The sequence below is a fragment of the Streptomyces sp. NPDC001507 genome (genome assembly GCF_042894765.1).
In the GTDB taxonomy this organism is placed as follows: domain Bacteria; phylum Actinomycetota; class Actinomycetes; order Streptomycetales; family Streptomycetaceae; genus Streptomyces.
In genome coordinates this window covers 1-57,004 of record NZ_JBIAVV010000017.1, presented here as the reverse complement: position 1 = coordinate 57,004, position 57,004 = coordinate 1, and the positions used below count along the sequence as shown (strand labels likewise).

General features: G+C 71.1%; 48 protein-coding genes, 1 rRNA gene, 2 pseudogenes and 1 riboswitch (1 of these 52 cut by a window edge). Of the genes and pseudogenes, 17 read left to right on the top strand and 34 right to left on the bottom strand.

The annotated features are described in order from the left end of the window. On the bottom strand, positions 1-213 hold the beginning of the coding sequence (locus tag ACFY0K_RS42200; RefSeq protein WP_390644361.1) for a Clp protease N-terminal domain-containing protein. 393 nt of this gene lie to the left of the window's left edge; 213 of the gene's 606 nt are visible here — the first part of the coding sequence; the start codon lies at positions 211-213; its stop codon lies beyond the left edge, outside the window. Between the two features lie 199 nt (positions 214-412). On the opposite strand from ACFY0K_RS42200, the gene ACFY0K_RS42195 reads away from it, so the two are divergent. Both ACFY0K_RS42195 and ACFY0K_RS42190 read left to right on the top strand, forming a co-directional pair. After that, positions 413-607 carry a hypothetical protein gene (locus ACFY0K_RS42195; protein WP_177233345.1) on the top strand — a complete coding sequence of 65 codons (195 nt, stop codon included), beginning with the start codon at positions 413-415 and terminating at the stop codon, positions 605-607. A gap of 113 nt (positions 608-720) precedes the next feature. Then, complete coding sequence (locus ACFY0K_RS42190) at positions 721-1,149, top strand: SRPBCC family protein (RefSeq protein ID WP_390644360.1); 429 nt, start codon at positions 721-723, stop codon at positions 1,147-1,149. Positions 1,150-1,227: 78 nt separating this feature from the next. Here the strand turns inward: ACFY0K_RS42190 and ACFY0K_RS42185 are convergent, their stop codons facing one another. Beyond that, positions 1,228-1,863 (bottom strand): PadR family transcriptional regulator, encoded by a 636-nt coding sequence (locus ACFY0K_RS42185; RefSeq protein WP_351961222.1) that lies wholly within the window; start codon positions 1,861-1,863, stop codon positions 1,228-1,230. 144 nt (positions 1,864-2,007) lie between these two features. On the opposite strand from ACFY0K_RS42185, the gene argG reads away from it, so the two are divergent. Both argG and ACFY0K_RS42175 read left to right on the top strand, forming a co-directional pair. Next, the gene (gene argG, locus ACFY0K_RS42180) at positions 2,008-3,456 is read left to right on the top strand and encodes an argininosuccinate synthase (RefSeq protein ID WP_390644359.1); all 1,449 of its coding nucleotides are present in this window, start codon (positions 2,008-2,010) and stop codon (positions 3,454-3,456) included. 656 nt (positions 3,457-4,112) lie between these two features. Continuing rightward, positions 4,113-4,925, top strand: a complete 813-nt coding sequence (locus ACFY0K_RS42175; protein WP_390644358.1) for a PhzF family phenazine biosynthesis protein — start codon at positions 4,113-4,115, stop codon at positions 4,923-4,925. Here ACFY0K_RS42175 and ACFY0K_RS42170 read toward each other — a convergent pair. After that, positions 4,915-5,715 carry a CPBP family intramembrane glutamic endopeptidase gene (locus tag ACFY0K_RS42170; RefSeq protein ID WP_390644357.1) on the bottom strand — a complete coding sequence of 267 codons (801 nt, stop codon included), beginning with the start codon at positions 5,713-5,715 and terminating at the stop codon, positions 4,915-4,917. The two genes, ACFY0K_RS42175 and ACFY0K_RS42170, sit on opposite strands and share 11 nt — an antisense overlap. A gap of 199 nt (positions 5,716-5,914) precedes the next feature. Beyond that, entirely contained in the window at positions 5,915-7,435 is a 1,521-nt protein-coding gene (locus tag ACFY0K_RS42165) for a glutamate--cysteine ligase (protein ID WP_390644356.1), read from the bottom strand. Between the two features lie 557 nt (positions 7,436-7,992). On the opposite strand from ACFY0K_RS42165, the gene ACFY0K_RS42160 reads away from it, so the two are divergent. Continuing rightward, positions 7,993-8,577, top strand: a complete 585-nt coding sequence (locus ACFY0K_RS42160) for a hypothetical protein (RefSeq protein WP_351961217.1) — start codon at positions 7,993-7,995, stop codon at positions 8,575-8,577. Between the two features lie 277 nt (positions 8,578-8,854). Further along, positions 8,855-9,061, top strand: a complete 207-nt coding sequence (locus tag ACFY0K_RS42155; protein ID WP_093505643.1) for a DUF5999 family protein — start codon at positions 8,855-8,857, stop codon at positions 9,059-9,061. Positions 9,062-9,169: 108 nt separating this feature from the next. Here the strand turns inward: ACFY0K_RS42155 and ACFY0K_RS42150 are convergent, their stop codons facing one another. The 8 genes and pseudogenes from ACFY0K_RS42150 to ACFY0K_RS42115 form a co-directional block, all read right to left on the bottom strand. Continuing rightward, on the bottom strand, positions 9,170-10,222 hold the full coding sequence (locus tag ACFY0K_RS42150; protein ID WP_390644355.1) for an endo-1,4-beta-xylanase: 1,053 nt from the start codon (positions 10,220-10,222) through the stop codon (positions 9,170-9,172). 29 nt (positions 10,223-10,251) lie between these two features. Next, complete coding sequence (locus tag ACFY0K_RS42145) at positions 10,252-11,085, bottom strand: carbohydrate ABC transporter permease (protein ID WP_351961215.1); 834 nt, start codon at positions 11,083-11,085, stop codon at positions 10,252-10,254. After that, a complete protein-coding gene (locus ACFY0K_RS42140) occupies positions 11,082-12,077 on the bottom strand; it encodes a carbohydrate ABC transporter permease (RefSeq protein WP_390644354.1) in 996 nt (331 codons plus the stop codon). Before ACFY0K_RS42140 ends, ACFY0K_RS42145 begins: the two co-directional genes overlap by 4 nt. Before the next feature lie 8 nt (positions 12,078-12,085). Then, a complete protein-coding gene (locus tag ACFY0K_RS42135; protein ID WP_390644353.1) occupies positions 12,086-13,381 on the bottom strand; it encodes an extracellular solute-binding protein in 1,296 nt (431 codons plus the stop codon). Positions 13,382-13,529: 148 nt separating this feature from the next. Continuing rightward, positions 13,530-15,061, bottom strand: a pseudogene (locus ACFY0K_RS42130) (glycoside hydrolase family 43 protein). A gap of 100 nt (positions 15,062-15,161) precedes the next feature. Continuing rightward, positions 15,162-16,979 (bottom strand): APC family permease, encoded by a 1,818-nt coding sequence (locus tag ACFY0K_RS42125; RefSeq protein WP_390644352.1) that lies wholly within the window; start codon positions 16,977-16,979, stop codon positions 15,162-15,164. A 152-nt stretch (positions 16,980-17,131) separates the two neighbouring features. Beyond that, positions 17,132-18,466, bottom strand: coding sequence for a diaminopimelate decarboxylase (gene lysA, locus ACFY0K_RS42120; RefSeq protein ID WP_390644351.1), 1,335 nt, complete (start codon positions 18,464-18,466; stop codon positions 17,132-17,134). A gap of 65 nt (positions 18,467-18,531) precedes the next feature. Continuing rightward, a complete protein-coding gene (locus ACFY0K_RS42115; RefSeq protein WP_390644350.1) occupies positions 18,532-18,879 on the bottom strand; it encodes an SAV_915 family protein in 348 nt (115 codons plus the stop codon). Positions 18,880-19,200: 321 nt separating this feature from the next. Between ACFY0K_RS42115 and ACFY0K_RS42110 the strand changes: the two genes are divergently transcribed. Continuing rightward, the gene (locus ACFY0K_RS42110) at positions 19,201-19,734 is read left to right on the top strand and encodes a universal stress protein (protein WP_390644349.1); all 534 of its coding nucleotides are present in this window, start codon (positions 19,201-19,203) and stop codon (positions 19,732-19,734) included. Between the two features lie 26 nt (positions 19,735-19,760). Here ACFY0K_RS42110 and ACFY0K_RS42105 read toward each other — a convergent pair whose 3' ends face one another. The 7 genes from ACFY0K_RS42105 to ACFY0K_RS42075 all read right to left on the bottom strand — a co-directional run bounded on the left by ACFY0K_RS42105 (position 19,761) and on the right by ACFY0K_RS42075 (position 29,699). Further along, positions 19,761-22,301 carry an ATP-binding protein gene (locus tag ACFY0K_RS42105; RefSeq protein WP_390644348.1) on the bottom strand — a complete coding sequence of 847 codons (2,541 nt, stop codon included), beginning with the start codon at positions 22,299-22,301 and terminating at the stop codon, positions 19,761-19,763. 1 nt (position 22,302) lies between these two features. Then, positions 22,303-22,986, bottom strand: a complete 684-nt coding sequence (locus tag ACFY0K_RS42100; RefSeq protein WP_390644347.1) for a response regulator — start codon at positions 22,984-22,986, stop codon at positions 22,303-22,305. A gap of 8 nt (positions 22,987-22,994) precedes the next feature. Further along, entirely contained in the window at positions 22,995-23,663 is a 669-nt protein-coding gene (locus ACFY0K_RS42095) for a potassium-transporting ATPase subunit C (protein WP_390644346.1), read from the bottom strand. Positions 23,664-23,668: 5 nt separating this feature from the next. Further along, the gene (gene kdpB / locus ACFY0K_RS42090) at positions 23,669-25,801 is read right to left on the bottom strand and encodes a potassium-transporting ATPase subunit KdpB (RefSeq protein WP_390644345.1); all 2,133 of its coding nucleotides are present in this window, start codon (positions 25,799-25,801) and stop codon (positions 23,669-23,671) included. After that, positions 25,798-27,462: a potassium-transporting ATPase subunit KdpA gene (gene kdpA, locus ACFY0K_RS42085; protein WP_390644344.1), complete on the bottom strand. Its 1,665-nt coding sequence runs from the start codon at positions 27,460-27,462 to the stop codon at positions 25,798-25,800. Before kdpA ends, kdpB begins: the two co-directional genes overlap by 4 nt. A 7-nt stretch (positions 27,463-27,469) precedes the next feature. After that, entirely contained in the window at positions 27,470-27,559 is a 90-nt protein-coding gene (gene kdpF, locus ACFY0K_RS42080) for a K(+)-transporting ATPase subunit F (protein WP_016434100.1), read from the bottom strand. Between the two features lie 298 nt (positions 27,560-27,857). Then, the gene (locus ACFY0K_RS42075) at positions 27,858-29,699 is read right to left on the bottom strand and encodes an APC family permease (protein ID WP_390644343.1); all 1,842 of its coding nucleotides are present in this window, start codon (positions 29,697-29,699) and stop codon (positions 27,858-27,860) included. Between the two features lie 307 nt (positions 29,700-30,006). Here ACFY0K_RS42075 and ACFY0K_RS42070 point away from each other — a divergent pair, with 307 nt between their 5' ends. Next, a complete protein-coding gene (locus ACFY0K_RS42070) occupies positions 30,007-30,507 on the top strand; it encodes a hypothetical protein (RefSeq protein WP_390644342.1) in 501 nt (166 codons plus the stop codon). Between the two features lie 34 nt (positions 30,508-30,541). Here the strand turns inward: ACFY0K_RS42070 and ACFY0K_RS42065 are convergent, their stop codons facing one another. Further along, positions 30,542-30,895 carry a hypothetical protein gene (locus tag ACFY0K_RS42065; protein ID WP_390644341.1) on the bottom strand — a complete coding sequence of 118 codons (354 nt, stop codon included), beginning with the start codon at positions 30,893-30,895 and terminating at the stop codon, positions 30,542-30,544. After that, complete coding sequence (locus ACFY0K_RS42060) at positions 30,892-33,390, bottom strand: ATP-binding protein (RefSeq protein WP_390644340.1); 2,499 nt, start codon at positions 33,388-33,390, stop codon at positions 30,892-30,894. Before ACFY0K_RS42060 ends, ACFY0K_RS42065 begins: the two co-directional genes overlap by 4 nt. Before the next feature lie 182 nt (positions 33,391-33,572). On the opposite strand from ACFY0K_RS42060, the gene ACFY0K_RS42055 reads away from it, so the two are divergent. From ACFY0K_RS42055 to ACFY0K_RS42035, 5 genes and pseudogenes are all read left to right on the top strand, one after another. Next, positions 33,573-35,132: a Na+/H+ antiporter gene (locus ACFY0K_RS42055; protein WP_390644442.1), complete on the top strand. Its 1,560-nt coding sequence runs from the start codon at positions 33,573-33,575 to the stop codon at positions 35,130-35,132. A gap of 190 nt (positions 35,133-35,322) precedes the next feature. Continuing rightward, positions 35,323-35,588 (top strand): annotated as a pseudogene (locus ACFY0K_RS42050) (short-chain dehydrogenase); the annotation flags it as partial. Between the two features lie 304 nt (positions 35,589-35,892). After that, positions 35,893-37,848: an APC family permease gene (locus ACFY0K_RS42045; RefSeq protein ID WP_390644339.1), complete on the top strand. Its 1,956-nt coding sequence runs from the start codon at positions 35,893-35,895 to the stop codon at positions 37,846-37,848. A gap of 141 nt (positions 37,849-37,989) precedes the next feature. Beyond that, positions 37,990-38,511, top strand: coding sequence for a hypothetical protein (locus ACFY0K_RS42040; RefSeq protein ID WP_382733899.1), 522 nt, complete (start codon positions 37,990-37,992; stop codon positions 38,509-38,511). Positions 38,512-38,561: 50 nt separating this feature from the next. Continuing rightward, positions 38,562-38,957: a molybdopterin-binding protein gene (locus ACFY0K_RS42035; protein ID WP_390644338.1), complete on the top strand. Its 396-nt coding sequence runs from the start codon at positions 38,562-38,564 to the stop codon at positions 38,955-38,957. Between the two features lie 44 nt (positions 38,958-39,001). On the opposite strand, the gene ACFY0K_RS42030 is transcribed toward ACFY0K_RS42035, so the two are convergent. Continuing rightward, the gene (locus ACFY0K_RS42030; protein ID WP_390644337.1) at positions 39,002-39,490 is read right to left on the bottom strand and encodes a molybdopterin-dependent oxidoreductase; all 489 of its coding nucleotides are present in this window, start codon (positions 39,488-39,490) and stop codon (positions 39,002-39,004) included. Positions 39,491-39,697: 207 nt separating this feature from the next. Here ACFY0K_RS42030 and modA point away from each other — a divergent pair, with 207 nt between their 5' ends. Genes modA through ACFY0K_RS42015 form a run of 3 tightly spaced genes read left to right on the top strand, consistent with a single transcriptional unit; the run spans position 39,698 to position 42,715 of the window. Next, complete coding sequence (modA, locus tag ACFY0K_RS42025; RefSeq protein ID WP_390644336.1) at positions 39,698-40,525, top strand: molybdate ABC transporter substrate-binding protein; 828 nt, start codon at positions 39,698-39,700, stop codon at positions 40,523-40,525. Next, a complete protein-coding gene (gene modB / locus ACFY0K_RS42020; protein WP_390644335.1) occupies positions 40,522-41,370 on the top strand; it encodes a molybdate ABC transporter permease subunit in 849 nt (282 codons plus the stop codon). The genes modA and modB overlap by 4 nt, the downstream gene beginning before the upstream one ends. 10 nt (positions 41,371-41,380) lie before the next feature. Further along, positions 41,381-42,715, top strand: a complete 1,335-nt coding sequence (locus ACFY0K_RS42015) for an ABC transporter ATP-binding protein (RefSeq protein WP_390644334.1) — start codon at positions 41,381-41,383, stop codon at positions 42,713-42,715. A 48-nt stretch (positions 42,716-42,763) separates the two neighbouring features. Here ACFY0K_RS42015 and gcvP read toward each other — a convergent pair whose 3' ends face one another. Beyond that, positions 42,764-45,649, bottom strand: a complete 2,886-nt coding sequence (gcvP, locus tag ACFY0K_RS42010) for an aminomethyl-transferring glycine dehydrogenase (RefSeq protein WP_390644333.1) — start codon at positions 45,647-45,649, stop codon at positions 42,764-42,766. A gap of 177 nt (positions 45,650-45,826) precedes the next feature. Next, a riboswitch (glycine riboswitch) is annotated at positions 45,827-45,920 on the bottom strand. A 113-nt stretch (positions 45,921-46,033) separates the two neighbouring features. Between gcvP and ACFY0K_RS42005 the strand changes: the two genes are divergently transcribed. After that, positions 46,034-46,414 (top strand): PRC-barrel domain-containing protein, encoded by a 381-nt coding sequence (locus ACFY0K_RS42005; protein WP_390644332.1) that lies wholly within the window; start codon positions 46,034-46,036, stop codon positions 46,412-46,414. A 219-nt stretch (positions 46,415-46,633) separates the two neighbouring features. Here the strand turns inward: ACFY0K_RS42005 and ACFY0K_RS42000 are convergent, their stop codons facing one another. The 11 genes from ACFY0K_RS42000 to rrf all read right to left on the bottom strand — a co-directional run. Further along, a complete protein-coding gene (locus ACFY0K_RS42000; protein WP_390644331.1) occupies positions 46,634-48,001 on the bottom strand; it encodes a DNA polymerase IV in 1,368 nt (455 codons plus the stop codon). A gap of 74 nt (positions 48,002-48,075) precedes the next feature. Further along, entirely contained in the window at positions 48,076-48,720 is a 645-nt protein-coding gene (locus tag ACFY0K_RS41995; protein WP_351961192.1) for a MerR family transcriptional regulator, read from the bottom strand. A gap of 296 nt (positions 48,721-49,016) precedes the next feature. Then, positions 49,017-49,490 (bottom strand): bifunctional nuclease family protein, encoded by a 474-nt coding sequence (locus ACFY0K_RS41990; RefSeq protein WP_189316188.1) that lies wholly within the window; start codon positions 49,488-49,490, stop codon positions 49,017-49,019. Between the two features lie 91 nt (positions 49,491-49,581). Then, a complete protein-coding gene (locus ACFY0K_RS41985) occupies positions 49,582-50,319 on the bottom strand; it encodes a MerR family transcriptional regulator (RefSeq protein WP_390644330.1) in 738 nt (245 codons plus the stop codon). 41 nt (positions 50,320-50,360) lie between these two features. Next, positions 50,361-51,191, bottom strand: coding sequence for an FHA domain-containing protein (locus tag ACFY0K_RS41980; RefSeq protein ID WP_382734859.1), 831 nt, complete (start codon positions 51,189-51,191; stop codon positions 50,361-50,363). A 190-nt stretch (positions 51,192-51,381) separates the two neighbouring features. Beyond that, entirely contained in the window at positions 51,382-52,215 is an 834-nt protein-coding gene (locus tag ACFY0K_RS41975) for a DUF881 domain-containing protein (RefSeq protein ID WP_390644329.1), read from the bottom strand. A 5-nt stretch (positions 52,216-52,220) separates the two neighbouring features. Continuing rightward, positions 52,221-52,553, bottom strand: coding sequence for a small basic family protein (locus tag ACFY0K_RS41970; RefSeq protein WP_046727248.1), 333 nt, complete (start codon positions 52,551-52,553; stop codon positions 52,221-52,223). Further along, entirely contained in the window at positions 52,550-53,461 is a 912-nt protein-coding gene (locus tag ACFY0K_RS41965; protein WP_390644328.1) for a DUF881 domain-containing protein, read from the bottom strand. The genes ACFY0K_RS41970 and ACFY0K_RS41965 overlap by 4 nt, the downstream gene beginning before the upstream one ends. 106 nt (positions 53,462-53,567) lie before the next feature. After that, complete coding sequence (locus ACFY0K_RS41960; RefSeq protein ID WP_390644327.1) at positions 53,568-56,063, bottom strand: sugar phosphate nucleotidyltransferase; 2,496 nt, start codon at positions 56,061-56,063, stop codon at positions 53,568-53,570. A 125-nt stretch (positions 56,064-56,188) separates the two neighbouring features. Then, on the bottom strand, positions 56,189-56,797 hold the full coding sequence (locus tag ACFY0K_RS41955; protein ID WP_390644326.1) for a CDP-alcohol phosphatidyltransferase family protein: 609 nt from the start codon (positions 56,795-56,797) through the stop codon (positions 56,189-56,191). 112 nt (positions 56,798-56,909) lie between these two features. Next, positions 56,910-57,004: ribosomal RNA gene (rrf, locus tag ACFY0K_RS41950) — 5S ribosomal RNA — on the bottom strand; the annotation flags it as partial.

Here is a 57,004-nt window from a genome sequence, read left to right as displayed (position 1 = left end):
CGGAGCGTCGCCGATGACGGCGCGCACGTCGGGGTCGTACTCGATCAGCGAGTGCAGCAGATGAGCGGTGTCGACCTGACGGTCCCCGTCCCGCACGGCCCGGCGGCGGGCACCGGCGACCACCGCTGCCGCCTCGGCACCGAGCCCGGCATCGTCGTCCGCGTGGATACCGCCCTGGTCCTGGGCGGGCTGGCGGGGAATACGGGGTTGCACACCCTTACCTCATCAATCCCAGGGGCCCGAGTCATCGGCGGGGGGAAGCATCTTCGCGTCCCACGCAGAGTGGACGCGGATGGCCGGAATCTCCTCCTTGCGGATGAGATCAGGCCGATTCCGGCCACCGGGGCGCGCGCCGCCTTGCCACGCGCCCCGTACGCAACCGTCGCGCATCCGCCGGACGTCTCCCACTGACGTGGAGAGCGGGTGCTGTTGCTGGCTGGTCGCCCTGCCGGCGGTCGACGGCAGGCAGTACGTGTACCGGGTCTACGCCCCGGCGGACGCGCTGCTCGCGGACCTGTTCTGGGACGCCTGGCACTGCCACGACGAGAGCGCGTTGCCGCGCGCGTGGGACCTGTTCGACGCGGCGCTGATACGCCGGGTCGGCTGACCGGCCCGGGAGGCGCCGATCGGCACGTTCCCTGACGGTTCATCAGTATTGAATGTTCGAGGCCCTGCGGCTACGTTCCGCGACACCGTAGCCCGACACGAAGGGGTGGCCCGATGGCCGAAGTCAGCGCGGAGGCACGCATCCAGGCACCGGCCGAGAAGGTGTGGGCACAGCTCACCGACTGGCCGGCGTACGGCGAGTGGAACGCGACCCACACCAACTTTCCCAAGGGCGGCCCCGAGACCCTGGCGGTGGGCGGCACCTTCCAGGAGAACATGAAGCTGATGGGCTTCCCGGCGGAGGTCGAGTGGACCGTCGAGGAACTGGAGCCGGCGCGAGTGCTGGCGATCCGCGGCAAGGGCCCGATGGCGGTGACCGTCGCCACGCGCTACACGCTCACCCCGGACGGGGACGCGACGGTGGTGCGGATCGACGGCGAGTTCACCGGCGCCGCCGTGTCGCTGATGGCCGGCAAGCTCAAGGACTCGGCGACGGCGGCCCTCAACGAGTCGCTGCGCAAGCTGGGCGGCCTGCTGGCCTAGGGACTGTCCGGCAGAGACGGAGGCGCGCCCCACGGATCACTCCGCGGGGCGCGCCCGGTCCCCTCTCCCACCCGAGGGTCAGTCCTCGTCGGCCAGGATGAGGTACAGCTTCTTGCGGGTCTCGTTGATGACGGCCAGCGCCTTCTCGCGCTGTTCCTTGCTGCCGGTCTTCCAGACCTGCCCGAAGGCCTCCATCAGACCGAAGCCCGCCTGCCGGATCTCGTTCAGGGCCTCGAAGTCCACCCCGCGGGAAGCCTCTTCCCAGGGGGCGTCGGGGCCCTCGTCGGCGGCGGTCCGGCCGCTGTCGGTGAGGGAGAACAGCTTCTTGCCGCCCTCGCTCTCGCTGGCGATCAGGCCCTCGTCCTCCAGCAGCTGAAGGGTGGGGTACACCGAGCCGGGGCTGGGCTTCCACGCGCCGCCGCTGCGCTCGGCGATCTCCTGGATCATCTCGTAACCGTGCATCGGGCGGTCCTTCAGCAGGGCCAGGATCGAGGCCCGCACGTCACCGCGCCGCGCCCTTCCCCTGGGACCACCTCGTCCGCGCGGCCCCCAGTGGCCCGGTCCGAAACCGGGGCCGCCGGGACCGAAGCCGGGGCCCCCCGGGCCGAAGGGCCCGAACGCCGCACGCCGACCGTCACGTCCACCGAAGCCGCCCCGCCCGTGCGGGTGCGGGCCGGCCTCACCATGTCCACGCTCGAATCCGTGGGAACGCATCGCAATCACTCCATCCATCGTTGATCTGTCGCGTATCTTTCGCGATGCCTCGACGATATATCGGAAGCGTTCGAATGACAAGGCCCTTGGCGAGTCTCCAGCAGGGGCGTTGCATGACCATGCGTTCTCATGCATAATCTTCCTATGTCCAAGGTCCTCACCTCCCTTCCCGCCGGCGAGCGCGTCGGCATCGCCTTCTCCGGTGGGCTCGACACCTCGGTCGCGGTCGCCTGGATGCGCGACAAGGGCGCCGTCCCGTGCACCTACACCGCCGACATCGGCCAGTACGACGAGCCCGACATCGCCTCGGTGCCCGGCCGTGCGCACACCTACGGCGCCGAGATCGCGCGCCTGGTCGACTGCCGGGCCGCGCTGGTCGAGGAGGGCCTCGCCGCGCTCACCTGCGGTGCGTTCCACATCCGCTCGGGCGGGCGGGCGTACTTCAACACCACCCCGCTCGGCCGTGCCGTCACCGGCACGCTGCTGGTGCGGGCCATGCTGGAGGACGACGTCCAGATCTGGGGCGACGGATCGACCTTCAAGGGCAACGACATCGAGCGGTTCTACCGGTACGGCCTGCTCGCCAACCCGCACCTGCGGATCTACAAGCCCTGGCTGGACGCGGACTTCGTGACCGAGCTCGGCGGCCGCAAGGAGATGTCCGAGTGGCTGGTGGCCCACGGGCTGCCGTACCGGGACAGCACCGAGAAGGCGTACTCCACCGACGCCAACATCTGGGGCGCCACGCACGAGGCGAAGACCCTGGAGCACCTGGACAACGGCATCGAGACCGTCGAGCCGATCATGGGCGTGCGGTTCTGGGACCCCGAGCTCGAGATCCTCCCCGAGGACGTCACGATCGGCTTCGACCAGGGCCGCCCCGTCACCATCAACGGCAAGGACTTCGAGACCGCCGTCGAGCTGGTCATGGAGGCCAACGCGATCGGCGGCCGGCACGGGCTCGGCATGTCCGACCAGATCGAGAACCGGATCATCGAGGCCAAGAGCCGGGGCATCTACGAGGCGCCGGGCATGGCGCTGCTGCACGCCGCGTACGAGCGGCTGGTCAACGCGATCCACAACGAGGACACGGTCGCGCAGTACCACAACGAGGGCCGGCGGCTCGGGCGGCTGATGTACGAGGGCCGGTGGCTGGACCCGCAGGCGCTGATGATCCGGGAGTCCCTGCAGCGGTGGGTCGGCGCGGCCGTCACCGGTGAGGTGACGCTGCGGCTGCGGCGCGGCGAGGACTACTCGATCCTCGACACGACCGGTCCGGCGTTCAGCTACCACCCCGACAAGCTGTCGATGGAGCGCACCGAGGACGCGGCGTTCGGTCCGGTGGACCGGATCGGGCAGCTGACCATGCGCAACCTCGACATCGCCGACTCCCGCGCGAAGCTGGAGCAGTACGCGGGGCTGGGCCTGATCGGCTCCGCCAACCCGGCGATCGGGGCGGCGCAGGCGGCGGCGACCGGGCTGATCGGCAGCATGCCGGAGGGTGGCGCCGAGGCGATCGCGTCCCGCGGGGAGGCTACGCCGGACGCCGACGAGCTGCTGGACCGGGCGGCGATGGAACTCGGCACGGACTGAGCGTTCCGCTCAGGGGGGCCGACCTGGTGACGGGTCGGCCCTTTCCCTTTGCCGGGGGCGCTCGGGCATCTGCGCCGCGGGACGACCGGTCGAGAGGCCGGTGCGGCGCCGTGGCACGTTCTCGCGCAGTTCCCCGCGCCCCTGAGGGACCGCGCCGCGGTGGGCCGCCGTCCGGGAACCGGGTGCGGCGCGTCGTGCCTTCTCGCGCAGTTCCCCGCGCCCCTGAGGGGCCCCGCCGCCGCGGAACCACCCGTCGCGGGGCCAGTGCGGCGCCGTCGTGCCTTCTCGCGCAGTTCCCCGCGCCCCCGAGGGAGGGGCCGCGCCGCCGCGGGACGACCCGTCGCGGGGCCGGTGCGGCGCCGGCGTGGGTTCTCGCGCAGGTCACCGCGCCCCCGAGGGGCGCGCCGTGGTGGGACGCCGCCGGTGCGGTGCCGTCGTGGTGGCTCGCGGAGTTCCTCCCCCAGCCTTCGGCCGGGGGCTCCTCGGCTGCGGGCAGGCGTGCCGCAGGGCGGCACGGGTGGGCGCGGCGGTGCCCGGCCAGCGCCGGTGAGCGTCCCCACCCCAGGCCCCCATCCGGCCGCACCCGGTGGAAATCGGGCCAGGACTCCGGGATTGGCCTTGGGCAGGTGCGGTGTGCGGGGCCTAGCTTCTGGGGCATGCGGATTCGAATCGTCGATGCCTTTGCGGAGCGGGCCTTCTCCGGGAACCCGGCCGGGGTCGTGCTGCTCGACTCCTTTCCTGACGACGGGTGGATGCAGAACGTCGCCATGGAGGTGAACCACGCCGAGACCGCGTTCGCGCACCCCCTCCCCCAGGGCGGGGACGCGGACTGGGCGTTGCGGTGGTTCACGCCGGTCACGGAGGTCGCGATGTGCGGGCATGCCACGCTGGCCACCGCGCACGTACTGCACAGCACGGGGGCGCACGAGGGACCCGTGCGGTTCGACACCCGGAGCGGGGTGCTGATCGCCTCCACCGGTCCGGACGGAGCCGTCACGCTGGACTTCCCGACCGCGCCGCTCACCCGGGTCGACGCACCCGAGGGTGTCGCCGAGGCGCTCGGGGCAGACCCCGTCGCCGTGTTCGACACCGGGGCGGACATCGGCGACCTGCTCGTCGAACTCGCCGACGAGAAGACGGTCCTCGCTCTCTCCCCGGACCACAGGAACCTCGGCGCCCACTCCTCGCGCGGAATCATCGCCACCGCCCGCGCCGAGGACCCGGCCAAGGGGTATGACTACGTCTCCCGCTGCTTCTTCCCGAACGTCGGGATCGACGAGGACCCGGTGACCGGGAGCGCCCACACCGCCCTCGCGCCGCACTGGTCCGGACGGCTGGGGAGGACCGATCTCACGGGGCTGCAGGCCTCTCGTCGTTCCGGGCTCGTCCGGACCTCACTGCGTGGTGGCCGCACACTGCTGACCGGGCGCGCGGTCACCGTCATCGACGGCGAACTGCTCACGCCGTAGGCAGCCAGCCCACCTTGCCCGCGAGCAGCGCGTAGCCGACGAACGCGCCGATGTCGAGCAGGCTGTGCGCCACCACCAGGGGGCCCACCCGGCCCCACCGCCGGTACAGGTAGACGAAGACCACGCCCATCACCATGTTGCCGACGAAGCCCCCGATCCCCTGGTAGAGGTGGTAGGAGCCGCGCAGGACGGAGCTGGCCACCAGCGCCGTGCCTGCGGTCCAGCCCAGCTGGTCGAGGCGGCGCAGCAGGTAGCCGACCACGATGACCTCTTCGAGGATCGCGTTCTGCATCGCGGAGAGGATCAGCACGGGGTACTTCCACCACACGTCGGGCAGCGCCTCCGGGACCACCGTGAGGTTGAAGCCGAGGCCGCGAGCGGCCAGGTAGAAGGCGATCCCGGCGCTGCCGATCACCGAGGCGATCGCCGCACCGCGCCCGAGGTCGGGCCAGGGGCGGGTGCGGTCGAAGCCCAGCGTGCGCAGGCTCGCGCCCTCGCGCAGGAGGAGGTGAGCGACGAGGAGGACGGGGACGAGTGCCGTCGCGATGCCGAAGAGCTGCCAGGCCAGGTCCAGCCAGGGTCGGCCCGGCGCGGCCGACGCGTTGAGGGTCGCCGCCTGGTCCTTGAGACCGCCCGGTTTGGTGACCGACCCGATGAAGCTGATCAGGGCGGACACTCCGCTCGCCCCGAGCGACAGCCCCAGGACGAGCAGCGTCTCGTCCCTGAACATGCGCTGCGAGGGCCGCTCCAGTGGATAAGCACCGGCCACCTGATCCGCCTCCACCTGCACCCCTGCCTCCGGTCGAGCAAACCCACGCCCCACGGTCATCCTCACCACGGGACATCACAGCTTGCCCGATGAACCTGAAGCAGACGCGACCGACCCCCGCAGCAGCGCCTGTAAGGGGCGCGGGGAACTGCACGACCGGCCCCCACGGCACGGCACCCGGCAACGCGCCGCACCCCTCACGGCGCGACCCCCGTCGGCCTCACCCCAACGGCACCGGCTCCAATAACCCCACCGGCCACGTATGCACCGGCTCCCCCTCGTTCATCAGCTCCGCATAGCGCCGCGTCATCGCCGCCAGCGCCGCGTCCCTCGGCAGCCCCCGCTCCAGCGCCCGGTGGAACGTAGCCGCCTGCCAGGACGCCCCGTTGACCCGCCTGCGGCACCGCTCCTCGATCACGCCCAGGTAGAAGTCCCGGTCGGCGGGCTCCACCCCCCAGGCGTCAAGACCCGCGTGCGCCAGCGGCAGCAGCTCGTCGCGGACCAGGGTGACCGCGTCCACTTCGGCCGTACCGCCGCCGTACCGCGCCCGCCTCGGCCAGACCAGGCGCGCGTCGATGCCGTCGCGGCACGCCCTGTCGAAGTTGGCCTCGGCCGCGGCGAACGGCAGCCGTGTCCACACCGGACGGGACTCCTCCGCGAGGGCGCGCACCAGGCCGTAGTAGAACGCCGCGTTGGCGACGATGTCGGTGACGGTGGGCCCGGCCGGCAGCACCCGGTTCTCGACGCGCAGGTGGGGGACGCCGTCGGCGATGCCGTAGACCGGCCGGTTCCAGCGGTACACCGTGCCGTTGTGCAGGACGAGTTCCGCGAGCTTCGGCACCCCGCCCGCGTCGAGGACGGCCAGCGGGTCCTCCTCGTCGCAGATCGGGAGGAGGGCCGGGAAGAAGCGCAGGTTCTCCTCGAACAGCTCGAACGCCGAGCTGATCCAGCGTTCGCCGAACCAGGTGCGCGGCCGGACGCCCTGTGCCTGGAGCTCCGGCGGGCGGGTGTCGGTGGCCTGGAGGAACAGCGGGGGGCGGGACTCCCGCCACAGTTCGCGGCCGAAGAGGAACGGGGAGTTCGCCCCCACGGCGATCTGCGCTGCGACCGCCGCCTGCGCCGCGTTCCACACGTCGGCGAAGCGGGCCGGGGTGACCTGGAGGTGCAGCTGCACGGAGGTGCAGGCGGCCTCCGGGACGATCGACTTCGACGTGCACACGAGGTGCTCGACGCCCTCGATGTCGAGCAGGAAGTCCTCGCCGCGGGCGGCCACGATCTGGTCGTTGAGCAGGGTGTAGCGGTCCACGTCGGAGAGGTTCGCCGAGACCAGGTCGTCGCGCTCCAGGGTGGGCAGGATGCCGGTCATCACGATCCCGGCGTCGACCTCGCCCGCCTTGCGGTCGGCGTACGCGAGCGAGGTGCGGAGCTCCTCCGCGAGCCGGTCGAATACCCGCCCGCCGAGCCGGTGGGGGGCAATGTTCACCTCAAGGTTGAACATGGCGAGTTCTGTTTGGAAATCACGGCTCGCGATACGTTCCAGAACCTGTCCGTTCAACATTCTCGGCATGCCGTCGGAGCCCGCCAGATTCAATTCGATCTCGACTCCCATGAGGTTCTTGGGGCGGTCGAACCGCTTCTCCACCAGCAGCCGCTCCAGCCCCGCCAGGCAGTCCTGGAGCTTTTCACGGTAGTGCCGGCGATCGGACAGGTCGAACCGGCCCGCCACGACCTTCTCCCCCATCGAAGCGTCCCTCCTCGAATGGGCGGGCCGGGGGTTCCGGCCGCCGGTGTCCCGAGTCCAGGTGGGATGATGCCCAGCGGAAGCGATCGATAACGTCGCGCACCGCACCTGCACCCGCTACTCTGTTGGAATGTGTCCCGCGGCACATTCACGAGGCATGACGCCGCATGCAACTTCGGGTTCCCCGTTCCCCTCGTGAAAAACGCCGATGACATCCGGCCGACCGCGACAGCCTCATAATCCGAGGTCAGCGGGGACCCGACGGGCTGGAAATCGGGAGGATTCCACACCAATCATTGGCCGAATTGCGCCTTGCTGTCTTCTGTGAAACATCCCGGTGAAACACCACCTGAACGGGCGTCGTATAAACTCCGCGAACAAGGCAGAAGGCTGGCGCCCACGGTCTGGTTCCTGCCACCTGAGTGACGTGCGGCAGGCACCGCCCGCACCTCTCGTCACCGAACCGGGTCCCCGCCTCTCTGACTTCCTGTGAGCTGACAGCGCCGTCCGCCCCTGCCCTCGCGCCGTCGCGCCTGTCGAACGAGAGGCGACCCACCATGCCGCTGCAAGTCCCTCCTGCCCCCGCGCCCGCACTGCGTTCCGTCCTCACCGCCCTCGGTTCCCCCACCGCGGTCCGCGAGGCCCGCACCCCCTCCCTGCGCACCGCCCAGGGACCCACGACCCCCGAACTCCCCCTTCCCGTGCACGTCATGGACCGGATCACCCCGGAGGGCGTGTCCGCCACCCGGCTGGCCGGCTGGCGTTTCCTGATCCGCTGCGGCGACCGGGCGGTGGCCGCGGCCGAGACGATGCTCACCCCGGACGGCTGGGCCTTCTCGCACTTCTTCGAGGGCCCCTACATCACCTCCACCGAACGCGCCCTGCACCAGGCCGAAGCCCTGCAACAGACGTACCAGCCGCGCCTGTTGTCCCTTCCGGGCCTCTACATGCTCACCCTGTGGCTGCACGGCGACTGCACGGCGGACGGCGCCGAGGGGCACCCGGCCGCCACCGACCTGCTGGTCCCGCTGGCCCCCGCCCCGCCCGGTATCGCGGCCCACCGGCCGCACCTGGTCGCCGAGCTCCTCCCGGTGCTGACCCACCGGATCACCCCGGCTCCCCTGCTCATCACGCCCGCCTGAGCCCCGCCACCGCCGTACCCCGCCACTGCCGGACTAGTGGCGGGGTAGAGGCAGGTATGGGGCCCACCGTCCGGACTAGCCCTATCCGGCCATGCAGAACCATCCGAATGGGCAACCCTGCGGAGCTGAACCGTCCGCGTGGGTGACGCGTCTCCAACCTGTGAGAAGCGGTGCAGCGAAATCCCTGCGGAGCAACGCCCGGAAGGCAACACTGGTTTCCGACCGACTCATCAGCACGGGGGACGACATGACCACGACCGAGCGAGAGACCCTATCCATGTGCCAGCACCAGCCGCCGTGTCCGACAGCCGAATCCGCCGACCGGGAGTCCGCCCGCCTCATGGCGCACCACCCGGAGCAGGGGTGGAGCCTGCTGTGCAACGGCGTCCTGCTCTTCGAGGACACCGGTGAGCTCCTGCCCGACGGCCAGATCATCGCGCCGCACCGCCCGCTCGGTGCCGCCCGCGTGGTGACCGCCGCCTGACGGACCCGTCGCACCACCCCGGGCGGCCCCGCCGCTCCGCCCGGTGACCAGCAGGGGCCGGACGCACACACATGGTGCGCACCGGCCCCGACGTGCGTCCGGGTGCGGTTACCCGGTGTAGCCGAGCGCTGCGCGCAGCGCGACGTAGGCGGGTTTGGGGGCGAGCTGCTCGTCCCAGGGCAGGGCCGCGCCCTCGCCGGGGAAGAACGCCGGGATCCACGAGTACTTGTCCGTCCAGTCCCAGACGGTGATGCCGACGCACCTGCGCACGGCCAGACACGCCTTGGTCAGATCCGCGTACCAGGTCGCCTGCTCGGCCAGCTTCTCGTCGGTGGCCGGCAGCTGCATCCGTACGTCCACCTCGGTGAGCGCGGTGTCCAGGCCGAGGCGGGAGAAGCGGCGCAGGTTGTCCTCCAGGGTGGCCGGATAGCCGTACTGGAGAGCGAGGTGAGCCTGGAAGCCGATGCCGTCCAGCGGCACGTGCTCCGCCTTCAGCTGCTGCGCGAGCGCGTAGTAGGCGTCGCTCTTAGCGCCGAGGCCCTCGATGTTGTAGTCGTTCAGGTAGAGCCTGGCGTGCGGGTCGGCCTGGTGGGCCCAGCGCAGCGCGTCGGCGATGTAGCCGGGGCCGAGCGTCTTGTACCAGAGGGTCTCGCGGTAGCTGCCGTCCTCGTTGAAGGCCTCGTTGACGACGTCCCAGGAGTAGACCTTGCCCCGGTAGTGCCGCACCTCGGTCTGGATGTGCTTCTTGAGGACCGCGCGCAGTTCGGTGGCCGTCCAGTCGCGTGCGGTGAGCCAGTCGGGCAGCTGGCTGTGCCAGACCAGGGTGTGGGCGCGGACCTGCTGGTGGTTCTCGCGGGCGAGGTTCACGATCTGGTCGCCGTTGGTCCAGTCGAAGACGCCCTGCTGGGGCTCGGTGGCGTACCACTTCATGCCGTTGCCGGGCGTGATCATGTCGAACTCGGTGCCGAGGAGTTTGGTGTAGGCGGTGTCGGTGAGTTCGGGGTTGTCGGTGGCGCTGCCGAAGTAGCGGCCGTGGCGCTGGGCCAGTTCGGCGAGGGTGGGCTGCCGGCCGTGGGCCTGGGCGGCGGGGCCGGTGGCCACTCCGGCCGCCACGAGTACGGCCGCGAGGGCACCGGCGATTCTGAGCCGGGTACGGGACATGGTGCGACTCCTGTCCGTGGAAGGGGTGTTCAGCCCTTGGTGGCGCCGGCGGTGAGGCCGCCGACCAGCTGGCGCTCGGCGACCGAGTAGAAGGCCAGGGCGGGGACCATGGCGAGGACCAGGTAGGCGAAGACCCGGGCGGTGTCGGTGGAGTACTGGCCCTGGAACTGCTGCACGCCGATGGGGATGGTCCACCAGGTGGAGTCGGTGAAGACCAGCAGCGGCAGGAAGAAGTTGTTCCAGCTGGTGACGACCGCGAGCACGGAGACCGTGCCGAGCGCGGGCCGGGCCATGGGCAGCAGGATCCGCCAGAAGAACGCGAACGGCCCGCAGCCGTCGAGGGTGGCCGCCTCCTCCAGTTCGCCGGGGATCTCCCGGAAGAAGCCGCGCAGGATGATGATGGTCATCGGCAGCCCGAACGCGGCCTGCGGCAGGATCACGCCCAGCGGGTTGTCCAGCAGGTTCATCGAGCGCAGCAGCAGGAAGAGGGGCAGGGCGGCCACCGCGAACGGGAACATCAGCCCCATCGTGAACACGGTGAACAGCACCTCCCGCCCGCGGAACGCGAACCGTGCGAAGGAGAACGCGGCCAGCGCCGACACCGCGACCACGAGCACGGTGGTGGCGACCGCGATCAGCGTGCTGTTGCCGACCAGCCGCCAGAACGCGCCGGAGCCGAGGATGCCGGTGTAGTTGGAGGTGACCCAGGACTCGGGCAGCCCGACCGGGTTGCGGGACAGCTCGCTGGTCGTCTTGAACCCGGAGAGCAGGGCGTACAGCAGGGGTACGACCATCAGCGCGCCGACCACGACGAGGACCAGGTGCAGCGGAAGCGTGCGTACGGTCTTGCGGCTGTCGCTCATGCGCCGTCCCCCCGCAGGTTCGTGGTGGCGCCCGCCAGGTCGCGGCGGAGCACGAACCGCTGGTAGGCGAGGGCGAAGACGAGGCTGATGCCGAACATGGCCACGCTGATGGCGCTGGCGTAGCCGACCTGGTAGCGCTTGAAGCCGTACTGGAACATGGTCACGGCCATGGTCTCCGAGTGGTGGTCGGGGCCGCCCGCGGTGACCACCCACACCAGGTCGAAGAGCTGGATGGAGCCGATCACCGACAGGAAGACGCTGATCCGCAGGGTCGGGGCGAGCAGCGGCAGGGTGACGTGCCGGAAGCGCTGCCAGGGCGAGGCGCCGTCGACGGTCGCGGCCTCCGTCAACTCGGCCGGGATGGACTGGAGTCCGGCCAGGTAGAGCATCATGTGGAAGCCGAAGTACTTCCAGGTCATGACCAGGAAGAGGGTGGCCATCACCGTCGAGGGGTCGGAGAACCACTTCCCGCCGAGCGCGCCGAGGCCGATGTCGCTCAGCAGGTGGTCGGCGAGCCCGTCGTCGGGGGCGAAGATCATGCCGAACAGCACGCCGGTGATCGCCTCGGAGAGCACGTACGGGGCGAAGAACAGCATCCGGTAGACGGCCCGGCCGCGGATCCGCTGGTTGAGCAGGACCGCCATGGCGAGCGCGAACGGCAGTTGCAGCGCCAGCGAGAGCACGACCAGGAGCAGGCAGCGCCACAGGTCGCCGAGGAAGACGTCGTCCTGGAAGAGCCGGGTGAAGTTGTCGGTGCCGATGTAGTCGGAGGGCATGCCGAAGCCGCCCCAGCGGAAGAACGCGGCGTACAGCGCGAAGAGGATCGGCAGCAGGACGAGGACGCCGAAGAGCGCCAGGGCGGGCAGCTGGAAGCCCATCGCGGTGAGCCAGTGCAGCAGCCGGCGCCGGGATCGCGCCCGGCCCGCGGGCGGGAGCGACTGGGGCGCGGCGTCCGGCCCCGACCGGGTGCCGGGCAGGTAGGTCGAGGTCATCGGGCGGCCTACTGCTCTTCCTTCGCGGTCTTGGTGATCGCCTGTGTGACCTGTTCCGGTGACTTGGAGCCGGCGATCAGCCCGGCCACGCTGTCGTTGATCTGCTGGCCGACGGCGGGCGCGTACGCCTGGTCGAGGTAGAGCTGGAATCCGGTGGCGGCCTTCAACTGCGCTTGCACGGCCTTGGTGTTGGGGTCGCTCAGCGCCTTCTCCGCGCCGGGGACCACCGGGAGGGTCTTGGTCTTCTCGACGAGCACCAGGTCGGTGGTCTCGGAGGCGAAGAACTTCAGGAAGTCGACGGCTTCCTTCGGAGCACCCTTGCGCAGGGCGTGCCCGCCGCCACCGCCGAAGACCTCGGTGATGGCGCCCTTTCCGCCGTCGACCGCGGGGAACGGGAAGAAGCCGAGGTCCGAGCCGAGGCCCTTGCCCGCGTCCGCCTCCACCACCGGGGCCCACTGGCCCATCAGCTCCATGGCTGCCTTGCCGTTGCCGACGGCGGCCGCCTGGCCGGTGGGCGCGGAGTAGGCCGCGCCGAGGAAGCCCTTCTGGAACGGCTGGAGATCGACGAGGTCCTTCAGGTGCTGTCCGGCCTGGACGAACCCGGTGCCGGTGAAGTCCTTGTCCTCATCGGCCTTCTGGAGGGCGTCGAGACCGGCCGTGCGCATCGCCAGGTACGCCCAGTAGTACATACCTGTCCAGCTCTCCTTGCCCGCGAGGGCGAGCGGGGTGATGCCGGCGGCCTTGAGCTTCCGCACGGCGTCGAGGAATCCGCTCCACGTGGTGGGAGGTTCGCCGATCCCCGCCGTCTTGAAGTGTGCCTTGTTGTACCAGAAGCCGATCATGCCGATGTCGAACGGAATGCCGTACAGCTTCTGGTCGATCAGGTACGGCTGCTTGGCGACCGACAGCATCCCGTCCGCCCAGGGCTTGGTTCCGTCGGTGAGGTCCTCGACGAGGCCGGCGTCGACCTGCTGCTTGAGGACCCCGCCGCCCCAGGTGTGGAAGATGTCCGGGAGTTTGCCGGAGGCTATGAGCGCCGTCATCTTGGATTTGTAGGCGTCGTTCTCCAACTGCACGATCTTCAGCTTCACGTGCGGGTTCTGGGCCTCGAACTTCCTGGCCAGGCCCGCCCAGACGTTCTTGGTCGGCTGGGTGGTGGAGATGTTCCACCACTCGACCGTGACCTTCCCCGACGACGAGGACCCGCCGTCGCCCGAGCCGCAGCCGCTGACGGCGGTCATGCCCAGACCGGCGGCCGCGGTGGCCGCCAGGAATCCGCGCCGGGACAGTGCCGGGTCGCCCATGATGCGCTCCTTGGGGTACGGGACGACCGACGCCGTCCTGGTTCGGTGGTGCTCTGGGGCCGCCGTTTTCGAAACATTCGGTGTTTTCACCGAACGTTCCGAACGGCGACTCTAGAAAGGCGCATCAGGAGCGTCAAGGTGTCGCGCATCAGCTCATCGGCGTGTAGGCGAACCAGTCGAAGGCGGCCCGCCCCTCGGTGACGTACATGCCGATGACCCGGCCGGTGAACCCGCCCGCCACCTCGGTGGAGAGATACCGGCCGTCGAGTTCGGCCAGCCGGACGACACAGTCGGGCGTTTCGATCGAAAGGGTCACGGCGTCTGGCCCGCCGGGACGGACGCCGATCCCGTCGCGGTCCGCCCCGGGCGCGGTGGCGGTGGGCGCCGGAACCCGGGTCGTACGGGTCTCGACGACCAGGGTCAACGGCCCCGGCGGCACCGCGCGTTCGGCGATCCGCTGGCACACCGGCCCGATCCGTGCGACCGCGCTCACCACTCCCCCGCTCACCTCCAGGTCGTAGTGGTGGGCCTCGTCGATACGGACCGTCAGACCCGCGCGTCCCGGGCCCGGTTCGAGCAGGGCGGCGGCCCGGCAGTCGGCGTGCTGCTGGCGCCGGCCGACGAGGGTGTGCCCGGCGCGGTCGAGGCTGTCCCCGGTGGCCGTGAGCACCAGCCAACCGGGGCGCTCGGTCAGCGACCAGGACCCGTCCGGCCGGCTGCGCGGGGAGATCCAGTGCGGCGCGAGGGCGGGGCCGTGAAGTCGTCCCGTGCGGGCGGCTGTTCGACCGGGTGCCAGGCCGCCGGGGCCTCGTGCCGCTCCTGTACCGGGCCCATGCGCGGCCAGCCGTCCGCCCACTCCACCGGGGCCAGGAAGGTCTCCCGGCCGAGCACGTGGAACTCGGGGAACCAGCCGCGCGGCCGGGTGCCGAGCAGCACCGCCCGCCAGCTGCCGTCGGCCGCCTGCACCAGGTCGGCGTGCCCGGTGCTCTGGACCGGCTCCCGGGTGCCCCGGTGCGAGACCAGCGGATTGCCGGGCGCCGCCTCCCAGGGCCCGCGCGGCGAGCGGGCGCGGGCCACGGACACCCCGTGCCCGAGCGCGGTGCCGCCCTCGGCGACCAGCAGGTACCACCACTCCCCGACCCGGTACAGGTGCGGCACCTCCGGGTCCCGCAGCCCCGTCCCTGACCACATCGGCAGCGGCCCCTCCAGCACCTTCCCGGTCCTGGTGTCGATCCTGGCCACCGCGACCCCGGCCACGGCGCACCAGCAGTCGCCGTTCTCGTCCCAGGCGAGGTCCGGGTCGATGCCGGGGACGTCGACCCACACCGGGTCGGACCACGGCCCCTCGGGCCGCTCGGCGGTGACGAGGAAGTTGCCCCCGGCACTGACGTTGGTGGTGATGACGTGGAAGAGCCCGTCATGGTGCCGGATCGTCGGGGCGTACACGCCGCCGGAGGCCGGGGTGTCGGCGGGCAGGGTCAACTGCCCCGGCCGGTCGAGGACGTTGCCGAGCTGCCGCCAGTGCACCAGGTCCCGGCTGTGGAAGAGCGGGACGCCGGGGAAGTACTCGAAGCTGGAACAGACGAGGTAGTAGTCCGCCCCGACCCGGCACACGCTCGGGTCGGGATGGAAGCCGGGGACGACCGGGTTGCCGTAGGTCCGCGTGTGCGTGTCCCGCATGTGGGTGCCCCTCCCGGGCCGCGCCGAAAGTTTCGGTGAGGTTGGCGAACATTACGGGGCGCACTGTAGGAGCCTGCCCAAGGGGCCGACAAGGCGGCCGTCAGAGCTTCAGCCGGTACGGCAGCATGCCCACCACGACGTCGGTGCGGGCCCGCAGCACGGTGGCGAGAAGCAGGCCGCGCTGGTTCTGGAGGATCTCGTAGCGCCGGTGCCTCGGCTCCACCTCGGGGATGAGCACGGCCACCTGACGGCCGTCCGCCGCGGCGCGCTGCACGTAGTCGACGACCGGCTGCACCAGTGAGCGGTGCGGGCTGTCGATGACGTCGAGGCGCACGCCGGGGTTCCAGCGCGCCCAGGCCTCCTCCAGCGCCCGGGACCTGGCCGGGTCGGCGTGCACGGCGACCGCGACCACCTCGTCGCCGAGGGCGAGGGCGGCGCCGAGGGCGTGCCGGGCGAGCTTGCTGACCTCGCCGATCGGTACGATCACCAGGCTGGCGGTGCGCCGGTCGGGCGGATCCGGGATGCGGCCGAGGCCCAGTTCCTCGCCCACCTCGGTGTAGTAGCGCTCGATGCGGGCGAACAGCAGCATCATCAGCGGGACGGTGAGCACGACCACCCAGGCGCCGGAGAGGAACTTGGTGAACAGCAGGATGACCCCGGCCAGGGTGGTCAGCACGGCGCCGGTGCCGTTGACGATCGCGCGGCGCTTCCAGCCGGCCGGGCGCTGCGTGGCCCAGTGCCGGACCAGGCCGGACTGGCTGAGGGTGAAGCCGATGAAGACGCCGATGGCGAAGAGCGGGAGCAGCCGGTGGGTGTCGGCGTCGGTGGCCAGCAGGAGCAGCGCGGCCAGCAGCGTCAGAGCCACCACGCCGTAGCGGTAGACCGGGCGTTCGGCGCGCAGGCCGAAGAGGTGGGGCAGCCGGTTGTCGCGGGCGAGCAGGCTCATCAGCACCGGCAGTCCGCCGAAGCTGGTGTTGGCCGCCAGGCCCAGGACGAGGGTGACGATCAGGTTGGTGGCGTAGTACGGCCAGCCGGTGCCGTAGGCGCCCGCGGTGAGCTGGGCGAGGACGGTGACCCCGCCGCGCGGGGCCACGTGGTCGCGGTGGATCAGGACGGCCAGCCCGATCAGCATGATCCCGAGCAGCGCGCCCAGCATCAGCTCGGTGCGCTGGGCGCGTTTGACGCTCGGGGTGCGAAAGGTCGGCACGGCGTTGGCGATGGCCTCGACGCCGGTCAGGGCCGAGCAGCCGGACGAGAACGCCTTGAGGATCACCAGCGCGCTCAGCGCCTCGGTCGCGTGCACGGGCTGGTCGGTGCCGACGACGGCGACCGGGTGCCCGCGCAGCAGGCTGAGCAGGACGACACCGAGGATCGCGACGATGAAAAGGAGCGTCGGCAGCATCAGCACCCGGGCGCTCTCGGTCACGCCGCGCAGGTTGACGGCCGTCAGCAGGGCCAGGCCGACCAGGCAGACGAGCAGCTTGTCGTGGGCGAGGGCCGGGAAGGCGGAGGCGAGCGCGTCGGCGCCGGCGGAGAGGCTGACCGCGACGGTGAGGACGTAGTCGACGACCAGGCTGGCGGCGGCCAGCAGGCTCGCGGTGGCGCCGAGGTCGGTCTTGGCGACGGCGTAGGCGCCACCGCCGTCCGGGTGAACGGCGATGACCTGCCCGTACGACACGACGAGGACCGCGAGCAGGAAGGTGATCGCCAGGGTGATGGGCAGGGTGGCGGCGAGCGCCCCCGTGCCGGCGACCACCAGGGCGAGCACGATCGCCTCGGGGCCGTACGCGACGGAGCTGAGCGCGTCCAGGGAGAGCGCGGCCAGGCCTTCCAGGCTGGTCAGATGCTGTTTGTCGCCCTCACCCGGGCGCAGTGGAACCCTCGGTCGCAGTTCACGACGTGCTAGGCCATACGCCATCGGTACCTCATCACGGCCGGTGGGACGGTCGGCAACAGTGTCCTCCGTGCCGTGTCCGCGCGCCCGTGGTGGTGGAGCCCGGACGGGCCGGCCGGCGTGAGTGTGTGAGGAGGGCCGGCCCGCCCGGGAGCCTTGCGCGGGGTCGGGCCGGACTACAGCCCGACGTCGCGGCGGCGGATGTCGTCCAGGGACTCGCGCCGGACCAGCAGCCGGGCGTGGCCGCCGCGGACGGCGGTGACCGGCGGGCGGCCGACCAGGTTGTAGCCGGAGGCCATGGAGAGGTGGTAGGCGCCGGCCACCGGGACCGCGAGCAGGTCGCCGGGGCGCAGGTCGGAGGGGAGTTCGACGCCGGCGGCCAGGACGTCGCCCGCCTCGCAGTGCCGTCCGACGACGGTCACCGGGGCGGTGGGCGCCGCGCTCGCGCGGCCGATGAGCCGGGGCGCGTACCGGACGCCGTACAGCGCGGGCCGCGGGTTGTCGCTCATGCCGCCGTCGACGGCGACGAAGGTGTGGTCGCCGGTCTTCTTGACCGCGAGGACGCGGTACACGGCGATCCCGGCCGGGCCCACGATGGCCCGCCCCGGTTCGATGATCAGGCGGGGTACCGGCAGCCCGGCCGCCGCGCACGCGTCGGACAGTTCGGCGCGCACCTTGCGGGCCAGGGCGGTGAGGTCGAGGGCGGCCTCGCCGGGCCGGTAGGCGATGCCGTGGCCGCCGCCCAGGTCCAGCTCGGGCAGGACCAGTCCGTGCTGTTCGTGCAGCCGGGCCATGAGCCCGACCACCCGGCGCACGGCGGCGAGGTACGGCTTGACGCTGGTGATCTGGGAGCCGAGGTGGCAGTGCAGGCCGGTGAGTCGGAGCTGCGGCTGGTCCAGTATCCGGGCGATGGCGTGCTGGGCGTAGCCGTCGGCGATGGACAGGCCGAACTTCTGGTCGTCGGTACCGGTGCGGATCTTCTCGTGGCCGCCCGCGCTGATCCCGGGCACCACCCGGACCATGACCTTCTGGTGCCCGTCGGGTCCGACGGCGGCGGCGAGCCGGGCGATCTCGGAGGGGCTGTCGATGACGATCCGTCCGACGCCGAGGCGCAGCGCGGTCTCCAGGTCGCGCGGCGACTTGGCGTTGCCGTGCAGCACGATCCGCTCCGGCGGGAACCCGGTGGTGACCGCCAGCTCCAGCTCGCCGGCCGAGCAGACGTCCAGGCCGAGCCCTTCCTCCTCGGTCCAGTGGACCATCGCCCGGCACAGGAACGCCTTGGCGGCGTAGAGGACTTCGGCGTCGGGGAAGGCGTGGCGGTAGGTGCGGCAGCGCTCGCGGACCTCGTTCTCGTCGAGGACGTAGACGGGGGTGCCGAAGCGGTCGGCGACCTCGGCGAGCGGGACCCCGCCGACGGCGAGGTCGCCGGGCCGGGGCTCGGTGGTGGAGGCGGGCCACACCGACAGTTCGGCGGGCGTGGTGGTGACGACGGGTTCGTGCAGGGTGGTCATCGACCGCTCCCCTCTCAGACTCGTAAGAATCACGCGGTTCACGCGGTTCACGCGGTTTACGCGGCTCAGGCGGTGCCGACGGTCCGCAGGGTGGCGGCGGGGCGCGGGAGCGGCGGGACCGGCGCGGGGGCCGGTGCCGACAGTTGCGGGTCGACCGTCACGGTGGTGACGCCGAGCGGTGCGGCCAGGGCGCGCAGCGCGGGTTCGGCGAGCCGGATCCAGGCCTGGCCGGGGCCGAGCGTGGCGGCGAGCCTGCGGGCCGAGGTGAAGCCGACGGCGGTGCGCTCGCCGAGCGGGGTGCGGAAGAACCGGGCCGCGCATCCCGCGGGTCCCGGCCGGACCGGTACGAACAGGGATCCGGCCGGGGAGCGATCGGAAGGCTCCGGATCGTCACCGCACAAGAGTTCTGGCATGACATGCCTCCTGGCAAAGGAAGGAGCTGGTGCCCCGGCGGCGGGGAGGCCGGCCGGGGCTTGCCCAAGACGCTATGCCCGCTGCCGGCACCTCTCCGATGCCTCATGACGGGACGCTGACGGTGATCGCGGCGACGTTGACGGGACGCTGACGGACTGGAGTCAGAACTGGTGGCGGCGGTCACAGCGGCCGTCAGAGGCCTGCCAAGAAGTGCCCCGGACCCTGGCCGTCACCCGTCCGGCGCAGTGTCATGGAACCGGATCGGGGCACCCGTCCGGCCTGGGATTTCCCCGGGACAGCTACTGAAGAACGGTGGAGTCATGTCCGGTTACGACGCCTGCGCGCCCGGTCGGGTCGTGGTCGGCGTGAGCGGTTCGCTGGGCAGCGTCACGGCCCTGTCCCGGGCCGCCGCCGAGGCCCGGCGCCGGGACGCGGAACTGTGGCCGGTGCTGGTGTGGGAGCCGCCGGGCGGTGAGCTGGGGACGCGGCGCTCGCCGGCCGCGATGCTGATGGTCGACGAGTGGCAGCGGATGGCCCGGCAGCGGCTGCTCGACGTGCTGGACGAGGTCTTCGGCGACGCGGGCCCCGGCACCCCGGTGCACGGACTCGTGGTGCGCGGCACCCCGGGGCTGTCCCTGGTGGAGGTGGCGGACCGGGACGACGACGTGCTGGTCGTGGGCGCGGGCCGGCGCGGCTGGCACCGGGCCTTCTCGGGCCGGGTGGCGCGCTACTGCCTCTCCCACGCGCACTGCCCGGTGCTGGCGGTGCCGCCGTCCCCGCTGGAGGAGGCGCTGGCCGCCGCGCACCGCCGCAACAGCTGGCATCTGCCGCTGGACTCCCGGCAGTTGTCGTAGCGGCAGGCCCTGTGACGGTCGTCGCGCTACGACGTCACGGCCGCCGGCCGGTCCGGCCGCCCCGGTCTGCGGCCCGGTGCGGTCGGCAGGGTCAGCACCATGGTGAGGCCGCCACCAGGGGTGTCCTCGGCGGTCAGCGTGCCGCCCATCGCCTCGGCGAAGCCCCGGGCCACGGCGAGGCCGAGCCCCACCCCGGCACCGCGCGGTGAGTCGCCGTACCGCTGGAACGGTTCGAAGATGCGCTCCTTGGCCTCGTCCGGGACGCCGGGCCCGCGGTCCACGACGCGCACCTCCACCCGGTCGGCCGTGGAACTGGCCTTGACCAGCACGGGGTTGTCCGCGGGGCTGTACTTGACGGCGTTCTCGACCACGTTGGCGACGACCCGCTCGAGGAGCCCCTTGTCGACGTTCACGATGGGCAGCGTCTCCGGGATGTCCAGTTCGACGCTGTCCTCGGGGACCCCGCCGAGCGCCATCGGCACCACCTCGTCCAGGTCGGCCTCGCGGACGATGGGCGTGACGGTGCCGGTCTGCAGGCGGGACATGTCGAGGAGGTTGCCGACGAGGTGGTCGAGGCGGTCGGCGCCCGCCTCTATGGCCTCCAGGAGCTCCGCCCGGTCCTGCTCGGACCACTCGACGTCGTCCGAGCGCAGTGACGACACCGAGGCCTTTATGCCGGCCAGCGGGGTGCGCAGGTCGTGACTGACGGCGGCCAGCAGCGCGGTACGGATGCGGTTGCCCTCCGCGAGCTCCTTCGCCTGGTCCGCCTCCTTCTGGAGCCGCTGCCGGTCGAGCACGACGGCCGCCTGGGCGGCGAACGCGGCCAGCACCCGCCGGTCGGAGGCCGGCAGCACGCGGCCGGACAGGGCGAGGGTCATGTGGTCGCCGACCGGCACGTCGACGTCCGCGCGCTCCGGCGTCTGGCAGGGCCGTGGCCCGACGCTGCCGGCGCAGGTCCAGGGCGCCACGTCGTCCGCCCGCTCCAGGAGGGCCACCGACTCCATGCCGAAGGTCTCCCGCACCCGTTCCAGGAGCGCCTCCAGGCTGGTCTCGCCGCGCAGCACGCTGCCCGCGAGGAAGGACAGGATCTCCGACTCGGCGCGCAGCCGGGTCGCCTGCTGGGTGCGCCGGGCGGCGAGGTCCACCACCGAGGCCACGGACACCGCGACCCCGACGAAGATCGCTATGGCGACGATGTTCTTCGGGTCGGCGATGGTCAGGGTGTGGACGGGCGGGGTGAAGAACCAGTTGAGCAGGAGGGAGCCGACCACCGCCGAGGTGAGCGCCGGGAGCAGGCCGCCGAGCAGGGCCGCGGCGACCGTCAGCGCGAGGTAGAGCAGCATGTCGTTGGCGAGGCCCACCTCCGGTGCGGCGGAGGTCAGCAGCCAGGTGAGCAGGACCGGCCCGAGGACGCCGGTCAGCCGGCCCCAGATGAGCCGGGAGCGGCCGAGCCGCGCCGAACGGCCCAGCGGGAGCCGCCCCTTGCCGGCCTCGTCGTGGGTGATGAGGTGCACGTCGAGGTCGGGTCCCGAGTCCCGGGCGACCGTGGCGCCGACGCCGGGACCGAAGACGTACTGCCAGCTGCTGCGCCGGGAGACACCGAGGACGATCTGGGTGGCGTTGACCCCGCGCGCGAAGTCGAGGAGCGCGGCCGGGACGTCGTCGCCGACGACGTGGTGGTAGGTGCCGCCGAGGTCCTCGACGAGGGTGCGCTGGACGGCGAGTTCCTTCGGGGAGGCCGAGTTGAGGCCGTCGCTGCGCGCTATGTAGACGGCGAGCACCTCGCCGCCGGCGCCCTTCTCGGCCAGCCGCGCCGCCCGCCGGATGAGCGTCCGCCCCTCCGGCCCGCCGGTCAGGCCGACCACGATCCGCTCCCGCGAACCCCAGATCTTCGAGACGCGGTGCTCGCTGCGGTACGCGTTCAGGTACTCGTCGACCCGGTCCGCGACCCAGAGCAGGGCGAGTTCGCGCAGGGCGGTGAGGTTGCCGGGCCGGAAGTAGTTGGACAGGGCCGCGTCGACCTTGTCCGGCTGGTAGATGTTGCCGTGCGCCATGCGGCGGCGCAGCGCCTGGGGCGACATGTCGACCAACTCGATCTGGTCGGCCCGTCGTACGACCTCGTCGGGCACGGTCTCCTGCTGCCGTACCCCGGTGATGGACTCCACGACATCGCCCAGCGACTCCAGGTGCTGGATGTTCACCGTCGAGACGACGTCGATCCCGGCGGCCAGCAGCTCCTCGACGTCCTGCCAGCGCTTGGCGTTGCGGGAGCCGGGGATGTTGGTGTGCGGGAGTTCGTCGACGAGGGCGACCTGGGGGCGGCGGGCGAGGACGGCGTCGACGTCCATCTCCGTGAACACCGCACCCCGGTACTCCAGTTCCCTGCGCGGGATCTCCTCCAGGCCGTGCAGCATCACCTCGGTGCGCGGCCGGTCGTGGTGCTCGACGAACGCGACGACACAGTCGGTGCCGCGTTCGATCCGGCGGTGGGCCTCGGAGAGCATGGCGTAGGTCTTGCCCACGCCGGGAGCCGCGCCGAGGTAGATCCGGAGCCTGCCGCGTGCCATGTCATCCTTCGAAGCGGTAGCCCATGCCGGGCTCGGTGATCAGGTACCGGGGGTGCGAGGGGTCCGCCTCCAGCTTGCGGCGGAGCTGGGCCATGTAGACCCGCAGGTAGTTGGTCTTGTTGCTCTGGGTGACTCCCCACACCTCGCGCAGCAGGTGCTTCTGCGTGACGAGCCGGCCGGGGTTGGTGACCAGTATCTCCAGCAGGTGCCACTCGGTGGGGGTCAGCCGAACGTCGTGACCGGCCCGGACCGCCTTCTTGGCGAGCAGGTCGATGGTGAAGTCGGCCGTCTCCACCCGGGTGGTCTCGGGGGTGAGGGGGGTGTCCTCGGTGCGGCGGACCGCGGCCCGCAGCCGGGCGAGGAGTTCGTCCATGCTGAACGGCTTGGTGATGTAGTCGTCGGCGCCCGCGTCCAGCGCGGCGACCTTCTCGTCGGAGGCCTGCCGCGCGGACAGCACCAGGATCGGTACGCGGGTCCAGCCGCGCAGCGCCTTGATGACGTCGACCCCGTCCATGTCGGGCAGTCCGAGGTCGAGCATCACCACGTCCGGCTGACGCGCGGCCGCCAGCCGGAGGGCCGTGGCGCCGTCGGGCGCCGCGTCCACTCCGTACTGGCGTGCCTGCATGTTGATCACGAGTGCCCGTACGAGCTGGGGGTCGTCTTCCACGACCAGCACTCGGGTCATCGGTTCTCTCAACTGCCCTTGGTCAGGTCCTTCAGCGCGATGTTGAGTTCGAGGACGTTCACCCGGGGCTCGCCGACGAAGCCGAGCGTGCGGCCCGTGGTGTGGTCCTCGACCAGCTTCTCCACCTGGGTGACGGACAGGCCGTTCTTCTCGGCGACCCGGTGGACCTGGAGCTCGGCGTAGGCCGGGGAGATGTCCGGGTCGAGACCGGAGCCCGAGGAGGTGACGGCGTCGGCCGGCACCTGGGCGGGCGTGACCGTGTAGCCGGGCACCGAGTTGTCCTTGACGACGGCGGCCTTGGCGTCCTTCACCTGCTGGATCAGCACCTTGTTGTCGGCGGCGAGGTTGGTCGCGCCCGAAAGGATCAGCTTGTACTGGGTGTTGACGCTGTTGCTGCCGAGCCCGTTGGCCGGGCGGCCCTGGAACCACTGCAGGGCGGCGTCCGGGGTCTCCTGGCCCTTCTTCAGCGGCAGGTTGTACGTCTGCCCGATCAGGGACGAGCCGACGACCTTGCCGTCCGACGTGATCTCGGAGCCGTTCGCCTTGTTGTGGAACGCGGCCTGGGCGATGCCGGTGACGACCAGCGGGTAGACCACGCCCGTCACCAGGGTCAGCACCAGCAGGGCCCGCAGGCCCGCCCAGAGCAACCGGGCGGTGTTGGTTACGGAGTTGTTCATGGTCATCAACCGATTCCGGGGATGAGAGAGATGATCACGTCGATGATCTTGATGCCGATGAAGGGCGCGATCAGACCGCCGAGACCGTAGATCCCGAGGTTGCGGCGGAGCATCTTGTCGGCGCTCACCGGCCGGTACTGCACGCCCTTCAGGGAGAGCGGCACCAGGGCGATGATGATCAGCGCGTTGAAGACGACCGCGGACAGGATCGCGGAGCTGGGCGAGGACAGGTGCATGATGTTGAGCTTGTCCAGGCCCGGGTAGACCACGGCGAACATGGCCGGGATGATCGCGAAGTACTTCGCGACGTCGTTGGCGATGGAGAACGTGGTCAGCGCACCGCGGGTGATCAGCAGCTGCTTGCCGATCTCGACGATCTCGATGAGCTTGGTCGGGTTGGAGTCGAGGTCGACCATGTTGCCGGCCTCCTTGGCGGCCGACGTACCCGTGTTCATCGCCACGCCGACGTCCGCCTGGGCCAGCGCGGGGGCGTCGTTCGTGCCGTCGCCGGTCATCGCGACCAGCTTGCCGCCCGCCTGCTCCCGCTTGATGAGGGCCATCTTGTCCTCGGGGGTGGCCTCGGCGAGGAAGTCGTCGACGCCCGCCTCCTCGGCGATCGCCCGCGCGGTCAGCGGGTTGTCGCCCGTGATCATGACGGTCTTGATGCCCATGCGGCGCAGTTCCTCGAACCGCTCGCGCATGCCCTCCTTGACGACGTCCTTGAGGTGGATGACGCCCAGGACCCGGGCGCCCTCGGTGTCGTCGACCGCGACGAGCAGCGGGGTGCCGCCGGACTCGGAGATGGCGTTGGCGAGGGTGTCCGCGTCCTCGGCGACGGTGCCGCCCTGCTCGCGGACCCAGGCGATGACCGAACCGGCGGCGCCCTTGCGGATCTTGCGGCCGTCGACGTCCACGCCGGACATGCGGGTCTGGGCGGTGAAGGCGATCCACTCGGCGTGCGCCAGCTCGCCCTGGTGCCGCTCGCGCAGCCCGTACTTCTCCTTGGCGAGGACGACGATGGAGCGGCCCTCGGGGGTCTCGTCGGCCAGCGACGACAGCTGGGCGGCGTCGGCCACCTCGGGCTCGGTGACCCCGCGCACCGGCACGAACTCCGAGGCCTGGCGGTTGCCGAGGGTGATGGTGCCGGTCTTGTCGAGCAGCAGGGTGGAGACGTCACCGGCGGCCTCGACCGCGCGCCCGGACATGGCGAGCACGTTGCGCTGCACCAGCCGGTCCATGCCGGCGATGCCGATCGCGGAGAGCAGCGCGCCGATGGTGGTCGGGATGAGACAGACCAGGAGGGCGACCAGCACGACCATCGTCAGGTGCGTGCCCGCGTAGTCGGCGAACGGCGGCAGGGTGGCGACGGCCAGCAGGAAGACGATGGTCAGCGAGGCGAGCAGGATGTTCAGCGCGATCTCGTTGGGCGTCTTCTGCCGGGCCGCTCCCTCGACGAGGCTGATCATGCGGTCGATGAAGGTCTCGCCCGGCTTCGTCGTGATCTTGATGACGATCCGGTCGGACAGCACCTTCGTGCCGCCGGTCACCGCGCTGCGGTCACCGCCGGACTCGCGGATGACCGGGGCCGACTCACCGGTGATCGCCGACTCGTCGACGGAGGCGACGCCCTCGATGACGTCACCGTCACCGGGGATGATGTCGCCGGCCTCGCAGACGACCAGGTCACCGATCCTCAGCTCGGTGCCGGGCACCTGCTCCTCGGTGGAGCCGGTCAGCCGCCGCGCGACGGTGTCGGTCTTGGCCTTGCGCAGGGTGTCGGCCTGGGCCTTGCCGCGGCCCTCGGCGACCGCCTCGGCGAGGTTCGCGAAGATCACGGTCAGCCACAGCCAGGCGCTGATGGTCCAGCCGAACCAGTCGCTCGGATCCTTGAAGGAGAAGACCGTGGTGAGGATCGAGCCGACCCACACCACGAACATCACGGGCGACTTGACCATCACCCGCGGGTCGAGCTTGCGGCAGGCCTCGGGGAGGGACTTGATCAGCTGCCTGGCGTCGAACAGGCCGGCGCCGACACGTCCTTCGGCGGGCTTGTGCCCGGTGGGGACGTCGCTGTGCGGCGCCCGGGTCGGGGTGGCTGTGGACATGGAGTCCTCTGGCTTCTGGGTACGGGTGGTCATGACGCCAGCCCCTCGGCGAGCGGGCCCAGCGCGAGGGCCGGGAAGTAGGTCAGACCGGTGATGATCAGGATCGCGCCGACGAGCAGGCCGGTGAAGAGCGGCTTCTCGGTGCGCAGCGTGCCGGCCGTGGCGGGGACGGGCTTCTGCTCGGCGAGCGAGCCGGCCAGCGCCAGCACGAACACCATGGGCAGGAAGCGGCCGAACAGCATCGCGAGTCCGGTCATGGTGTTGTACCAGTCGGTGTTCGCGTTCAGGCCGGCGAAGGCCGAGCCGTTGTTGTTGGCCGCCGAGGTGAAGGCGTACAGCACCTCGGAGAACCCGTGCGCGCCCGGGTTGAGCATGGAGTGCGGCGGGGTCGGCAGGGCCATGGAGGCCGCGGTGAAGACGAGCGCGAGCGCCGGGGTGATCAGGATGTAGATCGCCGACAGCTTGATCTCGCGGGCGCCGATCTTCTTGCCCAGGTACTCGGGGGTGCGGCCGACCATCAGACCGGCGATGAACACCGCGATGATCGCCATGATCAGGATGCCGTAGAGGCCGGAGCCGGTACCGCCGGGCGCGATCTCGCCCAGCATCATGCTGAGCATGGTGATGCCGCCGCCCAGGCCGGTGAAGGAGGAGTGGAAGGAGTCCACCGCACCGGTCGAGGTGAGCGTGGTCGACACCGCGAAGATCGACGAGGCGCCGACCCCGAAGCGGACCTCCTTGCCCTCGTAGGCGCCGCCCGCGATCTGCAGCGCGCCCTCGTGGTGGGCGAACTCGGTCCACATCATCAGGGCGACGAAGCCCAGCCAGATGGTGAACATCGTGGCGAGGATCGCGTAGCCCTGCTTCACCGAGCCGACCATCACACCGAAGGTGCGGGTCAGCGCGAACGGGATCAGCAGGATCAGGAAGATCTCGAAGAGGTTGGTGAAGGGCGTCGGGTTCTCGAAGGGGTGGGCGGAGTTGGCGTTGAAGTAACCGCCGCCGTTGGTGCCCAGCTCCTTGATGGCCTCCTGGGAGGCCACGGCCCCGCCGTTCCACTGCTGCGAGCCCCCCATGAACTGCCCGACCTCGTGGATGCCGGAGAAGTTCTGGATGGCACCGCAGGCGACCAGGATCACCGCGGCGATCGCGGAGAACGGCACCAGGATGCGGATCGTGCCGCGCACCAGGTCGGACCAGAAGTTGCCGATCTCACCGCTGCGCGAGCGCGCGAACCCGCGCACCAGGGCCACCGCGACGGCGATGCCGACGGCCGCGGAGACGAAGTTCTGCACGGCAAGGCCGGCGGTCTGGACGACGTGACCCATGGTCTGCTCGCCGTAGTACGACTGCCAGTTCGTGTTGGTCACGAAGGAGACGGCCGTGTTGAACGACTGGGCCGGGTTGACCGAGGAGAAGTTCAGCGAGCCGGGCAGGATGCCCTGGATCCGCTGGAGGAGGTAGAGGAAGAGGACGCCGATCAGGGAGAAGGCGAGGACCCCGCGCAGGTAGGCGGGCCAGCGCATCTCGGTGTCGGGGTTGGCGCCGATGCCCCTGTAGATCCACTTCTCGACCCGCCAGTGCTTGTCGGAGGTGTAGACCTTGGCCATGTAGTTGCCGAAGGGGATGTAGCACAGCGCCAGCGCGCCTATGAGCGCGACGAGCTGGAGCACGGCGGCGGTTACGGGACCCATGGGTGTCTCAGAACCTCTCCGGGAAGATCAGGGCGAGGACGAGATAGCCCAGCAGGGCGACGGCCACGACAAGGCCGACGATGTTCTCGGCGGTCACAGCTTCGTCACCCCCTTGGCGACGAGGGCCACCAGCGCGAAACCCGCGAGCACGGTGACGACGAAGGCCAGATCGGCCATCGTGAACTCCTGGATGAGGTTCGGAACGGACTCGGACTGTTAGAGGAAAGCGTCTTTCTGGCCGGTTTCAGCCGCCGTTGACGGGTCCCTTACGGCGGTGTTCACGCCTTTGACGGGACTCTGACGCGGCCGCGACCAACCCGCGACCAGAGGCCGCCGTTCGGCGGCCGAAACCCCCCTGAACTGGGGGAACGCCGGCCTCAGGCGCACCAGGCCGATCAGGACAGCCGGAACCGCAGCCGGCAGATCACCGCGTCGGTCTCCTTGCGCACGGCGTGGGCGACGACGGCACCGCGCTGGTTCTGCAGCAGCCGCTGCCAGAGCCGCTCCGGTTCGGTCTCCGGGATCAGCACGGTCACCTGGGTGGCCGGCTCGGCCGCGGTCACCGCACGGACGTAGGCGGCGATGGGACGGCCCAGGGTGCGCCGCTCGCAGCTCAGCCGGACCAGCGGCACCCCGGGGTCCCACGCGGCCCAGGCGCGCTCCAGGGCGTGCAGCTGGGCCCGGTCCTCGGGGTCGGGATGGCAGACGGTGACGGCCCGCACCTCGTCGCCGAGGGAGGCGGCCGCGGAGAGCGCCTGGGAGGTGAGCCGGGACAGCGACGACACCGGCACGATCACGACGGACCGCTCCCGGTGCGGTGGGTCGGGGATCCGCCCGAGCCCGAGCCGCTCCCCGATCCGCCCGTAGGCACGGTGCACGGCGACGAAGGCACCGACGAGCAACGGCAGCATGACCACGACAAGCCAGGCTCCCTCGGTGAACTTGCTCGCGGTCACGACGACGGTCGCCACGCCCGTCAGGACCGCCCCGAACCCGTTCAGCAGCGCCTTCCCACGCCAGCCGGTCCCCCGCTCCAGCCGCCAGTGCCGCACCATCCCGACCTGGGCGACGGTGAAGCCGACGAAGACCCCGATGGCGAACATCGGCACCAGCGTGTTCGTGTCGCCGCCGGAGAACACCAGCAGCGCGGCCGACACCACGGCCAGCGCGAGCACGCCGTGCCGGTGCACCTGCCGGTCGGCCTTGAGCGCGAAGACGTGCGGCAGGTAGTTGTCGCGGGCGAGCAGTTTCAGCAGCACCGGCAGACCGCCGAAGCTGGTGTTCGCGGACAGCGCCAGCAGGATCATGGTGGCGAACTGGACGACGTAGAAGCCCCAGTTGTGGCCGAGCGAGGCGTCGGCGAGCTGGGCGAGGACGGTCACGCCCGCGACCGGCTGCAGGTGGAACCGGGAGATCAGCACCGAGAGCCCGATCAGCATCGCGCCCAGCACCGCGCCGAGGGCCACCTCGGCGTGCTGGGCCCGCTTGACGCGCGGCACGCGGAAGGAGGGCACGGCGTTGGCGATGGCCTCGACGCCGGTGAGGGCGGCACAACCCGAGGCGAAAGCTTTCAGCAGAAGCAGGGCGCCCACGCTGGAGGCGTTGCCGGCGAGCACGGAGGCGTGCCCGGCGGCGGTGACCGTACTGGCCGGCGCGGACCGGAAGAGCCCCACCGCGATCAGCACGAAGACGGACCCGACGAACACCGCCGTCGGCACGATGAACGCCTTCGCCGACTCCACGATGCCCCGCAGGTTCACCCCGGTGACCAGCACCAGCACGGCCAGGCACAGCACCAGCCGGTGAGGGTACAGCCCCGGGAAGGCGGAGGTGAGGGCGGCGACCCCGGCGGTGACGGCGACGGCGACGTTCAGCACGTAGTCGAGTACCAGGGAGGCGGCGGCGACCAGGCTGGTCCGCGCCCCGAGGTGGGTCCGGGCCACGGCGTAGGACCCGCCACCGTCCGGGAAGGCCGCGATGACCTGCCGGTACGAGGCGACGAGCACCGCCAGCAGGGCCGCGATCGCGAGCGTGACGGGCAGCGTGAAACCGAGCCCGTGCGCACCGGCGGCCGCCAGCACCAGCACGATGGCCTCCGGCCCGTACGCCACCGACGCCATCGCGTCCAGCGACAGCGCGGCGAGGCCGGTCACGGCGGTGAGACGATGCCGTTCCCCGGTATCGGGCGGCTCGTCACCGGCGGGCACGGCCCCCGGTTCGGCGGTCAGTACGGACATGGGGGCGCTCCTCAACGAACGGGATACACGTCTCGCGCACGGAGTACCGCGCGCGTCCGACCAGGTTCTGTCCCGCCCCGGCCGGCTCCGGCAATCCCTTGCGCGTTCTTCGCGCGAGAGGCAGCGACTTTGACGCGCCCTTGACGGCCGCCCTTTGAAAGAGGCGCGGGGCGTATGTGATGTGCGGCTGCCGCCGCGTGGGCGCGACAAGTCCCCACCGCCCCGCACCGACCCCAGCCGTCAGAGTCGCATCAAGGACATGCCCCACCTCCTGACGCCGAGCACCGCCGCTCCCTACCGTCACCCCATGCAGCCATCCGAGGACCACCGCTGGTCCAAAGGCGTCTACGCATCGGCCCGTTGCGCAGGCGCCCTCCTCACCCTGCTCCTCCTGATCGACTGGGGATCAGGAACGTTCACCTGGTGGCGCGGCACCCTCTGGTCCACCCTCGCCCTGCTCCTCTTCGGCGTCCTCTGCCCCGCCAGGGTCCGCGCCGGCGACGGCTGGCTCACCTCACGCCGGCTGCTGCGCACCCGCAGGGTCCGCACCGACCGCCTGGTCTCGGTCCGCCGCCTGGACGGCGTCTCCCCCCGCCTGGTGCTCCGCGACGCCTTCGGCGACCGGCTGGAGATCGACCCCCAGGTCCTCGTCGACAACCCCGAGCTGTGGCTGCGGGTCGACGCCGGCGCCCGCAGGGCCGCCGAGGCCGGCACCCTGCTCTGCGGCTCGGTCACCCTGACCCGCCTCGGCGAACAGGTCGAGCGCGAGAACGCGCTGGGCGTCTTCAAGGCGTCGGGCCTGGAGTAGCCGCCGTACGGCGAGGCCGGCTCCGGCGCGCGGGTCAGCCGGCGGCCACGAGGGTGTCGGCGGACCGGGCGGAGTGGACCCGGTCGGCGGTGCTGTGGATCCGGGCCAGGCAGCGGGCGTCGGTCACCGTGAGGACCTCCAGCCGGCGGGCATGCGCCGCGAGCTGGGCGACGATCACGCCGACTGCGAGCAGCAGTACGGCCGTTTCGACGTCGCCGCCGGCGCTGACGTCGAAGGTCTCGTGGGGCCGGTTCAGCAAGGAGTCGAACCAGGCCGCCGCCGGGACGAGGACGACCAGGAGGGGAGCGACGAGGCCCGCGGCGAGTGCGGCCCGGTCCCGGACCGTCCGCGCGGAGCTCGCTGCGAGCTCCGCCGGTGTGCTGTTCACGTGGCACCTCCTGCGTGCTGCGCTGCCCGGATGGGCTGGGTCCGGCCGGCCAGGGGCAGCGAGACGACCATGGTCAGCCCGCCGCCCGGGGTGTCCTCGGGGGTCAGCGTGCCGTCCATCGCCTCGGTGAGCCCGCGGGCGAGGGCGAGCCCGAGGCCGAGGCCGGTGGTGTTGTCGGTGTCGCCGAGCCGCTGGAAGGGCTCGAAGAGCCGGTCGCGGCCGCCCGCGGGCAGGCCGGGCCCCCGGTCGATGATCCGGAGTTCGGCCCGCCCGGCCAGCGCGCTCGCCGTCACCAGCACCCGCGCGCCGGGCGGGCTGTAGCGGGCCGCGTTGCCCACCAGGTTGGCGATCACACGCTCCAGCAGCGGCGGGTCGGCCAGCAGCGGGGGCATGTCCTCCGGTTCGCCGTGCACCTCGGCGGTCGGGGTGTCGGCGAGAGCGGCCGGGAGCACCTCCTCCAGGGCCGTGGCCCGCAGGTTGAGGGTGAGGACGCCGGCCTCCAGGCGGCTGAGGTCGAGGAGGTTGTCGACGAGCCGGCTCAGCCGGGCCATGGACTCCTCGGCGGTGGCGAGGAGTTCGTCGCGGTCCTCCGGGGAGAACTCCACCTCCCGGCTGCGCAGCGAGGTGACCGCCGCCCACCCGGCCGCGAGCGGGGTGCGCAGGTCGTGGCCGACGGCCCGCAGCAGCGCGGTGCGCATCCGGTCGGCGGCGCGCACCGGTTCGACCTCGGCGGCGGCCTGGGCGAGCCGGGCCCGCTCCACCGCCGACCCGACGTGCGCGGCGAACGCGGCGAGCACCCGCCGCTCCGAGGAGGAGGGCGTACGGCCGCGCAGGACCAGGTAGTTGCCCGGGCCCGCGGGCACGGTGGTGGCGTCGGCGCCGTCCGGCGGTTCGTCGACGAGTTCGGCGGAGTCCATGCCGAAGGTCTCGCGGGTGCGTTCCAGGAGCGCCGGGATGGTCTGGCCGCCGCGCACGATGCTGCCGGCCAGCGACGACATGGTCTCCGCCTCGGCGGTGGCCCGGGCCGCGCGCCTCGACAGCCGCAGCGAGCGGTCGACGACCGCGGCGACGGTGGCGGCCACGACCGCGAACACCCCCAGTGCGAGCAGGGCGTTGGGGTCGTCGAGGGTGAACTGGCCGATGGGCGGGATGAACCAGTAGTTGAGCAGCAGGGACGCGGTGACGGAGGCGATCACGGCGGAGGTCACCCCGCCTATGCAGGCCACGCCGACCACGGCGAGCAGGAAGAGCAGGGCCTCGCTGGTCAGGTTGACGGTGCCGCGCACCTGGGCGAGGGCGACGGTCAGCAGGACCGGGAGCACCAGCCCCGCGACCGGCCCGGCGATCAGGCGGCGGGTGGAGAGAGTGCGGCGGCGGGAGGGCAGCAGGGTGCCGCGTCCGGCGCGTTCGTGCGTGACCCGGTGGACGTCGATGTCGCCGGAGAGCTCGGTGACGGTCTCGCCCGTCCCCGGTCCGGTGAGGAAGCGTTCGAGGCGGCCGCGGCGGCTGGTGCCGAGGACGAGCTGGGTGGCGTTCTCGGCGCGGGCGAAGTCCACCAGGGCGGTGGCCACGTCGTCGCCGACCACCGAGTGGTAGCTGCCGCCGAGGTCCTCGACCAGCCGGCGCTGCCGGGCCAGCGAGGCGTGCGAGACGCCCGCGGCCAGGCCGTCGCTGCGGGCCACGTGCACGGCGAGCAGGTCGCCGCCCGCCGACCGGTCGGCGATCCGGGCGGCCCGTCGTACCAGCGTGTCGCCTTCGGGGCCGCCGGTCAGCGCGACCACCACCCGCTCGCGGGTCTCCCACACCCCGCCGATGGCGTGCTCGGCGCGGTAGGACTGGAGGGCCTCGTCGACCCGGTCGGCGACCCAGAGCAGGGCCAGCTGGCGCAGGGCGGTGAGGTTGCCGGGACGGAAGTAGTTGGCGAGGGCCGCGTCGACCTTCTCGGGGGCGTAGATGTTGCCGTGCGCCATGCGGCGGCGCAGGCCCTCGGGCGGGATGTCGACGAACTCGATCTGCTCCGCCTTGCGGACCACGTCGTCGGGCACCGTCTCGTGCTGCGGCACCCCGGTGATCTTCTCGACGACGTCTTTCAGTGATTCGAGGTGCTGGATGTTGACGGCGGTGATCACGTCGACGCCGGCCGCGAGCAGGTCCTCGACGTCCTGCCAGCGCTTGGGGTGGCGGCCGCCGCCGGGGATGTTGGTGTGCGCGAACTCGTCGACGACGGCGACGGCCGGGCGGCGCGCCAGCACGGCTGCGACGTCCATCTCCTCGAACTCGCCGCCCCGGTATCCGCAGCGCAGCCGTGCCACCGACGCCAGGCCGGCGGTCATGGCCTCGGTGCGCGGGCGCCCGTGGCACTCCACGTACCCCACCACCACGTCCGCGCCCCGGGACGCGCGGCGCTGGGCCTCGTCGAGCATGCGGTAGGTCTTGCCGACCCCTGGGGCGGCCCCGAGGTAGACCTTCAGTCGTCCGCGCGGTACGTCGTTCATCACCTCAAAGACAAGCGCGCCGCGGGGCCGCGGGTCCGGCCTCTTGACGCGTCTCTGGCGCCGCTGACGAGGACGTTGACACTGTCTTGACGGCCCTCGGCCGGATAGGGTGAAGGCGGTGTGCCGGGAAGTCTGGTCGGCCGGGAGTCATCGTGGCTTCCGTTGGGGCCCAGGGGGACGGCATGCGCAGCGTGGGTACGGTTCTCGCACTCGTGGTTCTGGCCACGGTGGTGGCGACCTTCGCCCGCCGGTGGCGGATTCCCGCCCCCTCCCTCCTCGTCGTCGCGGGCCTCGCCGTGGCCCTGCTGCCGGGCACCCCGACGATCCGGGTCAGCCCGGAGATCATCGGCCTCGTCGTCCTCCCGCCGCTGCTCTACGCCAGCGCGGAGGAACTCTCCTGGCGTGAGCTGCGGGCGGTGTGGAAGCCGGTGAGCGTGCTCGCGGTCGGCCTGGTGCTCGCCTCGGCCGCGGCCGTCGGCGCGGTCGCCTCCCTGGTCACCCCGCTGTCCTGGCGGATGGCTCTGGTGCTCGGCGCGATCCTCGCCAGCACCGACCCGGTGGCGGTGACCGCGCTCGGCCGCCGGCTCGCCCTGCCGCCCAAGGTGCAGATGCTGGTCCAGGCCGAGAGCCTCTTCAACGACGCGACCTCCCTGGTCCTCTACCGGGTCGCGGTGAGCGTCGCGGTGGCCTCGGCGGCGGCGAACTGGGGGGCGGCGGGCGGCGAGTTCCTGCTGCTCGCGGGCGGCGGCACGCTGATCGGCGCGCTGGTCGCCGCGGTCGTCACGGTGATCAGGCGGCGCACCGAGGACCCGGTCCTGGAGACGGTGATCTCCCTGGTCACACCGTACGCGGCGTACGTCCTCGCGGAGGCGGCGCACACCTCAGGGGTCACCTCGGTGGTGGTGGCGGGCGTGGTCCTGGGCGGCCGCGGCGACCGGCTCACCAACGCCCGGATCAGGCTCCAGCTGCACGCCGTCTACGGCACCGTGGTCTTCCTGCTGGAGAGCGTGGTCTTCAGCCTGATCGGGCTCGCGCTGCCCGCCCAGGTGCGGGCGCTGTCCGACGGCGACCGGGCCTGGCCGCTGTACGCGCTGGCGGTAGCCGGCACGCTGATCGCGGTGCGGCTGCTGTGGCTGGCGCCGCTGTCGGCGGTCGTGCAGCGCAAGGGCGGCATACAGCGGCCGAACTGGCGGGTGCCGGTGGTGCTGACCTGGGCCGGCACCCGGGGTGTGGTGCCGCTGGCGGCCGCGCTGTCGATACCGGTGACGGCGAAAGACGGGTCGGCGCTGACCGAACGGCCGCTGGTGCTGGTCCTCACGACCTCGGTCGTGGTCGTCACCCTGGTCGTGCAGGGCTTCTCCCTGGCCTCGGTGGTGCGCCGCTCCGGCATCGCCCTGGAGCCGGACCACACCGAACGCGAGGAGGCCGCCGCCCGCTGCCGGCTGGCCGACGCGGGCATCCGGCGCCTGGAGGAGCTGTCCGAACTTGAGGCCGTACCGGACGTGGTCCTCGACCGGCTCCGGCGTGGCCTGAACGCCCGTCTCGACGACGCCCGCGACCGTCTCACCGACAGCACGGCCGAGTCGGCCGACCTGGTCTACCGGCAGCTGCGCCGCGACCTGATAGCGGTGGAGGCGGCGGAGCTGCGGCGGCTGTACGACGAGCACACGATCAGCGACACGACCCGCAGGCGGCTCCAGCGGTCCCTGGACCTGGAGGAGGCGCGGCTGGCGGACGCGTAGCGCCCGGTCAGCGGAACTCGGCCGTCCGGGGCCGCAGCCCCAGCCCGTCAGCCCCACGGCCAGGGGCAACAGCCCACGGGCCCAGGGCAGTCGGCCGGTCAGCTCACCGCGGCCCGCGGTCACCGACTGGCCGAAGTAGGCGCGGTTGATGTCCGTCACCTCCTCCAGCGCGGCCATCCACGCGCCGTAGTTCGGGGCCGACCCGCGGGTCACCGCCGTCTCCGTGCACCCGGCGCCTGCGACTCCGCGCTGCTCCCCCTCCGCGCCCACGAGGGCGGCCCCGCCGCCGAGAGCGCCGCGCACGTGGTCCGCCTCCGCGACCCGGCCGTCGAGATCGTGAACGGCGCCCAGTACGACCGGGACACGCGGATCGAACCGGCCCCGGCGGCGACGGAGGGCCGAACGGTCAGGCGGCTGACCAGACTCGCCGACCTGCTGGTCGGCCGCGCCGCCTGACCTGAGCAGGCGCGGGAGGGACGTCGTACCGGACCCTCGTACGGGATAACGCTCGGTGTCCGGAACCCGGCACCCGTTCGCCGCCCCCCGTACAGCCCAACGTCCCCCCGCGGCCTCCGGGCCACCCTTTCTTGATGCCCGACCCCCGCCTGCCAGGGCATTCTTAACGCAAGCTTGACGCCCAGGACCTCCCGATCCGTGGGCCCACGCGTCACTCTCTGCATACGCTGGTGCCGCCGTCCGCGTGATGGCCGGAATCGAACTGCGCCGCACCTCACCGCGCCGGACACCAGGAGCCGACCCCATGGCCACGACCGAACACCCCCCTCCCAGTCGCCTGCGCGCCTGGATGCTGGAGGGGCTGTCCGACATGGGCAAGGGCGGCGGCCACACCGGCCCCCACGCACAGCCCGAACCACCGCACCAGGGCCAGCGCTGGTGGCGGGTGATGTGCCTGACCGGTGTCGACTACTTCTCCACCCTCGGCTACCAGCCCGGCATCGCCGCCCTGGCGGCCGGCCTGCTGTCGCCGATCGCGACCATCGTGCTCGTCATAGTCACCCTGGCCGGCGCCCTGCCGGTCTACCGCCGCGTCGCCGAGGAGAGCCCGCACGGCGAGGGCTCCATCGCCATGCTGGAGCGGCTGCTCTCCTTCTGGCAGGGCAAGCTCTTCGTGCTGACCCTGCTCGGCTTCGCCGCCACCGACTTCCTGATCACCATCACCCTGTCGGCCGCGGACGCCTCCACCCACCTGGTGGAGAACCCGCACCTGACCGACTTCCTGCAGGGCAAGCAGATGGTCATCACGCTGTTCCTGGTGGCCCTGCTCGGCGCGGTCTTCCTCAAGGGCTTCCTGGAGGCGATCGGCGTCGCCGTCGCCCTGGTCGGCATCTACCTCGCGCTCAACGTCGTCGTCGTGATCGTCGGCTTCTACCACGTCATCACCGCCGAGCACGTCATCACCGACTGGAGCAGCGCCCTCACCCAGGAACACGGCAACGTCTTCGTCATGGTCGGCGTCGCCCTGATCGTCTTCCCGAAACTCGCCCTGGGCCTGTCCGGCTTCGAGACCGGCGTCGCCGTCATGCCGCACGTCAAGGGCGAGCCGGGCGACACCGAGCAGCAGCCCACCGGCCGGATCCGGGACACCAAGAAGCTGCTCACCACGGCCGCCCTGATCATGAGCTGCTTCCTGATCGCGACCAGCTTCATCACCACGCTGCTCATCCCGGAGAACGAGTTCAAGTCGGGCGGCAGCGCCAACGGCCGTGCGCTCGCCTACCTGGCCCACGAGTACCTCGGCAACGCCTTCGGCACGGTCTACGACGTCTCCACGATCGCCATCCTGTGGTTCGCCGGCGCCTCCGCGATGGCCGGCCTGCTCAACCTGATGCCCCGCTACCTGCCCCGCTACGGCATGGCCCCGCACTGGGCCCGCGCGGTGCGCCCGATGGTCATCGTCTTCACGCTGATCGCCTTCCTGGTGACCTGGATCTTCGACGCCTCCGTCGACGCGCAGGGCGGCGCCTACGCCACCGGCGTGCTGGTGCTGATCAGCTCCGCCGCGGTCGCGGTGACCATCGCCGCCCGCAAGGCCGGACAGCGGAAGTGGACGATCGGGTTCGGGATCATCTCGGCGGTCTTCCTGTACACGACCGTCGTCAACGTCATCGAGCGCCCCGACGGTGTGAAGATCGGTGCCTGCTTCATCGTCGGCATCATCCTCGTCTCGCTGCTCTCCCGCCTCGCCCGCGCCTTCGAGCTGCGCGTGACGAGTGTGACCCTCGACGACATGGCGGAACGATTCATCCGCGATATGGCCAGCCGCAAGATGCGGTTCATCGCCAACGAGCCGGACCGGCGCGACAAGGCCGAGTACCGCGACAAGATCGAGCAGATCCGCGCGGACAACGACATGCCCGAGCAGGAGGACTTCGTCTTCGTCGAGGTCACGGTCACCGACCCCTCCGAGTTCGAGGCGGGCCTGACCGTGCGGGGCGAGGTCCTGCACAACCGCTACCGCGTGCTGACCCTGGAGTCCGCCTCCATCCCCAACGCCCTGGCCGCGCTGCTGCTGCACGTCCGGGACGAGACCGGCTGCATCCCGCACATCTACTTCGAGTGGACCGAGGGCAACCCGTTCGCCAACTTCCTGCGCTTCTTCCTCTTCGGCCAGGGCGAGGTCGCCCCGGTCACCCGGGAGGTGCTGCGCGAGGCGGAGCCGGACCGCGAACGGCGGCCGCGGGTCCACACAGGCTGAGGTCCGGTCACCAGGCACCAGGCACCGGACAGAGGGCGCGGGACACGGGGGCGTAAGAATCCCGTCAATAACCGCTCGGTCCGCATAAGAACCCTGTCAGCGGTCGCTCCCCCGCCCCCGCCGCGCCCTACCGTCGGCCCCATGGAGGACAGAAGACCCAGGGGCCGGGCGGCCGGTGACCGCACCTGGCGCGGCGGCGCACGCCTGGCCGTGTGCTCTGCCCTCGGCTTCGGCGGGCTGACGTTCGCCGTGGACTGGGACGCCGGCACCCTCACCCCGGCCCGCGCCCTGCTCTGGGTCACCCTGTCGGCCGCGATCCTCGTCATGCTGCTGCCGGCCCGCGTCACGGCGGGCCCCGGCTGGCTGGCCGTCCGCGGCCCGCTGCGCCGCCGTACCGTCCGTACCGACTCCCTCGTCTACGTCGGCCAGTACGGGGACGTCGCCGCGCATCTGGTCCTGCGCGACACCCGGGGCAACCGGCTGGAGCTCGACCCGGGCGTCCTGCACGCCAATCCCCTGCTCTGGCACGAACTGGACACCGGCGTCCGCCGCTCCCTGGAGCGGGGCACCCTGCGCCGCGGCACCGAGGTACTGGCACGGCTCGGCCACGAGATCGACGACACGAACGCACGCGCGGTCCTGGAGGCGTCCGGCCTCACCTGACCGGCGGCCCCACGTCCTCGCACCCCGCCACCCGGCCCTATGGTGAGCCCATGCCCTCCTACACGATCGGCCAGGCGGCACGGCTGCTCGGCGTCAGCCCGGACACCGCCCGCCGCTGGGCCGACGCGGGCCGGATGGCCACCCACCGCGACGAGGGCGGCAGGCGGCTCATCGACGGCACGGACCTCGCCGCGTTCTCCGTCGAACTGGCCAAGGCCGGCACCGCCGAGGAGGACACCTCCTACACCTCGGTCCGCAACGCCTTCCCCGGCATCGTCACCGCGATCAAGCTCGGCGACGTCGCCGCCCAGGTCGAGATCCAGGCCGGCCCGCACCGCCTGGTCTCCCTCCTGACCCGGGAGGCGGTCGAGGAACTCGGCCTGGAGGTCGGCATGGAGGCCACCGCCCGGGTGAAGTCGACGAACGTGCACATCGACCGCGTCTGACGGGTCACCTGCACACGCGCTGCGGGACGCGACGGGCATCCGGTTCACGGAGCTGCCGCTGACGCGCGACCGGGTGTGGCGGGCACTGGATGCCAGCCGCCGTAGCCTCCGTCCACCCGTATCTCCCTGATGCCGCTGATGTGCCGGGCCCCGCAGCGGTCCTGCGGCAGCACCAGTTGCGGTCCCGCCCGGTCCAGCGGGGTGTCGTCGATGCCGACGCCCAGCAGGACCGGGGCGTGGGCGAAGTCGGGGTCGATCTCGGCCCAGGAGAGCAGCGCGTGGTGCCCGTCGGCGCCGGAGACGGCGATGAGGAAGCGCAGCCGGTCCTTGCGCCGGCCAGGGTCGAATCCGGGTCCGGCGGCGGTGAGGACGTCGTACAGCCGCGGCCCGGTGAAGGCGTGGTGCTGGACTCCGCTGGTGGCGCACTCGAAGCTGACGCGCACCCGCTGCTGGGGCCAGCGCAGGAGATCGGGCACGGTCAGCCGGGCCGGTCGTGCGAGGTCTCCGGTGAGGACGAGTTCGGCGAGCGTCATGTACGGCCACCTCCCGGGTGACGGTACCCGCGGCACGTCACCGTACAAACGCACATGCCAGCCCCAGTCTGAAAGTACGCAGCTCATGCGATGTGACAGAAGACTTACGCCTGGCAATTGCGGCAGTATCATCGCCACGCGGACTGATAGACAGGTCGCAGCAGGGCGCGACAGATTGTCCATAGGATTCAGAGGAGTTCACTCGTGATGACCCGTTCCGTGCGCCGGACCCGGCGGACGCTCCAGCTGGCCGGTGCCTCGGTCGCGGCCCTGCTGGCCCTGAGCGCCTGCTCCTCCTCCGGCGACGACTCGTCCGCTACGACGAAGTCGGACACTTCGGCGGCGGCGACGCCCAAGCTGTCGGGCTCGATCACCGTGTTCGCCGCGGCCTCGCTGCAGGAGAGCTTCAAGACCCTGAAGGCCGACTTCGAGAAGGCCCACCCGGGCACCAGGGTCAACTTCAGCTTCGGCGGCAGCGACACCCTCGCCGCGCAGATCACGAGTGGTGCGCCGGCCGACGTCTTCGCCGCCGCGAGCGCCAAGACCATGGCGATCGTGACGGACAAGAAGGACACCGCCACCACGCCGGCCACCTTCGTCCGCAACCAGCTGGAGATCGCCACCCTGCCGGGCAACCCCGACAAGATCTCCTCGCTGAAGGACCTGACGAAGTCCTCGCTGAAGGTCGTGCTGTGCGACAAGACGGTGCCGTGCGGTGCAGCCGCGCAGAAGGCCCTGGACGCCGGCAAGCTCAAGCTCACCCCGGTCTCCTACGAGGAGGACGTGAAGTCCGCCCTCAACAAGGTGGTCCTGAAGGAGGCCGACGCGGCGGTCGTCTACCAGACCGACGTGAAGGCCGCCGGCAGCAAGGTGGAGGGCGTGGACTTCCCCGAGTCCGCCGACGCGATCAACGACTACCCGATCGCCCTCCTCAAGAACGCCCAGAACCCCACGGTGGCCAAGGCGTTCATCGCGCTGGTGCAGTCCGCCGAGGGCCAGCAGGTGCTGAACGACGCCGGGTTCCTCAAGCCGTGACGAAGGCCGACGAGTCCGGCGCCGCGGCCGGCACCCTCACGGGCGGTCCGCGGCGCCGGCGCGTTCGGACCGCCGTACCGCTACCGCTCCTCCTCCCCGGAGCGGTAGCCCTGGTCTTCCTGCTCCTGCCGCTGGTCGCCCTGCTGGTACGGGCCCCCTGGCGCGGCCTGCCGTCCCTGCTGACCAGCGCGGAGGTCTGGCAGGCCCTCCAGCTCTCCCTCGTCTGCGCCACGGCGGCGACGGCCGTCAGCCTCGTCCTGGGCGTCCCCCTGGCCTGGCTGCTGGCCCGCACGGAGTTCCCCGGCCGGGGATTCGTCCGCGCACTGGTCACCCTCCCCCTCGTCCTCCCCCCGGTGGTCGGCGGTGTGGCCCTGCTGCTCGCCCTCGGCCGCAACGGGGTGGTGGGCCAGTGGCTGGACTCCTGGTTCGGCATCACCCTGCCCTTCACCACGGCCGGCGTGGTCGTCGCCGAGTCCTTCGTGGCCATGCCCTTCCTGGTGATCAGCGTCGAGGGCACGCTCCGCGCCGCCGACCCCCGCTACGAGGAGGCGGCCACCACCCTGGGCGCCTCCCGCTTCACCGCGTTCCGCCGGGTCACGCTCCCCCTCATCGCCCCGGGCATCGCGGCCGGCTCGGTCCTGGCCTGGGCCCGCGCGCTCGGCGAGTTCGGAGCGACCATCACCTTCGCCGGCAACTTCCCCGGCCGCACCCAGACCATGCCGCTCGCCGTATACCTGGCCCTCCAGAACGACCCCGACGCGGCGATCGCGCTCAGCCTGGTACTGCTGGCGGTGTCGATCGCGGTACTGGCGGCGTTGCGGGACCGTTGGACCACGGCATCATGAGGACGACCCGGTGGACGACGCCCCGATGACCAACTCACATCCCGCATCCCCGGACGGCACCCAGCCTCCCCACGGCCTGCCGGCGTCCGCCGACGCCTCGCAGCCACCCCAGCGGCCGGCCGCAGCCGCCGACGGTACGCAACCTGACCACCGCGGACGGCCCGCAGTCGCCGATGGCGCGCAGCCCCCGCAGGGGCCACCCGCACCCGACACCGGCAGCCGCACGGGTGGTGCGGGTGAGAACCCCGACCCGGCCGAAGGCCGAGCACCCACCACGCACTCGCACTCACACCCACACCCGAAAACCGACGGCCTCCACGCCCACCTCGTCGTCGCCCGCCCCACCTTCCACCTGGACATCACCCTCACCGCCGCCCCCGGCGAGGTCGTCGCCCTCCTCGGCCCCAACGGCGCGGGCAAGACCACCGCCCTCCGCGCGCTCGCCGGCCTCACCCCCCTCACCACCGGACACCTCCACCTCGACGGCACGGAGTTGCATCGCACGCCCCCCGAATCCCGCCCGGTGGGCGTCGTCTTCCAGGACTACCTCCTCTTCCCCCACCTCACGGCCCTCGACAACGTCGCCTTCGGCCCCCGCTGCCAAGGCATGGCGAAGTCCGAGGCCCGTGCTCAGGCGGCCGCCTGGCTGGACCGCATGGGCCTCGCCGAACACGCCGGCGTCAAACCCCGCCGCCTCTCCGGCGGCCAGGCCCAGCGCGTCGCCCTTGCCCGCGCCCTGGCCACCCGCCCCCGCCTGCTGCTCCTGGACGAACCGCTCGCCGCCCTCGACGCGCGCACCCGCCTGGAGGTACGGTCCCAACTCCGCCGCCACCTGGCCGAGTTCGAGGCGGTCGCGGTCCTGGTCACCCACGATCCGCTGGACGCCATGGTGCTGGCCGACCGCCTGATCGTCATCGAGGACGGCCGGGTCGTCCAGGAGGGCACGCCCGCCGACATCGCCCGCCACCCCCGCACCGACTACATCGCCCACCTGGTCGGCCTCAACCTCTACCGGGGCCGGGCCGAGGGCCACACGGTCCAGCTCGCCGCGGGCCCCGCGATCACCACCACCGAAGTCCTCACAGGTGACGTCTTCGTCGCGTTCCCGCCGAGCGCCGTCACCCTCTTCCGGGACCGTCCCACCGGCGCCAGCGCCCGGAACCTCTGGCGCTGCGAGGTCGCCGGCCTGGAGACCCACGGCGACCAGATCCGCGCCGGCCTGACCGGCGAACTCGCCCTCGCCGCCGACCTCACCACGGTCGCGGCGGCCGAACTGGACCTGCACCCGGGCGCCACCGTCTGGGCGACGGTGAAGGCGACCCAGACGCACGCGTACCCGGCGTGAAAACGGGAGGCCCCGCCGGAGCGGGGCCTCTCGCGTCATGCCTGTGCGTCAGTCCTCGTAGGCGTCCAGCGGCGGGCACGAGCACACCAGGTTCCGGTCGCCGAAGGCCTGGTCGATCCGGCGCACCGGCGGCCAGTACTTGTCGGCGGCGGACACCCCGGCGGGGAAGACGGCCTCCTCCCTGCTGTACTCGTGCTTCCACTCGCCGCCCAGCGCGGCGGCGGTGTGCGGAGCACCACGCAGCGCGTTGTCGTCGGCGGACCACTCGCCCGCCCCGACCTTGTCGATCTCCGCACGGATGGCGATCATCGCCGCGCAGAACCGGTCCAGCTCACCGAGGTCCTCGGACTCGGTCGGCTCGATCATCAGCGTGCCGGCCACCGGGAAGGACATCGTCGGCGCGTGGAAGCCGTAGTCGATGAGCCGCTTCGCGACATCGTCGACGCTCACGCCGGTCGCCTTGGTCAGCGGCCGCAGGTCGATGATGCACTCGTGCGCGACGAGGCCGCCGGGCCCGGTGTAGAGCACGGGGAAGTGCGGCTCCAGCCGCTTGGCGACGTAGTTGGCGCTGAGCACGGCCACCTGGGTGGCCCGCTTCAGTCCCTCGCCGCCCATGAGCCGGACGTACGCCCACGAGATCGGCAGGATCCCCGCCGAGCCCCACGGCGCGGCCGAGATCGGCCCGACACCCGTCTCAGGACCGGCGGCCGGCTGCAGCGGGTGGTTCGGCAGGTACGGCGCCAGGTGCGCCCGTACGGCCACCGGACCGACACCGGGACCGCCGCCGCCGTGCGGGATGCAGAAGGTCTTGTGCAGGTTGAGGTGGGAGACGTCGCCGCCGAAGTGGCCCGGCTTGGCGACGCCGACCAGGGCGTTGAGGTTGGCGCCGTCGACGTAGACCTGTCCGCCGGCCTCGTGCACCTGCGCGCAGATGTCGGCGACGTGCTCCTCGAACACCCCGTGCGTGGACGGGTAGGTGATCATCAGCACGGCGAGCTCGTCGCGGTGCTGCTCGATCTTCGCCCGCAGGTCGGCGACGTCGATCTCGCCGTCCTCGGCGGTCTTCACGACGACGACCTTCATGCCCGCCATGACGGCACTGGCGGCGTTCGTCCCGTGCGCGGACGACGGGATCAGGCACACGGTCCGCTGCGCGTCGCCGTTGGCGCGGTGGTACGCGCGTACGGCGAGCAGGCCGGCGAACTCGCCCTGCGATCCGGCGTTGGGCTGCAAGGACACCTTGTCGTAGCCGGTGACCTCGGCGAGCCGCTCCTCCAGCTCCCGGATGAGGGTCAGGTAGCCCTGCGCCTGCTCGGCGGGCGCGAACGGGTGCAGCTGGCCGAACTCGGGCCAGGTGACCGGCTCCATCTCGGTGGTCGCGTTGAGCTTCATGGTGCAGGAGCCCAGCGGGATCATGCCGCGGTCCAGCGCGTAGTCCCGGTCCGCGAGCCTGCGCAGGTAGCGAAGCATCGCGGTCTCGGAGCGGTGCTGCTGGAAGACGGGGTGGGTCAGGTAGCCGTCGGTGCGCAGCAGCGCCTCGGGGAGCGAGTCCTCGGTGACGGCGTCCAGCGCCTCGACGTCGCCCTCGACACCGAAGGCCGTCCACACGGCACTCAGCTGGGCGCGCGTGGTGGTCTCGTCGCAGGCCATGGAGACGTGGTCGGCATCGACGAGCCGCAGGTTGACACCGGCCTCGCGGGCGGCGGCGACGATCTCCGCGGCCTTGCCGGGCACGCGCGCGGTGAGGGTGTCGAAGTAGGCGCCGTGGACGATCTCGACTCCGCCGGCCGTGAGCCCCGCGGCGAGGATCGTGGCGTAGCGGTGCGTCCGCTGCGCGATGGCCCTGAGCCCCTCGGGCCCGTGGTAGACGGCGTACATGCCGGCCATCACGGCGAGCAGCACCTGCGCGGTGCAGATATTGCTGGTCGCCTTCTCCCGCCGGATGTGCTGCTCGCGGGTCTGCAGCGCCAGCCGGTACGCCTTGTTCCCGTCGGCGTCCACGGAGACACCCACGAGGCGCCCGGGCAGGCTGCGCGCGAACTTCTCGCGGACCGCCATGTAACCGGCGTGCGGCCCGCCGAACCCCATCGGTACACCGAACCGCTGGGTGGTGCCGACGGCGATGTCGGCCCCGAGCTCGCCGGGCGAGGTCAGCAGGGTCAGCGCGAGCAGGTCGGCGGCGACGGTGACGAGCGCACCCACTTCGTGCGCCTGCTCGACGACGGCCTTGATGTCGCGTACGGCACCGGAGGCGCCGGGGTACTGGACGAGCACCCCGTTGATCTCCCGCCCGGCGAGCTCCGCCGGAATGCCGTCGGCGAGGTCGGCGACCACGACTTCCACGCCCGTGGGCTCGGCCCGGGTCTGGATCACGGCGATGGTCTGCGGCAGCGCGTCCGCGTCGACGACGAAGACGCCCTTCTTGTTCTTGCCCATGCGCAGCGAGAGGGCCATCGCCTCGGCGGCGGCCGTGCCCTCGTCGAGCAGCGAGGCACCGGAGGTCGGCAGCCCGGTGAGGTCGGCGACCACGGTCTGGAAGTTCAGCAGCGCTTCCAGCCGGCCCTGGGAGATCTCCGGCTGGTACGGCGTGTAGGCCGTGTACCAGGCGGGGTTCTCCATCACGTTGCGCAGGATGACGGGCGGCGTGAAGGTCCCGTAGTACCCCAGGCCGATCATCGAGTCGAGCACCTGGTTCCGGTCGGCCAGGGACCGCAGTTCGGCCAGCACCTCGGCCTCGGTGCGGGCACCGGGCAGGCCGAGCCGGTCGGCGTTCTTGATCACGTCCGGCACGGCGGCGGCGGTCAGCTCGTCGAGCGAGCCGTAGCCGACCTGGGCAAGCATCTTGGCCCGGGCCTCGTGGTCGGGGCCGATATGGCGCTGCTCGAAGGGAATACCCTGCTCGAGTTCGGAGAGCGGGATGCGCTGGGCGGTCATTGCGGAGGCCTCCTGGTCTGACGCGACCTTCGAGGGGTACCCCGGCACGGGTACCCCGACGGCCTCCCCCTCTGTCATCTGACCTGAGAGCTTCGCCGGTGCGCCCTCGCGGACCACCGGCTTGCACCGTCGGTGAGAGCGGACACCGTCGACATCCGCCCTGCTTTCCAGAGTGACCTCGTCCGTGCGGTACGTGAGCCTGAGAGATTCCGGGGAGGATTTGCTCCTTCGGCGCCTCCGGTTTCCCGGAGGACTCTCCCGCACGGGGTCAGCAGCCGTTGTCAGCCTACCAGCGGGGGCAACACCGGAGCCTTCGAGTGGCCGCCTCCTTCAATGTGCTCTTTTGTAGTGCTTACGGATGAGTTGCGACCAAGTGGAGGGCCCGTGCAGACCGACATCGATCCGCGCAACCTGATCGGCCGCAAGGCGTTCGACCGCAACGGCACGAAGATCGGCACGATCGACGAGGTGTACCTCGACGACGCGACGGGGGTGCCGGAGTGGGCGGCCATACGCACCGGCCTGTTCTCCAGGGACGCCTTCGTTCCCCTGGAACCCAGCGAACTGGTCGAGGGCACCCTTCAGGTCCCCTTCGACCGCGCCCTGATCAAAGACGCCCCCGACTTCGGCGTGGGCCGCCACCTCTCCCCCGAACAGGAGCTCCAGCTCTACCACCACTACGGCCTGGACACGAGCGCCCCGCCACGGGACCATCCGGACCACGACTTCGGCAAGCTGGCGGGAACGGAGGACACGGGCGCGTGAGGCCGACGCCGGGTGCGGTCGTGATGCCGCCGCGGGTCGGTGGGGGCCGGTCGCGCAGTTCCCCGCGCCCCCAACGACACACAGTTGCGGGCAGTCGTGCCGCTGGGGCGATGGGGGTCCCCCCGCTCGAGCGAGGCCGAGAGTGGGGGAGGGCGGGCGCGGCTGCGGCCGGCCGGCGCCGGTAAGCGTCCCCACCCCGGCGCCGGCCCCCACGCACGGTCACGCACGCACCCCGTCCACCGAACCCCCCGGCACCAACGGCAGCGGCTCCGCCGGCTCCAGCTCAGGGTCGTCGACCCGAAACGTCCGCACTCTCCCGGGCCCCGCCGCCCCCGGCGTCTCGAACCGCACCGTCACCCGCCCCAGCCCACTCCCCTGCACCCATCCGTGTCCGTACTGGGCGTGCCGCACATCGTGCCCCGCGGGCCACCGCCGCTCGGTGACCGCCTCCTGCTCGGTGACCGGCTCCGCGACGTCCTCCTCCGCCGAAGACCCGGCCGCTCCCTCCGCCCCGGCCGCCGCCTGCGCGAACAGGTCCTCCTGCGTGTAGTCGGCCAGCCCCGTCACCCCCACCCCCAGCAGCCGTACACCCCCCGTCGTGTCCACCGAGTCCAGCAGCCGCGCCGCCGCCTCCCGCACCACCGCCGGGTCGTCGGTCGGCCCCCTGAGCGTCTCGGACCTGGTGAGCGTCGAGAAGTCGTACCGCCGCACCTTCAGCACGATGGTCCGCCCGGACAGCCCGGCCCCCCGCAGCCGCCGTACACACCGGTCGGCCAGCCGCTGCACCTCCATCCCCACCCGCAGCCGGTCGTGGATGTCCACGTCGTAGGTGTCCTCGACGGACACCGACTTGGCCTCCCGCTCGGCCACCACGGGCCGCTCGTCGTGCGCGAGAGCCATCGCGTACAGCGCGTGTCCGTGGGCCTTGCCGAGCAGCCGTACCAGCTCGTCCTCGCCCGCCTCGGCGATCTCGTCGACCGTGGTGATCCCCGCCCGCCGCAGATGGTCTCCCGTCGCCGGCCCCACCCCCGGCAGGGTCCGCACCGTCATCGGCCCCAGCATCGCCCGCTCCGTGCCCGGCTCGATCAGCACCAGCCCGTCCGGCTTGGCCTGCTCGGAGGCGATCTTCGCGAGCATCTTGGAGGCGGCGAGCCCGACGGACCCGGAGAGCCCCGTGACGGCCCGTATGTCGGCGCGCAGCCTCTCCCCCACCAGCTGCGCGGACGCGGCGTCCCAGGCCACCGCACCGGCCTCCAGATCGACGAACGCCTCGTCCAGGCTGAGCGGCTCCACCAGCGGCGAGAGGCCACGCAGCAGCCCCATCACCTGCTCGCTGATCGACCGGTACAGCCCGAAGCGCGGTACCAGATACGCGGCGTTCGGCGCCAGCCGCCGTGCCTGGCCCATCGGCATCGCGGAGTGCACCCCGAACACCCGGGCCTCGTAGGACGCGGTGGCCACCACACCGCGCGGACCGAGGCCGCCCACGACCACGGCCTTCCCGCGCAGGCTCGGCTTGGACGCCTGCTCCACCGAGGCGAAGAAGGCATCCATGTCGAGATGCAGGATCGTGGGCGCGTTTCTCACATCTCCGATGCTGCACCACACCACTGACAATGCCCCGGCACCGTTTCCCGTGCCGGGGCATCGACTGGAAGCCTTCAGACCGCCCGGTTGCGCCGCCGGGCCAGTTCGTCGGCGGGGTTGTGGCCGACGAGCGTCTCGCCGGTGTCGACGCGTTCGCCGTGCAGCTGGGAGAGCGCGTTCTCCACGTCCCGCCACACCACGCCGACCGCGATCCCGAAGATGCCCTGACCGCCCTGGAGCAGGGCGTGCACCTCGTCGGGCGAGGTGCACTCGTAGACCGTGGCACCGTCGCTCATCAGGGTCATCCGCTCCAGGTCGCGGAAACCGCGTTCTCTCAGGTGCTGGACGGCGGTGCGGATGTTCTGGAGGGAGACCCCGGTGTCCAGGAACCGCTTGACGATCTTCAGGACGACGACGTCCCGGAAGCTGTACAGACGCTGGGTGCCCGACCCGTAGGCGGGCCGCACGCTGGGCTCGACCAGGCCGGTGCGGGCCCAGTAGTCGAGCTGCCGGTAGGTGATGCCGGCCGCCGCGCAGGCCGTGGGCCCGCGGTAGCCGATCTCCTCGGTGGCCATGGACGCCGCCCCTCCGCCGCTCGGCACTGCGGTCGGCCGCTGCGGGGCGTGACCGGCAATGCTGCTGTGAAGCGGGGACGGACCGCTCTCCCCGAAACCGCGTCCGGGGGCACCCCCAGCCATACCGTCGCCGCTGCTTCTCACGCCGACCTCCGTCCTTGACCTGCCTTCTCGACGGTAGGCAGTCACCAGGGGTGCGTCAACGATCGCCACACTCGGCACGCCGAGTGATAATCACCCTAGGAGTGGTTTCCCGTGCCCCACCGCGGGGAAAGGCTAGCCGAATGCTCTGGCGGGAGGCCGTAGGACGCTCTCAATGGCCGCTGGCAATTGCCCATGAGTTTCGGCCATGACCTGCCGCGAACCGGCCCGTCACCGGCCCTCCGGCACGAACCGGCCCGTCACCGTCCTCGCGGTGGATGACGGGCCGTTCCGGTCGGTCACTGGCTGCTGGTGCCGAAGTCCTCGGGAGAGATCTGGTCGAGGAACTCGCGGAACTTCTCCACCTCGTCCTCCTGCTCGTCCGGAATCGCGATGCCCGCGTCGTCCAGCACCGTGTCACTGCCGTAGATCGGCGTTCCGGTGCGCAGCGCCAGCGCTATGGCGTCGGACGGCCTGGCGCTCACCTCGACCCCGCTGGCGAAGACCAGCTCCGCGTAGAAGACGCCTTCACGCAGGTCCGTGATGCGTACTTCGCTGAGCTCCTGGCCGACGGCCTCCAGCACGTCCTTGAACAGGTCGTGCGTCAGCGGCCTGGCGGGCGCCATGCCCTGCTGGGCGAATGCGATCGCCGTCGCCTCCCCCGGCCCGATCCAGATGGGGAGGTAACGGTCGCCTCCCACTTCGCGCAGGAGCACGATCGGTTGGTTGGAGGGCATTTCCACCCGGACACCTACGACATCGAGCTCGTTCACACAGCAACCCTAGGCCGTGCCCGGGACGTTTGGGTAGTCGGGCCCGGAACGCGCGCCCGATCCGGCCTCCGCCCGGGCCCTGTCTCGGTGCTCACGGCAGCCGCACCCCCAGCGCCGTCTGCATCAGCGCGGCGTGCAGCTTCACGGTGAGCGCCGCCAGCTCCTTCGTACGGGCCTCCGCATGGGCCCTGGTCTGCGGATTGCGGTGGCGCTTGAGCGGTGCCACCACCTGGTCCACCAGGCCGGCCTCCCGGTCGGCGGCGGCCTTCATCGCCCGCAGATGGCGTGGCTCGATCCCGAACCGGCCCAGCTCGGCCACGAGCGAGGCCACGGTGACCGTCTCGGCGTCGTACACGCCCTCCTCCAGCGGAGTGATCAGTCCGTACGACTCCCACTCCGCGAGGCGGGTCTCGTCGATGTCCGCGGCGGCGAGCAGCTCGTCCCGGCCGATCCGCGCCACCGTGGGCGCCTCGGGAGCCATCGGCACGGCCTCGCCGTCCCGCTGCCGCCCCAGCACGGGCGGCTGTACCGCCTCGCCGCGCTCCATGGCCTCCAGGTACTCCCGGATGACCTTGAGCGGCAGATAGTGGTCCCGCTGCATCCGCAGGACGTGTCCCAGACGCTCCACGTCCCCGGTGCTGAACTTCCGGTACCCGGAGGGGGTACGGCGCGGCTCGATGAGCCCCTCCGACTCCAGAAAGCGGATCTTGGAGATGGTGACTTCGGGGAACTCGTCGCGCAGCACGTTCAGCACCGTGCCGATGCTCATCAGCCCGGACTCCGTGGCGGCGGTGCCGTGACCGGTACCGCCGCTCGGTGTGTGCAGCATGGACCTTCTTCCCTGGGGTCCTCCAGGCGAGCTCCGGAGGGTCAGATGCCCTGCCGGCTCGCGTAGAAGACCAGCCGGTACTTGCCGATCTGGACCTCGTCACCGTTCGACAGAGCGACCTGGTCGATGCGCTCCCGGTTGACGTACGTGCCGTTGAGGCTGCCGACGTCGGCCACCGTGAACGAGCCGTCCGGCTGGCGCCGGAACTCCACGTGCCGGCGCGAGACCGTCACGTCGTCCAGGAAGATGTCGCTCTGCGGGTGGCGGCCGGCCGTGGTCAGGTCGCTGTCCAGCAGGAACCGGCTGCCCGAGTTCGGGCCGCGGCGCACGACCAGCAGCGCGGAGCCGAGCGGCAGCGCGTCGACCGCCGCCTGCGCCTCGGGAGAGAGCGACGGCATCTGGCTCTGGCCGGTGACCTCGGCGTCGTAGGCCTCCAGACCGGAGATCGAGATCGTGGACGTCGTCTCCGACGCACGCTCGGGGATGGCGCCCGCACGCAACGGGGCTCCGCAGTTGGAACAGAAGCGGGCGTTCTCCGCGTTGCGGTTACCGCACCTCGTACAAACCAGGGCCGACATGGACGGATCCTCCTGCCGCGGCTGCCCCGCCGGGGCGTTGGACGCGTACGGGCCGGAGGCGAACCCTCCACCCGTACCTGAGGTTGACGGTTGCCCGAAACCTATGCCGCCGGACTGGGACGGGTCAACTGACGGCGCGCCCTGACCTCCCGAAATGTCACCCCCCGGACCAGCCACCTGGTCCCGGAACAGCGGGCGCTGGCCCTCCGCGTCGGGCTGTGCCCGATGGCGCGCGGTCGCGTTGTCGCTACCCTCTCGCGCGCTCTTGCCGAACAACTTCGCAAACAACTTCACGGGCGATTCCCCTTGACCGAAACAGACCCGCCCGTGGGGCAGGACGAACCCTGACTGAATAAACCGGCCGACCCGGACAACCACACAACGTCCGTATCCACCAGACAGTTTCCACCACGCGCCGGTTCCCCGGTGCGCCGACCCCCCGCATCCTCATGCCCTTGCCGGACGTCCCCCATGCACCGCCGGTTCACTGTGAGGACGACCGAGCGTAGTCAGGCTGCTTCGCCGGTCGCAAGGCATCCACGACGATCTTGGCGGATCGTTCGACGGTCACAGTCGCCTGCTCCTTCTCCAGGGTCTGCACCACGCCTCCGGGGATGTTGAGAGCCGGCTCGAGGTCCTGCGGCTTGCCGATCACCTTGAAAACGTAGGGCTGGGTGATCTTGTTCCCGTCGACGCTGACACTCTTCCCGGAGTCGGTGAGGTAGGTGCCGGCGATCACCCTGACCCCGTCGACCTGGATCGCCTCCGCGCCTGCCGCGCGCAGTTCCTGGATCGCATCGAGCAGCATGTCCGCCTGCACCGCCCCCTTCGGGTCGTCGACCGTCATCGTGATGCCAGGACCCTGCGCCGCCACGGTGCCCGCGAGAATACCGAGTTGCCGCTCCTTCTCGGCCGTCTGCCTGCGGGCCTCCGCCGCCTGGTCGGAGCTGCTCTGCAACTCCTGGCGCTGCTTCTCGAGTCCTGTCTTCTCGTCCTCAAGACGCTGAGTACGGTCGTCCAGTTCATCGAGGATGCGGACAAGATCTTCCTGACGGGCCCCGCGCAGCGCGCTGTCACTGTCGCTGTTCGACGCCACCTGCACGGCGAGCCCGAATCCGAGCCCGAACAACAGCACGGCGACGATCAGTTGCGCCCTGCTCACGCGCGGTGGCCACAACCCCTGGACCAGTCTCTCCCGGCCGGTCACCTTGGCCTCCGGCTCCGGCACGGCGGACTCGGCCTCCGGCGCCGCGGGGGGCACCTCGGCCGGGAGTTCTCTGCGCAGCCGGTGCTCCGGTTCCTTCTCGTGCTCGCCCATGCCGCTCACGCCCGGAAGACGTGCCGCCGGATCGCCGCGGCGTTGGAGAAGATACGGATACCGAGAACCACCACGACCCCCGTGGACAGCTGCGAGCCCACCCCCAGCTTGTCGCCGAGGAAGACGATCAGCGCGGCCACCACCACGTTGGAAAGGAACGACACCACGAAGACCTTGTCGTCGAAGATCCCGTCCAGCATGGCCCGCAGACCGCCGAAGACGGCGTCGAGCGCCGCGACGACGGCGATCGGCAGATACGGCTCGACGACCGCCGGAACCTCAGGCCGGACCAACAGTCCGGCCACGACGCCCACGACGAGGCCAAGTACGGCGATCACGATGTGCCCTTCTCAGTCTTCTCGGTGTACGGCTGTGCTGTACGTACGATCACGCTGGGCGCGGCGGGCAACCTGACGTCACTCTCCGTGGAGATGGTCGCCCGGATGTCGAAGTTCTCCTCCAGGGCATGCAGGTACACCCCGTCGGGGCTGTCCTGGAACCTGGAGCCGAGCTTCTCCCCGTCCCCCACCGCCAGCACCGTGTACGGCGGTACCAGCGGCCTGTTGTCGACAAGTATCGCGTCCCCCGCGGCCCTGATCGCGGACAGGGCCGTCAGCCGCTGCCCGTTGATCGAGACCGCCTCGGCGCCCGAGGCCCACAGCCCGTTCACGACACGCTGCAAGTCATGGTCCCGCACCCGGCCGGTGTCGGAGAACCCGGAGGTCTCCCGCGGATTGCCGGCGTCGCCGCCCGAGGAGGCCTCCTTGGCGTCGTTCACCACCAGCTTCACGCCGGGGCCGTGCACCGCCGTGGCGCCCGACAGGACGTCCACCAGGTCCGCCTGCCCGCTGCCGCCGCTCTCCTTCAGCGCTCCACGCTGACGGGCGCTGACGTCGTCCCGGAGCTTGTCGACACTGCTCTCCAGCTTGTCGGCGGCCGCCGTCTCCCGGTCGACCCTGTCGATGAGCTCCTGGCGCTCCTTGGCCACCACGGGCGCCGTCACGCGCGCCTGCGCCGCTCCCACGGTCACCACCAGGGCCGCCAGCACCAGACCGCCGGCGAGACCCAGCCTGGCCCGGAGGGTCTTCGGCATGCCGCCGCCCTCCCCCCGGGCCCGCTTCCGGGCGGCCGCCTCGGCGTACCCGTCGTCCAGGCTGTGGTCCATGACGTTGGTGATCAACGACATGGACGCGTCCGGGCGCGACGGCCGGGCGGCGCTGCTCCGAACGGGGGGTTGCTGCGGCATGCCGCACATCGTCGCACGTTGCGGCCGGTACCTCCGAACGGCCCCACCGGCGTGCCGGACCGGCCCCCGTGGGGACACCTGTCCGGCACGCACGCGTGCAGCGGTTTTACCGTCCGGCGCTGTCCACCGTCGCCGACCACTCGTCCAACAGAGCCTGCGCGGACGCGTCGTCGGGCCCTTCGGCCCACAGGTGGGTGACCGCCTCGGCCGGGTCGGGCAGCACCATCACCCATCGCCCGTCGGTCTCGACGACCCGCACCCCGTCGGTCGTGTCCACGAACCGGTCTCCGGCCGCCTCCACGACACGCCGCATGACCAGTCCCTTGACAGCCCACGGTGTGGCCAGGTCCCGCTTGAGGACATGCGCTTTCGGGATCCGGGCGTCGATCTGGCTGAGCGTGAGCTGCGTCCGCGCCACCAGACCGATCAGGCGTACGAACGCGGCCGTGCCGTCGTAGACGCTGCTGAACTCGGGGACGATGAAGCCGCCCTTGCCGTCACCTCCGAAGATGGTGCCCTCCTCGCGCCCCACGCGCGTGAGGTCGTCGGGAGAGGTGGTCGTCCACTCGACCTGGGTGCCGTGGTACGCCGCCACCTGCTCGGCGATCCTGGTCGTGGTGACCGGAAGCGCCACCCGGCCGCTGCGCCGCTCGGCGGCGACCAGGTCGAGCATCACGAGGAGCGCCCGGTCGTCCTCGATGATGCGGCCCTTCTCGTCCACCAGGGACAGCCGCTCACCCACCGGGTCGAACCGCACACCGAACGCGGCCCCGGACGAGGCCACGATCTCACCGAGCCGCACCAGCCCGGCCCGCCGCTGGTCGGCGGTCTCCGTGGGCCTCGCCTCGTTCAGGCCCGGGTTGATGGTCAGCGAGTCCACACCGAGCTTGCCGAGCAGGCTCGGCAGCACGAGGCCGGCACTGCCGTTGGAGGCGTCCACGACGACCTTGAGGCCCGACTCGGCGACCCCGGTCGTGTCGACGTTCCGCAGCAGCGACCCGGTGTACGAGTCGAAGACGCTCGCCGGGAAGTAGAGGTCGCCGATCTCACCCGGGAACGCGCGCCGGTACTCCTGCCGCGCGAAGATCCGGTCCAGCTTGCGCTGGCTGGCCTGGGAGAGGTCGGCGCCCTGCCCGTCGAAGAACATGATGTCGACGGAGTCAGGCACCCCGGGCGAGGTCCGGATCATGATCCCGCCGGCGCTGCCCCGCCCGGTCTGCTGCCGGGCCACGGGCAACGGCACGTTCTCCAGGTCGCGTACGTCGATGGCACTCGCCTGGAGCGCGGAGATCACCGCCCGCTTGAGCGCACGGGCACCACGGGAGTGGTCACGGGCCGTCGTGACGGTGGACCCCTTCTTCAGGGTGGTCGCGTACGCGCCGGCCAGCCGTACGGCCAGTTCCGGCGTGATCTCGACGTTCAGGATCCCGGAGACGCCCCGGGCGCCGAACAGGTGAGCCTGTCCGCGGGACTCCCAGATCACCGACGTGTTGACGAAGGCGCCGGCTTCGATGGTCTTGAAGGGATAGACCCGGACATTGCCCTGAACGATCGATTCTTCACCGATCAGGCACTCATCACCGATGACCGCGCCGTCCTCGATCCGCGCGGCCCGCATGATGTCGGTGTTCTTGCCGACGACACAGCCGCGCAGATTGCTGTGCTGCCCGACGTACACGTTGTCGTGGACGACGGCCCGGTGCAGGAACGCGCCGCTTTTGACGACGACGTTGGAACCGACGACGGTGTGTTCCCGGAGTTCCGCGCCGGCCTCGACCTTGGCGTAGTCACCGATGTACAACGGCCCGCGCAGATCGGCGTCCGCATGCACCTCGGCACCCTCGGCGACCCATACACCCGGGGATATCTCGAAGCCGTCGATGTCGACGTCGACCTTGCCCTCCAGGACGTCGGCCTGCGCCTTCACGTACGACTCGTGAGTACCGACATCCTCCCAGTAGCCCTCGGCGACGTAGCCGTAGATGGGCTTGCCTTCCTTCATCAGCTGCGGGAAGACATCACCGGACCAGTCCACGGGAACGTCGGCCTCGACGTAGTCGAATACCTCGGGCTCCATGACATAGATGCCCGTGTTCACCGTGTCGGAGAAGACCTGGCCCCAGGTCGGCTTCTCGAGGAAGCGCTCGACCTTGCCCTCTTCGTCGACGATGGTGATACCGAATTCCAGCGGATTGGGCACACGCGTCAGGCACACCGTGACGAGCGCGCCCTTCGCCTTGTGGAAGTTGATCAGTTCGGTGAGGTCGAAGTCGGTCAGCGCATCGCCGGAGATGACGAGGAAAGCATCGTCCTTCAACGCCTCTTCGGCGTTCTTGACGCTTCCGGCTGTACCGAGTGGCTTCTCCTCGTTGGCATAGGTGAGCTCCATACCGAGCTCCTCGCCGTCCCCGAAGTAGTTCTTGACCAGCGATGCCAGGAACTGCACAGTGACGACGGTCTCGGTGAGCCCATGCCTTTTGAGCAGCCGTAGCACATGCTCCATGATCGGCCGGTTGACGACCGGAAGGAGTGGCTTGGGCATGCTGGAGGTCATGGGGCGAAGGCGTGTGCCTTCACCACCGGCCATCACGACGGCCTTCATGTCGGAAGCGTCCTCCTCTAAGAGATGACGGTCTAGCCGACTTCACCCGTCAGATTGTCCCGCACTTTTCCGCCGCGGGCCATCGAAGCCAATCGAGGGCCAGTAGGTCCGGACAATCGCCGAGCTCAATCGGCTGTGGCGTCCGCGCGGACGAGGCGGCGGACTTGCACCACGTAGAGCACTCCTGCCCACCAATAGAGCGTTGTACCCCACCCTGCGAACGCCCATCCGAAAATAGCAGCGAGTGACGAGATCCAGCCGCTTCCGTCACTGAGCAGCAGCAACGGGAACGCGTACATCAGATTGAAGGTCGCGGCCTTCCCCAGGAAGTTCACCTGGGGTGGCGGATAGCCGTGCCGGCGGAGGATCCCCACCATCACCAGCAGAAGCAGCTCACGCAGCAGCAGCACGGCTGTGAGCCAGAGCGGCAGGATCTCGCGCCAGGTGAGGCCCACCAGCGTCGACAGCACGTAGAGCCGGTCCGCGGCGGGGTCCAGCAGCCGGCCGAGGCTGCTGATCTGGTTCCAGCGCCGGGCGAGTTTGCCGTCCAGGTAGTCGCTGACGCCACTGAAGAGCAGCACCAGCAGGGCCCAGCCGTCGCTCTTGGGCCCGCCGAACTCGGGCCTGAGGACCAACCACAGGAAGACGGGTACGCCGACCAGACGCGCCATGCTGAGGATGTTCGGGATGGTGAGGACACGGTCCGTCTGGACGCGCGTCTCCTGTACCTCCACCCGGGGGCCTCCTGTGGTGGGAAACGAGCCAACTTTGCCCCCTGACCCTACCTCAACGCAAAAAAGCTCTGGCTCTTGGGCTAGTTGCCCAAGAGCCAGAGCTCTAAAGGGAGTTCGGCGGTGTCCTACTCTCCCACAGGGTCCCCCCTGCAGTACCATCGGCGCTGTGAGGCTTAGCTTCCGGGTTCGGAATGTAACCGGGCGTTT

Bases quoted from the DNA above. Each gene is read 5' to 3' on its own strand.
- ACFY0K_RS42035 (WP_390644338.1), top strand. From the start codon at position 38,562: ATGCCCTCCTACACGATCGGCCAGGCGGCACGGCTGCTCGGCGTCAGC.
- ACFY0K_RS42175 (WP_390644358.1), top strand. From the start codon at position 4,113: ATGCGGATTCGAATCGTCGATGCCTTTGCGGAGCGGGCCTTCTCCGGG.
- ACFY0K_RS42100 (WP_390644347.1), bottom strand. From the start codon at position 22,986: ATGACCCGAGTGCTGGTCGTGGAAGACGACCCCCAGCTCGTACGGGCA.
- ACFY0K_RS42165 (WP_390644356.1), bottom strand. From the start codon at position 7,435: ATGGGGGAGAAGGTCGTGGCGGGCCGGTTCGACCTGTCCGATCGCCGG.
- gcvP (WP_390644333.1), bottom strand. From the start codon at position 45,649: ATGACCGCCCAGCGCATCCCGCTCTCCGAACTCGAGCAGGGTATTCCC.
- ACFY0K_RS41975 (WP_390644329.1), bottom strand. From the start codon at position 52,215: ATGGGCGAGCACGAGAAGGAACCGGAGCACCGGCTGCGCAGAGAACTC.
- ACFY0K_RS42160 (WP_351961217.1), top strand. From the start codon at position 7,993: ATGCCGCTGCAAGTCCCTCCTGCCCCCGCGCCCGCACTGCGTTCCGTC.
- ACFY0K_RS41960 (WP_390644327.1), bottom strand. From the start codon at position 56,063: ATGAAGGCCGTCGTGATGGCCGGTGGTGAAGGCACACGCCTTCGCCCC.
- kdpB (WP_390644345.1), bottom strand. From the start codon at position 25,801: ATGACCACCCGTACCCAGAAGCCAGAGGACTCCATGTCCACAGCCACC.
- ACFY0K_RS42140 (WP_390644354.1), bottom strand. From the start codon at position 12,077: ATGACCTCGACCTACCTGCCCGGCACCCGGTCGGGGCCGGACGCCGCG.
- ACFY0K_RS42030 (WP_390644337.1), bottom strand. From the start codon at position 39,490: ATGACGCTCGCCGAACTCGTCCTCACCGGAGACCTCGCACGACCGGCC.
- ACFY0K_RS42095 (WP_390644346.1), bottom strand. From the start codon at position 23,663: ATGAACAACTCCGTAACCAACACCGCCCGGTTGCTCTGGGCGGGCCTG.
- argG (WP_390644359.1), top strand. From the start codon at position 2,008: ATGTCCAAGGTCCTCACCTCCCTTCCCGCCGGCGAGCGCGTCGGCATC.
- ACFY0K_RS42070 (WP_390644342.1), top strand. From the start codon at position 30,007: ATGCAGCCATCCGAGGACCACCGCTGGTCCAAAGGCGTCTACGCATCG.
- ACFY0K_RS42105 (WP_390644348.1), bottom strand. From the start codon at position 22,301: ATGGCACGCGGCAGGCTCCGGATCTACCTCGGCGCGGCTCCCGGCGTG.
- ACFY0K_RS42150 (WP_390644355.1), bottom strand. From the start codon at position 10,222: ATGTCCCGTACCCGGCTCAGAATCGCCGGTGCCCTCGCGGCCGTACTC.
- ACFY0K_RS42115 (WP_390644350.1), bottom strand. From the start codon at position 18,879: ATGCCAGAACTCTTGTGCGGTGACGATCCGGAGCCTTCCGATCGCTCC.
- ACFY0K_RS41965 (WP_390644328.1), bottom strand. From the start codon at position 53,461: ATGCCGCAGCAACCCCCCGTTCGGAGCAGCGCCGCCCGGCCGTCGCGC.
- ACFY0K_RS42145 (WP_351961215.1), bottom strand. From the start codon at position 11,085: ATGAGCGACAGCCGCAAGACCGTACGCACGCTTCCGCTGCACCTGGTC.
- lysA (WP_390644351.1), bottom strand. From the start codon at position 18,466: ATGACCACCCTGCACGAACCCGTCGTCACCACCACGCCCGCCGAACTG.
- ACFY0K_RS42110 (WP_390644349.1), top strand. From the start codon at position 19,201: ATGTCCGGTTACGACGCCTGCGCGCCCGGTCGGGTCGTGGTCGGCGTG.
- ACFY0K_RS42060 (WP_390644340.1), bottom strand. From the start codon at position 33,390: ATGAACGACGTACCGCGCGGACGACTGAAGGTCTACCTCGGGGCCGCC.
- ACFY0K_RS42125 (WP_390644352.1), bottom strand. From the start codon at position 16,979: ATGGCGTATGGCCTAGCACGTCGTGAACTGCGACCGAGGGTTCCACTG.
- ACFY0K_RS42045 (WP_390644339.1), top strand. From the start codon at position 35,893: ATGGCCACGACCGAACACCCCCCTCCCAGTCGCCTGCGCGCCTGGATG.
- kdpA (WP_390644344.1), bottom strand. From the start codon at position 27,462: ATGGGTCCCGTAACCGCCGCCGTGCTCCAGCTCGTCGCGCTCATAGGC.
- ACFY0K_RS42155 (WP_093505643.1), top strand. From the start codon at position 8,855: ATGTGCCAGCACCAGCCGCCGTGTCCGACAGCCGAATCCGCCGACCGG.
- ACFY0K_RS41985 (WP_390644330.1), bottom strand. From the start codon at position 50,319: ATGCTGCACACACCGAGCGGCGGTACCGGTCACGGCACCGCCGCCACG.
- ACFY0K_RS42075 (WP_390644343.1), bottom strand. From the start codon at position 29,699: ATGTCCGTACTGACCGCCGAACCGGGGGCCGTGCCCGCCGGTGACGAG.
- ACFY0K_RS42185 (WP_351961222.1), bottom strand. From the start codon at position 1,863: ATGCGTTCCCACGGATTCGAGCGTGGACATGGTGAGGCCGGCCCGCAC.
- modA (WP_390644336.1), top strand. From the start codon at position 39,698: ATGACCCGTTCCGTGCGCCGGACCCGGCGGACGCTCCAGCTGGCCGGT.
- ACFY0K_RS42190 (WP_390644360.1), top strand. From the start codon at position 721: ATGGCCGAAGTCAGCGCGGAGGCACGCATCCAGGCACCGGCCGAGAAG.
- ACFY0K_RS42135 (WP_390644353.1), bottom strand. From the start codon at position 13,381: ATGGGCGACCCGGCACTGTCCCGGCGCGGATTCCTGGCGGCCACCGCG.
- ACFY0K_RS42040 (WP_382733899.1), top strand. From the start codon at position 37,990: ATGGAGGACAGAAGACCCAGGGGCCGGGCGGCCGGTGACCGCACCTGG.
- ACFY0K_RS42055 (WP_390644442.1), top strand. From the start codon at position 33,573: ATGCGCAGCGTGGGTACGGTTCTCGCACTCGTGGTTCTGGCCACGGTG.